Annotated in this window: 48 protein-coding genes; 24 read left to right on the forward strand and 24 right to left on the reverse strand. The window is 62.0% G+C overall.

The window, feature by feature from the left end; genetic code table 11:
- Positions 1–263: 263 nt before the first annotated feature.
- The 4 genes from DW178_RS07520 to recQ all read left to right on the forward strand — a co-directional run bounded on the left by DW178_RS07520 (position 264) and on the right by recQ (position 7,021).
- Positions 264–2,330 (forward strand): elongation factor G, encoded by a 2,067-nt coding sequence (locus DW178_RS07520; RefSeq protein ID WP_118350387.1) that lies wholly within the window; start codon positions 264–266, stop codon positions 2,328–2,330.
- Between the two features lie 741 nt (positions 2,331–3,071).
- Positions 3,072–4,379 (forward strand): amidohydrolase family protein, encoded by a 1,308-nt coding sequence (locus DW178_RS07525; RefSeq protein WP_118350388.1) that lies wholly within the window; start codon positions 3,072–3,074, stop codon positions 4,377–4,379.
- A gap of 178 nt (positions 4,380–4,557) precedes the next feature.
- Positions 4,558–4,968 (forward strand): peptide deformylase, encoded by a 411-nt coding sequence (locus tag DW178_RS07530; RefSeq protein ID WP_118350389.1) that lies wholly within the window; start codon positions 4,558–4,560, stop codon positions 4,966–4,968.
- 163 nt (positions 4,969–5,131) lie between these two features.
- The gene (recQ, locus tag DW178_RS07535) at positions 5,132–7,021 is read left to right on the forward strand and encodes a DNA helicase RecQ (protein ID WP_286168592.1); all 1,890 of its coding nucleotides are present in this window, start codon (positions 5,132–5,134) and stop codon (positions 7,019–7,021) included.
- Between the two features lie 400 nt (positions 7,022–7,421).
- On the opposite strand, the gene DW178_RS07540 is transcribed toward recQ, so the two are convergent.
- Positions 7,422–8,987 (reverse strand): aminotransferase class I/II-fold pyridoxal phosphate-dependent enzyme, encoded by a 1,566-nt coding sequence (locus DW178_RS07540; protein WP_118350391.1) that lies wholly within the window; start codon positions 8,985–8,987, stop codon positions 7,422–7,424.
- 486 nt (positions 8,988–9,473) lie between these two features.
- Here DW178_RS07540 and DW178_RS07545 point away from each other — a divergent pair, with 486 nt between their 5' ends.
- The 3 genes from DW178_RS07545 (at position 9,474) to DW178_RS07555 (ending at position 11,825) form a co-directional block, all read left to right on the forward strand.
- Complete coding sequence (locus DW178_RS07545) at positions 9,474–10,643, forward strand: inorganic phosphate transporter (protein ID WP_118350392.1); 1,170 nt, start codon at positions 9,474–9,476, stop codon at positions 10,641–10,643.
- 12 nt (positions 10,644–10,655) lie between these two features.
- On the forward strand, positions 10,656–10,886 hold the full coding sequence (locus DW178_RS07550) for a hypothetical protein (protein WP_118350393.1): 231 nt from the start codon (positions 10,656–10,658) through the stop codon (positions 10,884–10,886).
- Between the two features lie 81 nt (positions 10,887–10,967).
- Positions 10,968–11,825 carry a universal stress protein gene (locus DW178_RS07555; RefSeq protein WP_118350394.1) on the forward strand — a complete coding sequence of 286 codons (858 nt, stop codon included), beginning with the start codon at positions 10,968–10,970 and terminating at the stop codon, positions 11,823–11,825.
- Between the two features lie 247 nt (positions 11,826–12,072).
- Here the strand turns inward: DW178_RS07555 and DW178_RS07560 are convergent, their stop codons facing one another.
- The 8 genes from DW178_RS07560 to DW178_RS07595 form a co-directional block, all read right to left on the reverse strand.
- Positions 12,073–12,993, reverse strand: coding sequence for a thiamine pyrophosphate-dependent enzyme (locus DW178_RS07560; RefSeq protein WP_118350395.1), 921 nt, complete (start codon positions 12,991–12,993; stop codon positions 12,073–12,075).
- 2 nt (positions 12,994–12,995) lie between these two features.
- Positions 12,996–14,294, reverse strand: a complete 1,299-nt coding sequence (locus tag DW178_RS07565) for a transketolase C-terminal domain-containing protein (protein ID WP_118350432.1) — start codon at positions 14,292–14,294, stop codon at positions 12,996–12,998.
- Between the two features lie 5 nt (positions 14,295–14,299).
- The gene (locus tag DW178_RS07570) at positions 14,300–15,250 is read right to left on the reverse strand and encodes a 2-oxoacid:acceptor oxidoreductase family protein (protein ID WP_118350396.1); all 951 of its coding nucleotides are present in this window, start codon (positions 15,248–15,250) and stop codon (positions 14,300–14,302) included.
- A 144-nt stretch (positions 15,251–15,394) separates the two neighbouring features.
- Positions 15,395–16,048: a LysR substrate-binding domain-containing protein gene (locus DW178_RS07575; RefSeq protein ID WP_118350397.1), complete on the reverse strand. Its 654-nt coding sequence runs from the start codon at positions 16,046–16,048 to the stop codon at positions 15,395–15,397.
- A gap of 86 nt (positions 16,049–16,134) precedes the next feature.
- Positions 16,135–17,478: a phenylacetate--CoA ligase family protein gene (locus DW178_RS07580; protein WP_118350398.1), complete on the reverse strand. Its 1,344-nt coding sequence runs from the start codon at positions 17,476–17,478 to the stop codon at positions 16,135–16,137.
- A 393-nt stretch (positions 17,479–17,871) separates the two neighbouring features.
- Positions 17,872–18,708 carry a deoxyribonuclease IV gene (locus tag DW178_RS07585; RefSeq protein WP_118350399.1) on the reverse strand — a complete coding sequence of 279 codons (837 nt, stop codon included), beginning with the start codon at positions 18,706–18,708 and terminating at the stop codon, positions 17,872–17,874.
- A gap of 36 nt (positions 18,709–18,744) precedes the next feature.
- Positions 18,745–19,791, reverse strand: coding sequence for a YeiH family protein (locus DW178_RS07590; protein WP_118350400.1), 1,047 nt, complete (start codon positions 19,789–19,791; stop codon positions 18,745–18,747).
- A 62-nt stretch (positions 19,792–19,853) separates the two neighbouring features.
- Positions 19,854–20,309 carry a C-GCAxxG-C-C family protein gene (locus DW178_RS07595; RefSeq protein ID WP_118350401.1) on the reverse strand — a complete coding sequence of 152 codons (456 nt, stop codon included), beginning with the start codon at positions 20,307–20,309 and terminating at the stop codon, positions 19,854–19,856.
- A gap of 295 nt (positions 20,310–20,604) precedes the next feature.
- On the opposite strand from DW178_RS07595, the gene DW178_RS07600 reads away from it, so the two are divergent.
- The 3 genes from DW178_RS07600 to DW178_RS07610 all read left to right on the forward strand — a co-directional run bounded on the left by DW178_RS07600 (position 20,605) and on the right by DW178_RS07610 (position 22,617).
- The gene (locus DW178_RS07600) at positions 20,605–21,129 is read left to right on the forward strand and encodes a type IV toxin-antitoxin system AbiEi family antitoxin domain-containing protein (RefSeq protein ID WP_118350402.1); all 525 of its coding nucleotides are present in this window, start codon (positions 20,605–20,607) and stop codon (positions 21,127–21,129) included.
- Positions 21,126–21,947: a nucleotidyl transferase AbiEii/AbiGii toxin family protein gene (locus DW178_RS07605; RefSeq protein ID WP_118350403.1), complete on the forward strand. Its 822-nt coding sequence runs from the start codon at positions 21,126–21,128 to the stop codon at positions 21,945–21,947. Before DW178_RS07600 ends, DW178_RS07605 begins: the two co-directional genes overlap by 4 nt.
- Before the next feature lie 91 nt (positions 21,948–22,038).
- Positions 22,039–22,617 (forward strand): carbonic anhydrase, encoded by a 579-nt coding sequence (locus DW178_RS07610; RefSeq protein ID WP_118350433.1) that lies wholly within the window; start codon positions 22,039–22,041, stop codon positions 22,615–22,617.
- Between the two features lie 482 nt (positions 22,618–23,099).
- Here the strand turns inward: DW178_RS07610 and DW178_RS07615 are convergent, their stop codons facing one another.
- Positions 23,100–24,776 (reverse strand): SulP family inorganic anion transporter, encoded by a 1,677-nt coding sequence (locus tag DW178_RS07615; RefSeq protein ID WP_118350404.1) that lies wholly within the window; start codon positions 24,774–24,776, stop codon positions 23,100–23,102.
- 335 nt (positions 24,777–25,111) lie between these two features.
- Here DW178_RS07615 and DW178_RS11560 point away from each other — a divergent pair, with 335 nt between their 5' ends.
- Positions 25,112–25,234 carry a hypothetical protein gene (locus DW178_RS11560; RefSeq protein ID WP_286168594.1) on the forward strand — a complete coding sequence of 41 codons (123 nt, stop codon included), beginning with the start codon at positions 25,112–25,114 and terminating at the stop codon, positions 25,232–25,234.
- The gene (locus tag DW178_RS11565; protein ID WP_286168595.1) at positions 25,231–25,365 is read left to right on the forward strand and encodes a hypothetical protein; all 135 of its coding nucleotides are present in this window, start codon (positions 25,231–25,233) and stop codon (positions 25,363–25,365) included. The genes DW178_RS11560 and DW178_RS11565 overlap by 4 nt, the downstream gene beginning before the upstream one ends.
- A 184-nt stretch (positions 25,366–25,549) precedes the next feature.
- Here DW178_RS11565 and DW178_RS07620 read toward each other — a convergent pair whose 3' ends face one another.
- Positions 25,550–26,536, reverse strand: a complete 987-nt coding sequence (locus DW178_RS07620) for a helix-turn-helix domain-containing protein (protein WP_158574109.1) — start codon at positions 26,534–26,536, stop codon at positions 25,550–25,552.
- 166 nt (positions 26,537–26,702) lie between these two features.
- On the opposite strand from DW178_RS07620, the gene DW178_RS07625 reads away from it, so the two are divergent.
- The 3 genes from DW178_RS07625 to DW178_RS11160 all read left to right on the forward strand — a co-directional run bounded on the left by DW178_RS07625 (position 26,703) and on the right by DW178_RS11160 (position 30,810).
- Positions 26,703–28,673 carry an ABC transporter ATP-binding protein gene (locus DW178_RS07625; RefSeq protein WP_118350406.1) on the forward strand — a complete coding sequence of 657 codons (1,971 nt, stop codon included), beginning with the start codon at positions 26,703–26,705 and terminating at the stop codon, positions 28,671–28,673.
- A complete protein-coding gene (locus DW178_RS07630; RefSeq protein WP_118350407.1) occupies positions 28,670–30,430 on the forward strand; it encodes an ABC transporter ATP-binding protein in 1,761 nt (586 codons plus the stop codon). The genes DW178_RS07625 and DW178_RS07630 overlap by 4 nt, the downstream gene beginning before the upstream one ends.
- Before the next feature lie 164 nt (positions 30,431–30,594).
- A complete protein-coding gene (locus DW178_RS11160) occupies positions 30,595–30,810 on the forward strand; it encodes a hypothetical protein (protein ID WP_147363830.1) in 216 nt (71 codons plus the stop codon).
- Positions 30,811–31,133: 323 nt separating this feature from the next.
- On the opposite strand, the gene DW178_RS07640 is transcribed toward DW178_RS11160, so the two are convergent.
- Both DW178_RS07640 and DW178_RS07645 read right to left on the reverse strand, forming a co-directional pair.
- Positions 31,134–32,120 carry a DUF5692 family protein gene (locus DW178_RS07640; protein ID WP_118350409.1) on the reverse strand — a complete coding sequence of 329 codons (987 nt, stop codon included), beginning with the start codon at positions 32,118–32,120 and terminating at the stop codon, positions 31,134–31,136.
- 126 nt (positions 32,121–32,246) lie between these two features.
- Positions 32,247–32,834 (reverse strand): TetR/AcrR family transcriptional regulator, encoded by a 588-nt coding sequence (locus DW178_RS07645; protein WP_118350410.1) that lies wholly within the window; start codon positions 32,832–32,834, stop codon positions 32,247–32,249.
- Between the two features lie 305 nt (positions 32,835–33,139).
- On the opposite strand from DW178_RS07645, the gene DW178_RS07650 reads away from it, so the two are divergent.
- The 5 genes from DW178_RS07650 (at position 33,140) to DW178_RS07670 (ending at position 38,113) form a co-directional block, all read left to right on the forward strand.
- A complete protein-coding gene (locus DW178_RS07650) occupies positions 33,140–33,721 on the forward strand; it encodes a cytochrome c3 family protein (protein WP_118350411.1) in 582 nt (193 codons plus the stop codon).
- A 54-nt stretch (positions 33,722–33,775) separates the two neighbouring features.
- Positions 33,776–34,267, forward strand: coding sequence for an FMN-binding protein (locus DW178_RS07655; protein ID WP_118350412.1), 492 nt, complete (start codon positions 33,776–33,778; stop codon positions 34,265–34,267).
- A 14-nt stretch (positions 34,268–34,281) separates the two neighbouring features.
- Entirely contained in the window at positions 34,282–36,129 is a 1,848-nt protein-coding gene (locus tag DW178_RS07660) for an FAD-dependent oxidoreductase (RefSeq protein WP_118350413.1), read from the forward strand.
- 18 nt (positions 36,130–36,147) lie between these two features.
- Entirely contained in the window at positions 36,148–36,855 is a 708-nt protein-coding gene (locus tag DW178_RS07665; protein WP_118350414.1) for a hypothetical protein, read from the forward strand.
- A 325-nt stretch (positions 36,856–37,180) separates the two neighbouring features.
- Positions 37,181–38,113, forward strand: coding sequence for an FAD:protein FMN transferase (locus DW178_RS07670; protein WP_118350415.1), 933 nt, complete (start codon positions 37,181–37,183; stop codon positions 38,111–38,113).
- Between the two features lie 226 nt (positions 38,114–38,339).
- On the opposite strand, the gene DW178_RS07675 is transcribed toward DW178_RS07670, so the two are convergent.
- Positions 38,340–38,693, reverse strand: a complete 354-nt coding sequence (locus tag DW178_RS07675; protein WP_118350416.1) for a hypothetical protein — start codon at positions 38,691–38,693, stop codon at positions 38,340–38,342.
- Positions 38,686–40,002, reverse strand: coding sequence for a Y-family DNA polymerase (locus DW178_RS07680; protein WP_286168597.1), 1,317 nt, complete (start codon positions 40,000–40,002; stop codon positions 38,686–38,688). Before DW178_RS07680 ends, DW178_RS07675 begins: the two co-directional genes overlap by 8 nt.
- A gap of 119 nt (positions 40,003–40,121) precedes the next feature.
- Between DW178_RS07680 and DW178_RS07685 the strand changes: the two genes are divergently transcribed.
- Positions 40,122–40,409 carry a hypothetical protein gene (locus DW178_RS07685; protein ID WP_158574111.1) on the forward strand — a complete coding sequence of 96 codons (288 nt, stop codon included), beginning with the start codon at positions 40,122–40,124 and terminating at the stop codon, positions 40,407–40,409.
- A gap of 148 nt (positions 40,410–40,557) precedes the next feature.
- Here the strand turns inward: DW178_RS07685 and DW178_RS07690 are convergent, their stop codons facing one another.
- The 3 genes from DW178_RS07690 to DW178_RS07700 all read right to left on the reverse strand — a co-directional run bounded on the left by DW178_RS07690 (position 40,558) and on the right by DW178_RS07700 (position 44,081).
- A complete protein-coding gene (locus DW178_RS07690; RefSeq protein ID WP_118350418.1) occupies positions 40,558–41,763 on the reverse strand; it encodes an ATP-binding protein in 1,206 nt (401 codons plus the stop codon).
- A 277-nt stretch (positions 41,764–42,040) separates the two neighbouring features.
- The gene (locus DW178_RS07695) at positions 42,041–43,645 is read right to left on the reverse strand and encodes a bifunctional metallophosphatase/5'-nucleotidase (protein ID WP_353653293.1); all 1,605 of its coding nucleotides are present in this window, start codon (positions 43,643–43,645) and stop codon (positions 42,041–42,043) included.
- Positions 43,646–43,658: 13 nt separating this feature from the next.
- Positions 43,659–44,081 (reverse strand): peptide deformylase, encoded by a 423-nt coding sequence (locus DW178_RS07700; protein WP_042435881.1) that lies wholly within the window; start codon positions 44,079–44,081, stop codon positions 43,659–43,661.
- Between the two features lie 191 nt (positions 44,082–44,272).
- On the opposite strand from DW178_RS07700, the gene DW178_RS07705 reads away from it, so the two are divergent.
- A complete protein-coding gene (locus tag DW178_RS07705; RefSeq protein WP_118350420.1) occupies positions 44,273–45,298 on the forward strand; it encodes an EamA family transporter in 1,026 nt (341 codons plus the stop codon).
- 429 nt (positions 45,299–45,727) lie between these two features.
- The gene (locus DW178_RS07710) at positions 45,728–47,047 is read left to right on the forward strand and encodes a dicarboxylate/amino acid:cation symporter (RefSeq protein WP_118350421.1); all 1,320 of its coding nucleotides are present in this window, start codon (positions 45,728–45,730) and stop codon (positions 47,045–47,047) included.
- A gap of 274 nt (positions 47,048–47,321) precedes the next feature.
- Here the strand turns inward: DW178_RS07710 and DW178_RS07715 are convergent, their stop codons facing one another.
- From DW178_RS07715 to pdxR, 5 genes are all read right to left on the reverse strand, one after another.
- Positions 47,322–48,914: a helix-turn-helix transcriptional regulator gene (locus DW178_RS07715; protein WP_118350422.1), complete on the reverse strand. Its 1,593-nt coding sequence runs from the start codon at positions 48,912–48,914 to the stop codon at positions 47,322–47,324.
- A 221-nt stretch (positions 48,915–49,135) separates the two neighbouring features.
- The gene (locus tag DW178_RS07720; RefSeq protein ID WP_118350423.1) at positions 49,136–50,623 is read right to left on the reverse strand and encodes a flavocytochrome c; all 1,488 of its coding nucleotides are present in this window, start codon (positions 50,621–50,623) and stop codon (positions 49,136–49,138) included.
- A gap of 15 nt (positions 50,624–50,638) precedes the next feature.
- Positions 50,639–51,235 (reverse strand): cytochrome c3 family protein, encoded by a 597-nt coding sequence (locus DW178_RS07725; RefSeq protein WP_118350424.1) that lies wholly within the window; start codon positions 51,233–51,235, stop codon positions 50,639–50,641.
- A 155-nt stretch (positions 51,236–51,390) separates the two neighbouring features.
- Positions 51,391–52,185: an HAD family hydrolase gene (locus DW178_RS07730; protein WP_118350425.1), complete on the reverse strand. Its 795-nt coding sequence runs from the start codon at positions 52,183–52,185 to the stop codon at positions 51,391–51,393.
- 165 nt (positions 52,186–52,350) lie between these two features.
- Positions 52,351–54,018, reverse strand: a complete 1,668-nt coding sequence (gene pdxR, locus DW178_RS07735; RefSeq protein WP_118350426.1) for a MocR-like pyridoxine biosynthesis transcription factor PdxR — start codon at positions 54,016–54,018, stop codon at positions 52,351–52,353.
- A 254-nt stretch (positions 54,019–54,272) separates the two neighbouring features.
- Here pdxR and DW178_RS07740 point away from each other — a divergent pair, with 254 nt between their 5' ends.
- Complete coding sequence (locus DW178_RS07740) at positions 54,273–55,073, forward strand: SDR family NAD(P)-dependent oxidoreductase (protein WP_118350427.1); 801 nt, start codon at positions 54,273–54,275, stop codon at positions 55,071–55,073.
- A gap of 297 nt (positions 55,074–55,370) precedes the next feature.
- Here DW178_RS07740 and DW178_RS07745 read toward each other — a convergent pair whose 3' ends face one another.
- Complete coding sequence (locus DW178_RS07745) at positions 55,371–57,194, reverse strand: ABC-F family ATP-binding cassette domain-containing protein (RefSeq protein WP_118350428.1); 1,824 nt, start codon at positions 57,192–57,194, stop codon at positions 55,371–55,373.
- Positions 57,195–57,455: the final 261 nt, after the last annotated feature.

Genomic DNA, 57,455 nt, shown 5'->3' on the forward strand with positions numbered 1-57,455 from the left:
CGCCGATAACCATCGTCGGTGGCGCGATTCCCATTATCAGTGTCTTTTAGCTTCCCGAATCATCTCCCTTGCGGCGGCCTCGGGGCCCTGCCCACCTCCCTGCAACGCCCCGGGGCGTATCCATCATCAGGCGTTTTACCGGATCGCGCTGGGTTTTGCGCTACACTATCGGTAGTGTTCCGACCGTTTGGTTCGACTGCGTTTTGCGCTTGAATCGAGTTGGCGAATCGGGCGCGACGCCTTTATAAGGGGAAGGTGATCGTATGGCAGCTCCTGCTACCGAACATGTCCGAAACATCGTGCTGGTGGGCCAAGACGGCGCCGGCAAGACCTCGCTCGCCGAGGCTATGCTGCACGTTTCAGGCCGCACGCCGCGCATGGGCACCACCCATGACGGCAAATCCTACCTTGATTACGACCAGGAGGAGATTCGCCGCAAGTTCACCCTGGGCACTTCCGTCGCGCCCATCCCGTATCATGATTACAAGATCAACCTGCTCGACACCTCGGGCCACCCCGACTTCATCGGCGACACGCTTGCCACCATGCAAGCTGCCGAAATGGCACTGTTCGTCGTCGACGCCGTCGCAGGTCCCCAGGTCATGACCACGAAGCTGTGGCGCGAGGCCGAGGGCATGCGCCTGTCGCGCGCCGTGTTCATCAACCACATCGATCGCGAGCACGCGAACTTCGATACCATCATGGCGCAGCTGCACGCGCGTTTCGGAAGCCGCTTGGGGCCGGTCACCATTCCCATCGGCGTTGCCGAGGACTTCAAGGGCGTTATCGACGTGCTACGCATGAAGGCCCGTTACTTCGATCAGGACGGCACCACCGACGACCGCATCGAGGATATTCCGGCGGAATACGCCGAGGCGGCGCAGATCGCGCGCGATCGCCTGTGCGACCTGGTGGCAGAGGCCGACGATGATCTGATGATGAAATACCTGGACGGCTCCGAGCAGCTCACGCAGGAAGAGCTTGAAAGCCTGCTTGACAAGGCCATCGCGCAGGAGCTGTTCATCCCCGTATACGTGGGTTCCACCATCATCGAGCAGGGCATCCGCTGCGTGATGAAGGATATCTGCACCTACTTCCCGCACCCGCGCCACCACGGCGCTTTCCGTCTTGCCAATGGCGAGGAGACGTTCGTGGACGAGGACGGCGATCCGGCGGCGTTCGTCTTCAAGACCGTTGCCGACCCGTTCGTGGGACGTTTGAGCTACTTGAAGCTGATCAGCGGCGTGCTCACGCCCAGTATGGAGCTGATCAACGCGCGCACGGGCAAAAAGGATCGCCTGGGCCATCTGTATGTGATGATGGGCAAGGAGGCCACGGATGTGAAGTCGGCGAAGGCCGGCGACATCATCGTGGTTCCCAAACTCACCGATACGCGTGCCGGCGACACGCTGTCGCAATCGGGCACGATGTCCATCGATCCGCTGTCGCTGCCTGTGCCGCAATATCCCGTTGCCATCGAGGCGGTAAATAAGAAGGAGGAGGACAAGGTCGGCACCTTCCTTACGCGCGCGGTTGAGAACGACCCCACGCTGCGCGTTGCTCGCAACGAGCAGACGCACCAGACCATCGTCACGGCAATGGGCGAGGCGCAGGTGGAGACGCTGCTTGCGCGTATGAAGGAGCAGGCGAAGGTGGAGGCGCGCCTGGTTCCTGTGCGCATCCCGTATCGCGAGACCATCACGAAGACGGCTGAGGCGCAGGGGCGTCATAAGAAGCAGACCGGCGGCGCCGGTCAGTTCGGTGATTGCTGGCTGCGCATCAGCCCCAACCCTGGCGAGGGCTATGAGTTCTCCGACGAGGTCAAGGGCGGTGCCATCCCCGGTGGCTTGATCCCCGCTGTGGACAAGGGTGTTCAGGAGGCCATGGCAGAGGGCTTCTTGGCGGGGTATCCCATGGTTGACATCAAGTGCGCCGTGTTCGATGGCTCGTACCATTCGGTCGACTCCAACGAGATGGCGTTCAAGACCGCTGCGCGCATCGGCTTCCGTGCGGCATGCGAGCAGGCTGGTGCCATTCTGCTCGAGCCCATGGCAACCATGGATATCGTGGTGACCGAGGAGTATGCCGGCACCGTTATGGGCGATATCGCCACGCGCCGTGGACGCATCGTTGGCACCGACTCCACCGACGAGGGTGAGACGGTCATCATGGTGCGCGTGCCATATGCCGAGGTCATCAGCTACACCAAGGACCTGCGCGCCATGACGCGCGGTTCTGGCAGCTACTACATCGAGCTGGAGGGCTACGACCCTGCGCCTGCCGATGTGACGAAGAAGCTGGTCGAGGCTTACCAGGCATCGAAGGCATAAGCAGGCCCATAAGATGATTGCAGCGAGCCGTCCTTCGGGGCGGCTCGCTGTTTGCTGCGATGAAGCGTTTCGGCTTGATGTTCGCATTCGCGTCTCCTGGTGCGTTCTTGTCGGGACGGTTTGACGGTCGCGTGGTGTGAATCGGGGGCATGGACGTTCGCGGGAGCATAAGGCTGCTTGCGTGTTGTGGCTAGCGGCATGCGCGGGAGCGTGACTCGCTTGCGTTTTGCGGCGGTCTGCTTGCTTGTGGCGGGCAGGCCCTGAGTTTGCGAGGAGCCCGCCCGTTCCAAAGGGAGGAGAGGCGATGGGGAGTGAAGCAGCAGGTCAGGAGCGTCTCCCATGACACGGCCCGCTTAAATCCAGCCGCCTCATCGCCTGGTTTGAGTATGACGCCGCTATCTTGCAGAACCCTTGTCCGTTACACGGAAAACTGTCCGCTGGACCTTGCAAGTTTGAGAAGAATCCGTCTGCTAGGAAGCCGCCGGAATGACCGCGAAACCTTGCGCCGTTGACGGGTTGCAGTCTCCTTTGTCTTGCGAGAGTGGAGTTCTCCCAGGTTATAGTGGGTTTCCGTGTCGTGGGCGCTAGCGTTCCGGGCCGTCTGACGCATCTCCTTCTAACCCCGGTACTTTTCCTCATGTGGGCATTTTCCCTAGACGCTTTGCCAAGTTCTTGGTAGGCTCGAACCGTTGATTCCGCGCCATGCCCACGCATCGGCGCAGGCAAGTAAAGGGGAATGCCATGTCTTACGTATTCACGCATGCAACGCTGCTCGACGGCACGCGCGATATGCAGCCGCAAGAGAATATGACCGTCGCTGTGGACGACAATGGCCGCATCAGCGCTGTCGGGCCGGCTGCCTCCACGGTGGGTCCTGCCGGCGCGCAGGAAGTGGATTTGAAGGGCGCGTATTTGATGCCGGGCCTGGTCAACCTGCATGTGCATCTGTGCGGCAACGGCAAGCCCACCAGCGCAGGCGCGGCGGGCGACCTTATCGAGAAGGTGGTTGCCAACCCCGTTGGGCGTTGGTACCTGCATCGTACGCTGCGCAAACACGCCCAGCAGCAGCTGGCAAGCGGCGTCACCACAGTGCGCAGCGTGGGTGATCCGGGATTCGCCGACGTGTGGGTACGCGACGCTATCAACGCGGGCAAGTACCAGGGCCCGCGCTTGGTCACCTCGGGCGTGGGCGTGACGGTGCCGGGCGGTCACGGCGCGGGGCTGTTCGCGCACATTGCCGAAACGCCTGATCAAGCGCGTGAAATCGTGCGTGACTGCTTCGCGCACAAGTGCGATTTGGTGAAGTTGTTCATCACCGGCGGCGTGTTCGACGCTGAGAAGGAAGGCGAGCCGGGCGTGCTGCGCATGTCGCCTGAGATCGCGGCGGCAGCGGTGGATGAGGCGCATAAGCTGGGCATGCATACCGCGGCGCATATCGAGAGCACCGAGGGTGTTCGCGTGGGCCTGGAAGCGGGCGTGGACACCATCGAGCATGGTGGCGTTTTGGACGACGAGCTGCTGGCGCTGTTCCGTGAAAACGGCGTGGGCCGCAAAAGCTCGCTGACCTGCACCGTCTCCCCGGCGCTGCCGTTCATCAAGTTGCCGCCCGAGATGACTCATTCCGCTGAGGTCCAGGTGGTGAACGGGCGCATCGTCTTCGACGGTATCGTGTCCGCCGCAAAACAGGCCTTGGAGCAGGGGATTCCCGTTGGACTGGGTACCGATTCGGCGTGCCCGTACGTCACGCAATACGATATGTGGCGCGAGCTGGTGTACTTCGAGCGCATCGTGGGCGCAAGCCGCCAACTTGCGTTGCATGCGGCAACGCTGGGCAACGCGAGCATCATCGGGCTTGGTGACGAGACGGGCTCGATCGAAGTAGGGAAATCGGCTGACATGATCGTGCTGGATGCGAACCCGCTTGATGATCTGGAAGCGCTGCGAAACGTGCGGCGCGTCATGGTCCGCGGCAAGTTCGCCGACGGCCTGCACGTGAAGCACCTTCCCGAGCTCGATCGCGAGTTGGATAAGTTCTTGCCGCGGATGTGATGGGTTTTTGCGGAGTGTTCTGCTGTTTCCGCAGGTCAAACGGTGTGAAAATACAATAAAACAAACGTTCGGTTTTTCTTGAACGCAGGGGTTTCGCATGGTACAGTAGGTGCAGCGAAACCCCTTTTCATGTATTCGCAACCCACTTGTCCATATTCCTGTAGGAGGCACGAGCCCGATGATCAGACCGATTATGCGAAACCAGCTGTTCTTGGCCATGCCATCGGAGGCCGCAACCATCGAGGATGCGCCTGTCGGGCAGGACTTGCTCGATACGCTAGAAGCGCACGCTCATGAGTGCGTGGAAATGGCGGCGAACATGATCGGCGTGCGGAAGCGCATTATCGTATTCGACGACAATGGCACGGCCAAGCTCATGTTCAATCCTGAAATCGTGCATGCCTCAAGCGAGTATTCCGCCGAGGAGGGGTGCCTGTCGCTTGTGGGGCAGCGGCCATGTCGGCGGCATCGCAAGATTCGCGTGTCATATCAGGATGAATCGTTCAAAACTTGTCAGAAAAGCTTCAGTGACTTCACTGCGCAGATTATCCAGCACGAAATAGATCACTGTGAAGGAATCATTATCTAGGCGTTTACCGAGGCATTTTCACAGATGAAACGCTTCTGGATGGGCTTCGAAGCTGTTGCGAGGCGCGATTCTCTTGCAGGATTGCGGTAAGGCGATCATGTTATCGCGGATTTGCGTTTGCACTTTGCGCATTGTGGAACTTGTTGTTAGGGAAAGGTTTGCCGTGTCGGTACCTATAGAGCAGGCGCGTTTGGCGCTGGAAATGCATTTCGGCTACAAGGATTTCAGGCCGGGCCAGCAGGGCGTGGTGCAGGCTTTGCTCGCAGGTCGCGATGCGCTTGCGGTCATGCCCACAGGCGCCGGCAAGTCGGTGTGCTATCAGATACCGGGCGTTGTCATGAGCGGCCTTGCGCTGGTCATAAGCCCGTTGGTGTCGCTGATGGGCGACCAGGTGCGCAGCTTGCAGGATGCTGGCATTCAGGCGGCGTATCTGAACTCCACGCTTACCCCGTCTCAGCAGGGTTCGATTATGGCGCGTGCTCTGGCGGGGGAGTTTGACCTGCTCTATGTTGCGCCTGAGCGCTTGGAGGACCCGCGCTTTGTGGAGTTCGCCTCGCAGGCGCCCATCCCGCTGGTCGCGGTAGACGAAGCGCATTGCGTATCGCAATGGGGCCAGGATTTTCGCCCGTCGTATCTGCGCATTGGTACGTTCATTGAGCAGCTTCCCGCGCGTCCTACTGTTGCCGCACTCACCGCAACGGCAACGGAGCGCGTTCGTGCCGACATCGTGCGCCTTTTAGGATTGCGAGATCCCTACCAAGCGGTCACCGGTTTCGACCGGCCGAACCTCCACTTTTCCGTAGAGCGCCTAGAGCCGAATAAAAAGCTGAACCGCATCACAACGTATGCGAAGGCGCATCCCGAGGACTCAGGCGTGGTGTATTGCAATACGCGCAAAAACGTCGAGAAGGTGCACGAACACTTGGTGCAGTCCGGCGTGAAGGCAACGCGCTATCACGCAGGATTGAGAAAAGAAGAGCGCAGCGCCAATCAGCAGGCATGGATCAACGACGACGCTGCGGTCATCGTGGCAACTAACGCCTTCGGCATGGGCATCGATAAATCGAACGTGCGTTACGTCGTCCACTACAACATGCCGTCAAGCATCGAGGCTTATTATCAGGAAGCGGGCCGCGCGGGACGCGACGGGCTTGCAAGTGAGTGCATGCTCTACTGGAGCGATGGTGATTTGTCCACTTGCAGGTTCTTCCTTGAACAGGATAGCGGCAACGAAAGCATGAGCCCCGAGGAAGCTGAGGTTGCCCGCGCGGCTAGGCGCCGTATGCTGGCGGCCATGGAAGGCTATTGCCTGACGTGCGAATGCCTGCGCGGCTACATGTTGCGTTACTTCGGCGATGAGTCCGCAGCGCAGCAGGACAACGGCTTGTGCAACAACTGCTCAAACTGCGAAGGTGGGTTCAGGGCGGTGGACGTCACCGCGGAAGCGCGTGCTGTCATGCGTTGCGTGCAGGAGCTGCGCGGAAGGTTCGGCAAAGGCGTGGTGGTTGATGTGCTGCGCGGCACGAACATGGAGCGTCTTGAGCAGTTCGGCCTTGCGCAGGCGAAGTGTCTCAACTCCGTCAGCATGTCGCAAGTGCAGCTGAAAGAGGTCATCGAACTGCTTGCGGCGGGCGAGTACTTGGAGATATCGGATGGCCAGTTCCCCGTAGTGGGGTTTGGGGCTCGCTTCCGGGAAGCGGCAGCGCCTGATTTTCGATTGCAGATGAAGCAGGTGCTGCGACAACCGCAGCGCAAGCCTGGCGTTGCCGGCGGTCACTCATTCGGTGGGTCGGGTACGGCAAGCGGTCCCGATGCAGCATACGACCAGGATCTGTTCGAAAGGCTGCGTGCGTTGCGCAAGCAGCTGGCGGTCGAAGGTGGACTGGCTCCGTACATGGTCTTCGGCGATGCCTCGTTGCGCGATATGTGCGCTCGCATGCCCGAAACCGAGGACGAGTTTATGGACGTCAGCGGCGTAGGCATGAAGAAGCTCGAGAAGTACGGCAAAGCCTTCCTCGATGAGATCGCAGCCTATCGCTCCGAAGTGCAGTAGGCGGCGGCGCGATTCGGCTGCATGTGAGCGAAAGGTGCGGGTTCGTATTGAGATTCCCTAATGCAAGGGACAAGAGCTAGATGTCTTGTTGCCGCGAGAACAGCCTTGCTTTGAAATGGCTTCGCATCGAAGCAAGGTGCATTTCGCGCATCAGCATCAGCTGAAATAAGGCCACGCATAGCTTGGCACCATATGGGAAGAGGGGCTCGCGCCCCTCTTCCCATATCTGATGAGTAATGGTTTGAAATCTCTAAATGCCTCAAAAGCGCTTGACGGAACAGACCCCTGTCATGCCGGTAGGCGACCGCGCAGCAGCGGTCGGATGACCCTTGATATGTGAGCAGGGGACTGCCCCCTGCTCACGCGCGAAGCCTGAAAGCGTTAGGCGTCTCTCAGGCTGCTACGCTTGGCGGTAGTGCGAGAGGAAGTCGCCGAGCTGACCCATGGCTTCGGAGAGTACCTCGATACGCGGCAGGTATACCACGCGGAAGTGGTCGGGCGAACCCCAGTTGAAGCCCTTGCCGGGAACCAGCAGGATCCTCTTCTCGTGCAGCAGATCAAGCGCGAACTGCTCGTCGTTGGTGATGTTGAACTTTTTCACATCGATCTTCGGGAAGATGTAGAAGGCTGCACGGGGTTTTACGGCGGTGATGCCGGGGATGTCGTTGAGCGCCTTGTATACGTAATCGCGCTGCTCGCATACGCGGCCTCCGGGCACCACGTAGTTGCGCACGCTCTGATGGCCCCACAGAGCTGTCTGGACGATGGACTGCGCCGGCACGTTGGAGCACAAGCGCATATTCGACAACATGTTCAGGCCCAAGATGAAGTCCTGCGCGCAGTATTTCTCGCCGGACAGCACCATCCAGCCGATGCGATAGCCGGCAATCATGTGCGACTTCGAAAGGCCCGAGAAGGTGATGCAGAACAGGTCAGGAGCAAGGCTTGCGATGGAGACGTGCTCAAGATCGTCCATGACCAAGCGGTCGTAAATCTCATCGGACAGGATCATCAACTGATGTTTGCGAGCCACATCGACGATCTGCTGTAGCACCTCGCGCGGATACAGCGCGCCGGTGGGGTTGTTGGGGTTGATGATGACGATGGCCTTCGTGCGCGGCGTGATCTTGCGCTCGATATCGTCGATATCGGGATACCACTCAGCCTGCTCGTCGCAGATGTAGTGAACGGGCGTGCCGCCGGCAAGGGTGGCGCAAGCCGTCCACAGCGGATAGTCGGGGCTGGGGATAAGGATCTCGTCGCCGGTGTCGAGCAGCGCCTGCATGCACAGGTTAATGAGCTCGCTGACGCCGTTGCCGGTGTAGATGCTGTCCATGTCTACGTTAGGAAGGCCCTTGATCTGAGAGTACTGCATGATGGCCTTGCGCGCGCTGAACAAGCCCTTCGAATCGCTGTAACCCTCGCAATCGGGAAGCTGATGTCGCATGTCCTGAACCACCTCGTCGGGCGTGCGGAACCCGAACGGGGCAGGGTTGCCGATGTTCAATTTCAAAATGCGCATGCCATGGGACTCCATGCGAGCAGCTTCGTCCACAACCGGACCACGAACATCGTACAGAACGTTATCAAGCTTCGAGGATTTCTTGAACTGACGCATAGGTACGCTCCCTTGATCATCAGACACAGCAGGTTCATTAGTATTGAAAGGTTCAAAATCGTTTTGAACCTCATGAACAAGTGGTTCAGGTTCAGAAGGTTTATGTTCAGGAGGAGTCATAGGCGCAGACTCCTCGCCGCCCAGCCACTCAGGAGTGACGTTCAATAGTTCAGCAAGCAGCTGCATCACGTCGGGGCGGGGGATTGTCTTGCCGCTAACGTACTGGCTGACCTGGCTTTTCCAGAGTTTATGACCTTCTTCTTGTGCTGCATGGATCAAATCTGCCTGCTTCATGCCGGCGGCATCCATGGCAATCTTCAGTTGTTCGGCAAACACGTTCTGATCCATGCCGTTCCTTTCGTTCAGAGTTCAAACTACAGGTTCAAAGGTTAGTTCAATATAGAATTGAACTTCAAATTGAACCAAAGCATGAACAATTTGGTTTATGAACCTTTAAATTGAACTATGAACTGAGGTGAAAACTCGCCTGCGGTTCATAGTTCAGTGGTTCAATTTCTTGCAGTGTAGCACGTTCGTATAGCTGTGTGTTTAATTTCATAAAGCCCTTGAAGTTCAAGAATGAACTTTCTTCGATGAGCGGTCTTTTCGCTTCTTCTCCCCGATTCCTCCAAAGCATTACCCGTACCTGAAGTCGGCCTTACAGTCGCTTTACATAGCGCCCCTAGACTTTCTCTCTGCATGCCGAGGGTGTGCTGCGCCCTTGAAACGTCGCAGGAGCACGTTCGAGACCGTCAAGTCCTTCCTGGAGATAAGACACTCGAGTGTTCGATGTTTTAACGACGCACTATAGTTTTCGAAGGGAGAACAAAAGCAATGGATCCGGCAACGCTGGTAATCGTCGGTTTGGTGATCGTCACCGCATTGACGTTTGACTTCACGAACGGTTTCCACGATACGGCCAATGCGATGGCAACGTCCATTGCGACGGGCGCACTCAAGCCCAAGACCGCAGTTATCGCCGCGGGCACGCTGAACCTTGTCGGCGCGTTTCTGTCCGTAGAGGTTGCAAAGACCATCTCCGGCGGTTTGATCAACGAGCAAGTGGTCACCATCGCCCCCGAGTTCATCTTGGCGGGTCTGATCGGCGCCATTATCTGGAACCTGCTCACCTGGCTGGTAGGCCTTCCTTCCTCGAGCAGCCACGCGCTGTTCGGCGGTCTGGTCGGCGCCGTCATCATCGGCGCGGGTGTTGAGGGTGTGAACTTCGGCGCCGTGATCACCAAGATCCTCGTACCTGCTCTGGTGTCTCCCGTTGTTGCCGGTCTTGCTGCATTCTGCGCAGTGAAGCTTATCTTTGTCGTGGTCAAGCATATGAGCGACAAGCAGGTTGAATCCGGCTTCCGCCACGGGCAGACCGTTACCGCTTGCTTGGTGGCTCTTTCGCACGGTACCAACGACGCGCAGAAGACCATGGGCATCATCACGCTGACCCTTATTGCCGTGGGCCTGCAGCCTTCCGGTTCCGGCCCCGAGCTTTGGGTCGTCGCCATCTGCGGCCTTGCCATCGCTGCGGGTACCTACATGGGCGGTTGGCGCGTCATCCGTACGCTGGGCAAGGGCCTGACCGAGATCAGCACTCCGCAGGGCTTTGCCGCTGAGGCTGCAAGCGCCACTACCATTCTGGTGTCGTCCCACCTTGGCTTCGCGCTTTCCACCACGCAGGTTTGCTCCGGCTCCATCATCGGCACGGGCCTTGGCAAGAAGGGCAATCCGGTTAACTGGGGCGTTGCTGGCCGTATGGCAATCGCCTGGCTGGTCACCTTCCCCGCGGCCGGTATCGTCGGCGCTCTTGCCTGCGCGCTGGCCAAAACCGGCGTCTGGGGAACCGTGGCGACGGTTGCCATCGCCGTGTGCGTCGCGTTGATCATCTTCCGCCTTTCGAAGCGCAATCCGGTCAACAGCGGCAATGTCAACGATAGCCATAAGGTGAACATCAACGCCGAGAAGACTCGCACGGTCCAGCCCCAAGCTCAGGCTGCGTAAGGAAGGTAGAACATGATCACGACTGAAATTATTAGCTTCGCTACCGTTCTATTCACCGCTGTATGCGTAGCAAGCCTTATCAGCGTCCTGTATGCCTGGGGATTGCGCATGTGGGCAGACGGCTCGGTGGATGCTCAGGGCAACGCTCATCTGATGCACCGAGTGATCTCGGTCATCTGCTTCACTGCTTGCGTCTCGATCGTCCTATTCGCCCTTTGGCTGATGATTCCCATGTTCCACTAATCAACGATTGCGGATAGGTGCTTTTGGCGGGTATCATTTTCTGACCGATATCCGAATGCGATTACTTCGTTAGGAGTTGCAATGGGAAGCATTTTGGTAGGCATTGATGGCAGCGATCGCGGGCGTCGCGCCCTTGATTGGGCGGTGCGATTCGCTCGCGTGGTCGGTTACGACGTCCACATGCTGGCGGTCATCGATGAAGCGATCGCCAACAAAGCCGGAGTAGGCGTCGAAACCATCACCGATACCGTGACCGCCGCGCTCGAGAAGAAGCGCCAAGCGGCTCTGGAAAGCTATCCCGATATGCGCATCCAGGCAAGCGTCTCCGTTGGTGACATCGTCGGCGTGCTCGCCGATTCCGCGGCCATGCACGACCTGATCGTGTTGGGCAGTCACCACGGCCACACCATCGGCGAAACCATCAGCGGCGCGAAGGGCTTGCGCGTTTCCGTCTCAACCAGCGTCCCCACCGTCGTGGTGCCCGCGGACTGGGATGCGAAGCAGCAGGGCACCGGGATCGTCGTGGGCGTCGGCCCCGACGAGGCGGTAAGCGCCCGCGCCATCGACTTCGCAGCGCGCGTGGCCGTTGCCACGCAGCAGCCGCTTGAGCTGATCAGCGCCTGGGGCGTTCCCGCATGGCTTGAGCGCACCGCGGAATCCATGGGCGGCGGCCTTGCCCCCGTCGGCGAGCAGCGTCAGATCGAGCTTGACTGCCAGCTCGGCCGACTTGCCTTCGAGTACCCGGCGCTGCAGGTCACGGGCCGCACCGTTGAGGATTCCTCGCCCTCCCGTGCCCTTATCGAGGCCGGGAAAGAAGCGTCCATGCTGGTCATGGGCACCAACTCGCGCAACGTGCTGGGTCGCACCCTGTTCGGCAGCGTCACGCACAGCGTGCTTTTGAACCTGAAGGTGCCGACCATCATCGTCCCTCAGGCATAAGCGCTTCGCAACATATCCGATGTCGCATCTCCGCATGGCGGCATCCCCTCCAAACGGAAACCGGCGCTCGAGGGCGCCGGTTTCCGTTTCTATTGGGTTTTGCGGGCGGGCAAATCGCCCGCTGCGCGGTGGCGAGGCGGGTTTTGCGGGCGAAAGAAATGCCGCCGGGAGGATGGCCCCATGTCGGTAATTCATTCGCGAATCTCAGCCGTCGTGTCGTGCCGCCGCTTCGTCGCGCATCCCTGCCTTACGCCATCCAATCGCGGCGGATCTGCTCCCATTTTGCGTCGCGGCCAGCTTCCACCTGGGCGATCTCGTCGTCGGTGAGCGCACGGAACCTGCCTTGACGTCGCAGGTATGCCTCAACGCTGGTGAATTCCCGCGGGTTCCTGCTGAGCTTGAACTGCCCGCCCGGCACGCCGCTGAGCTGGGGTCCTTCGTACTCGGCCAGGTACCACAGACCGCAGTCCACGATGTCGCGCGCCACGTCCACCATATCGGCCTCGGGGCAGCCCCAGCCGGTCGGACAGGGCGCGATCACATGAATGAAGCGCGTGCCGCGGATGTCGCGGGCGCGTTCCAGCTTGCGCAGGAAGTCGGGCAGATACCCCACGCTGGCGGTGGCCGCATAGGGGATGCCGTGCGCGGCCACGATCTCGAACACGTTCTTCTTCTGCGTCAGGCACCCGTGCGCGTTGCGCCCGGCCGGCGTGGTGGTGGTCTTCGCGCCGAAGGGCGTCAGCGAACTCTTCTGGATGCCCGTGTTCATGTACGCCTCGTTGTCGTAGCAGATGTAGAGCACGTCGTCGTTGCGGTCGATGGCGCCCGAGAGCGCCTGCAGGCCGATGTCGGCGGTGCCGCCGTCGCCGGCGAAACCCACCACGGTGCAGTCATCGGGCTTGATGCCCTGCGCCCGCAAACCTGCCTCGATACCGGTGAGCACGCTTGCAGTCGCCGCAAAAGGCGTGATCATCGCGTTGTTTGCAAACGAAAGCTGCGGGAAGTTGAATCCCACGGCGCTCATGCAGCCCGCCGGCAGCGCAGCCACCGCGTTCGGGCCGAGCACCTTGAGCGCTGCGCGAACGGCAAGCGATCCGCCGCATCCGGCGCAGGCCTTGTGCCCGAAGAAGAACTCGTCATCGGGCAGGGTCTTCGCGTTCAAAGCCATGGCTATCGGCCTCCTTCCGCATCGGTTGCGCACGCACCGTCGCGCACGCTTTCAGGGGCGCCGCCGGCAACGGCGTCGCCGCAGTCTTCGCAGCAGGGGTTCCCGAACTCGTCGGCCACGGAGTCGACGCCCAAAAAGCCCACGCGCGGGCAATCCTCGGGCGCGATGCGCCCCGCGGCGATTTGGAAAAGCACCTCGAACATGCCCCTCATCTGGGCTTGCGAGATATCGTCGCCGCCCAGGCCGCCCACGAAGTTCACCACCGGCACGGCGTTGCCCGCCTGCTGTAGTGCGGAGCACACGTTGGTCATGACCGTGCCTTCCGCGCCGAAGCTGACGTCCTTCTCCAGCACGCCGACGGCTGCCGCGTTCGCCAGGGCTGCAGCGATCTGCTGTGCGGGGAACGGGCGCATGTAGCGGATGCGCACCAGGCCCGCCTTCACGCCCTGCGCACGCAGCTGCGCCACGCGCTCGCGCGCCAGGCCTGCGATGGAGCCCAGCGTGATCAGCACGATGTCGGCATCGTCGCAGTCCACGGCCTCGATCGGGCCCGGGTAGCTCCTGCCGAACACCTCGGCGAAGCGCGCTTCCGCGCGCTCGACGGCGTCGGCGGCCGACAGCATGCCCTTGTGCGCGGAGTGCTTGAAGTAGCGGTTGAACTCCGGGCCCGCCGAGTAGCCGATGTTGACGGGGTTTGCGAAGTCGAAGCGGTTGCCCGCGCCGTCATAGGGCGGCAGGAACGCGTCGGCCTGCTCCTGGGAGGGGATGTCCACGCTTTCGTAGGTATGCGTGAGCGCAAAACCGTCCAAGTTCACCATGAACGGCGTGCGGACCTCAGGGTCCCCGGCTACGGCGTAGGCCATGAGTGCCAGGTCAAGCGCCTCCTGGTTGTCCTGCGCGTACGCCTGCACCCAGCCGTGGTCCAGAAGCGCCAGGCTGTCGCGCTGGTCGCCGTAGATGTTCCAGGGTAGCGCGGTGGCGCGGTTCGCGTTCATCATGACGATGGGGAAGCGGCCGCCCGCGGCGTAGGTCAGGCACTCGGCCATGTACAGCAGGCCCTGGCTCGACGTGGCCGTGAACGTGCGCGCGCCCGTGGCCGACGCGCCGATGGCGCATGACAGGGCCGAATGCTCGCTTTCGACGTGCACGTACTCGGCCGCCAGCTGGCCTTCCTCGACCATCTCGGAAAGTCGCTCGACCACGACGGTCTGCGGCGTGATGGGGTAGGCCGAGATCACCTGCGGCCGCGCCAGGCGCACGCCCTCGGCGAACGCCTCGTCACCGGATAGAAAACGCTTCATGCGCATCACGCCTCCTTCGCGTTCGTTTCGGGCGCCATGGAAAGCGCGTCGAACTTGCAGGCGGCGGCGCAAACCCCGCAGCCTTTGCAGAAATCAAGGTCGATATCCACCGAAACGCCCGCCTTGTTCTGGCTGGCAACCTTGAAGATGGCGCCGTCCGGGCAGTACAGGTAGCACTGCAGGCAGCCCGTGCACGCGTCCGCGTCGAGCACCGGGCGGACGTTGCGCCAGCCCGCGTTGACCTGCGTCAGGTAACCCGCCGTGTAGCAGGTGGTGTCGGCGTAGGCGGAAGGCTTGGGAACGGTGGCGAACAGCTGCGGCATATGCGTTGCGGTAGAGTGCGCCGACCGGTGTAGACCGGTTACCGTTTCCGACTCATCAGCAGTCGGATATGCGGACTCTCCGTCGGTAGCCTCCGCATATCCGACAACCTCGGCCTGCTGAACCAGCGCGATGGCGCGCTCGACCACCTTGATGTTGGCTTCGTGCAGCTTCACGGGCATGTATTGGCGGATGGCCTCCTCCACGCTTTCGCGGTCCACGCAATCGGCAAGCTGCGCCAAAGCGCCCAAAAACACCGTGTTGGGGATGGGCCGGCCCAGAAGCTCGGTGGCCAGGCCGTCCGCGTCGATGGCCAGCAAGCGCGGGTCGTCCAGCGCGTCGGCGGTGTTCACCAGGCAGATGCCGCCCGGCTTCAGCTCGCGCTCCCAGCCAGGCGCCAGCAGCGTTCCGTCCAGGTAAATCACGAAATCCGCCTTCGCAACGGCGCTTCGGTCACCGACTTGCACCGTATCGATCTTGGTGAACGCGCGCATTGGTGCGCCGCGTCGCTCGGGGCCGAACGAGGGGAACGCAAGCGCGTGCCGCTTGCCGTCAAGCGACGCCGCCGCGCCCAGAAGCCGAGCGGCGGTGAAGGCCCCCTGCCCGCCGCGGCCATGCCAAAGCACTTCTATCATATGAAACCTTTTCCCGTCTTGTATACGCCGTTCCATCATACGCCAGGCTTTTGCCAAACGTCTGGCGGACCCGGCGCCGGCCCGCCAGACGCCGAAAAGGGGACGAGTGCACTCGTCCCCTTCAAGGTCGCAAAACCGCGTTTCCTAGAATTTGGCGTAACGCTCCAAGTTCTTCTCGAGCGTTGCCACGAAGCGCGCCGCGGTGCCGTCGGGCTGCGCGCCCTTCTTCTTCAGGTAGCCCAGTCGCAGCGTGACGTCCGCGTCAAGCGGAACCGTGCGCAGCTGCGCACCGTCGGAGATGCCCACCAGGATGCCGGAGGTGACCGTGTAGCCGTTGAGCGCCACGATCAGCTCGGAGAGGCTGGCGCGGTCGGTGGTGGCGATGGACTTGGCGCGCGGCTGGTCGCCCAGCGCCTCCTCGAAGAAGGCTGCCGGAGCGTCTTTGCCCTGGTCAAAGTAGATGTAGGGGTAATCGGCAAGCTGCTCGAGCGTTAAGCTGGACGCGTTGACCAGCGGGTGGCTGGCCGGCAGCGCCACGCGCGGGGCGGACTCGGCAAGCTGCACGAACTCAAGACCGGCGGCGTCGAAGGCGGCGTCAAGGTCCGCGGCGGTCGCGGAGGTCTCGAACACTACGCCCAGCTCGCTTTCGCCCGACGCGACGTCGTCGATGACGCCCTGCGTGGTGCGATCGCGGAACGCGTAATTGTAGGAGTCGCCGCCCAGCGCCAGCACCGTGTGCGCAAACGTCTGGACATTGAACAGGTAATGCTGCCCGGAAACGGAGAAATCGTATGCCATGGGAAGATCCTTTCGCTTAATGCCGCTTCCCGCAAAACCCGCCGCGGGAAGCGGCCGATGTAAATCAGGGAGTTTTGCGCTGCCGCTTACTTCGCGCCGTCGCGCTCGTCGACGAAGCGCTTCGCCTTGTGCTCGCTGGAGGTGCCCAGCTTGTCGGCGTCGAACACGATGACCTTGGCCGGACGCACGCCCGTGTGGGCCTTCAGCGCAGCCTCGACGCGCTTGGACACCTGGTCGTAGGGTTCGTCGCTGTCAAAGGCGCGCTCGACGGACACCTCGTAGCGGGTGGTGAAGTTCTCGTCGTACACGCGGATGGAGTACTCGCCGGTCAGGCCCGGCTCCTTGCGCACGACGTATTCGACGTCGGAGGGGAACACGTTCACGGCGCCCACGATGAACATCTCGTCCTTGCGGCCGGTTACGTGGATGCGGGCGTGGGTACGGCCGCAGCTGCACTTCTCGGTGGAAACGTAGCCGATGTCGCCGGTGCGGAAGCGGATCATCGGGCGGGCCTTCTTCATGAGCGTGGTGTAGGTGAGCTCGCCGGTGCTGCCGGGCTCGAGCACCTCGCCGGTGACCGGGTCGACGGTCTCAACGAGGATCTGGTCCTCCACGATATGCAGGCCGTCCTTCGCCTCGCACATGGCCGCGCAGGCGCCGTAGATGTCGGACAGGCCGAAGAAGTCGACCACGTTCGCGCCCCACAGCTCCTCGATGCTCTCGCGCGTGGATTCGATGGAACCGCCCGGCTCACCTGCGACGATGATGGTGCGGATGCTGAAGTCGTTGCGCGGGTCGAGGCCCTTCTCCTTAATCTTCTGACCCAGGGTCCAGGCGTAGGAGGGACTGGTCCAGATGATGGTGGGCTGGTACTGCTTCAGCACGAAGATCAGGCGGTCGGAGGGGATGGCGCCGGCCCAGATGGCCAGTGCGCCCAGACGCTGCGCGCCGATGACGTCGGGGCCGCCGACGTACAGGGCGAAGTTCAGGCCGTGGACGTAACGGTCGTTGGGACGCATGCCGGCCTGCCAGAACAGACGGGCCTCGGTGTCCTGCCACAGGTCGAAGTCCTCCTGTGTGAAGGGGCTGACCGTGGGCACGCCGGTGGAGCCGGAGGAGGTGGCCATGAACACGACGTCCTCCTCGGGCACGCTGCACAGCTCGCCGAAGAAGCTGCCCACGTGCTGGGTTTCGCGCTCGGTCTGCTTGTTGATGAAGGGGAACTTCGCCAGGTCGTCAAGCGTTTTGATGTCGGAGGGCTTCACGCCGGCGGCGTCGAAGCTGCGCTTGTAGTAGACGGTGTTGTCGTAAGCGTACTGCACCATGGTCTGCAGGCGCTCAAGCTGCAGCTGCTCAAGCTCGGGGCGCGGCATGCACTCGATTTCGGGATCGTAGTACTTCTGGTCGTACGGGATGTTCTTCTTTGCCATGATGCGGTGCTCCTTGCTATTGCGTAGTGCCGGCGGGCGCCTTGCCTGCCGTGGTTTTGCTGTTCGTATTGAAACACCGAATTGCCCGGTATTCAACGCAGGTTACTAGGATATTTATCGATGGATTGTTATCGGGCAAAACGATAACCTAGCTGACCTGGGAATATATTACGAAGAAAGGGGCGGGGAAGGGGAAGCTGGCAAAAAGAATCGCAATGTTTGCCGCGGGTATTTGTCGGTTTGCGTGCTCAACGGTTGTCGGGTGAGCTGCCGCATGGGAAGAGGGGGAGTGGAGGGCGGAGAATAGGGAAGGCGAAGGCGTGTCGCCTTCCCTATTCTCCTTGTGTGCTGTCCGGGTACCAACGCGTCCTGCGCCAGCGGCCTTTTCGCTGTTTACTCCCTTTCTGCCAGCTCGCGCAAAAGCTTGATCTCGGCTGCGTAGCCGGGCAGCTCGTTGGGGGTTTCCAGGATGAAGGGCAGGTCGCGAAGCGCCGGGTGCGTGACGATGCGCTGGAACGCGTCGACGCCGATGAAGCCTTGGCCGATGCATTCGTGGCGGTCCTTGTGCGCTCCGCAGGGGTTCTTCGAGTCGTTGATGTGCACGGCGCGCAGGCGCTCAAGGCCGATCACGCGGTCGAATTCCTCGAGCACGCCGTCCAGGTCGTTCACGATGTCGTAGCCGCCGTCGTGGATGTGGCACGTGTCCAGGCACACGCCCATGTGATCGGCGAGCTCCACACGGTCGATGATGGCGGCCAACTCCTCGAACGTGCGGCCGACTTCCGTGCCCTTGCCTGCCATGGCCTCCAGTAGCACCGTGGTGGTCTGCTCGAGGCGCAGCACCTGGTTGAGCAGGCCTGATATCAGCTCGATGCCCGCTTCCGTGCCTTGCTTCACGTGGCTTCCCGGGTGGAAGTTGTAGTAGTTGCCGGGCACGGATTCCATGCGCACCAGGTCGTCTGCCATGCATTCCAGTGCGAACTCGCGGGCGTGTGGCTTGTCCGAGCAGGGGTTGAGCGTGTAGGGGGCGTGCGCCACCAGGGGGCCGAAGTTGTGCTCGGCCATCAGCGCGCGCAGCGCCGCCGCGTCGGCGGGGTCGATGGCCTTCGCCTTGCCCCCGCGCGGGTTTCGCGTGAAGAACGCGAACGTGTTCGCGCCGATGGAAAGCGCGGTTTCGCCCATGGCCAGAAAGCCCTTCGACGTTGACAGATGGCATCCGATGGTCAGCATATCGACCCTTTCTTCGCTATAAAGCTTGCTATTCCGCTACCAGAGTCCCAACGCGTGCTGCGCCGCCAGGCTCGTGCACGCGATGGCCACCCAGCATGCCGCGCCCAGCACGATGGGTTTTGCGCCCGACTTCACCAGGCCCACCACGTCGGTGTTCAGGCCGATGGCGGCCATGGCCACCACGATGAAGAACTTGCTGAGCGTTTTGAGCGGCGCGAAAACGGCCGGATCGATGTTCGCGGCGCTGGCGCCCGTGGCCATCAGGGAGGCGCACACGAACAGCACGATGAACGTGGGCAGCGCGCGTTTCAAGCTGAAACCGCTGGTAGAAGTCGTATCCGCGCCGTTTTGCGCTGCCTGCTTGCGTTTGCGCGCGGAAACCCACAGCGCCAGCGCGAACGTGATGGGGATGATGGCGAGCGTGCGCGTGAGCTTGACGATGGTGGCGTAATCGAGAGCGTTCGCGCCAGGGTGCATGCCGTCCCACACGGCAGCGGCGGCGGTCACCGACGACGTGTCGTTGACCGCGGTGCCCGCGAACAGCCCGAAGCCGTTATTGCTCAAACCTATAACGTCGCCCAAGGTGGGGAAGATGAGCGCCGCCAGCACGTTGAACAGGAACACCACCGAAATGGCGTGCGCCACTTCCTGATCGTCGGCCTTGATGACCGGTGCGGTGGCCGCGATGGCCGAGCCGCCGCAGATCGAGGACCCCACGCCGATGAGCGTGGCGGTGCGCCCGGGCACGTGCATCACGCGGCACAGCACCGCCGCGGTGATCAGCGACGCGGAGATGGTGGACAGGATGACGGGCAGCGACATGGCTCCCACCTGGGCCAACTGCGTTAGCGGCAATCCGAAGCCCAGCAGCACCACGGCGGTTTGCAGGATCTTCTTCGATGCGAACTTTATGCCCGGCCCTGCCGCGCCCTTCTCCTTCCAGAACGTGCCGATGACCATGCCCAGCAAAATGGCGAACACGGCGCCGCCCACCAGCGGCACCGCCTGGCCGAGAAACCAGCAAACGACGGCGATAAGGGCGCTTACGGCAATGCCGGGCGCAAGGATTTTGATGCGGGACATGGGATGCTTTCTACGCGTAAGTTGTATGACGCGGTCAACTATAGCGCAACGTCCCGGTGAAGCTACTCGCCAGCGCGCGCGTCCGCCTGAAGAACATCGATGGCGATGTCCATGGCGTCTTGGATGCAGCCGGGGCAGGAGCGAAGCGGCCCCGCAGGGTTGCCGATGCCCTTGAGCTCCGAGCAGATGGTGGTGCCGTTTTGCGCCTTGAATCGCGCGCACATCTGGTCGGCCAGCTGGTACGTTTCCATCTTGCTGACGGGGTTTTCGCTACCGGCGCTTTTGACCCATCCGGCCGCCATGACGGCGCCCGATACCGCGCCGCAGGTCTCGGTATAGCCGCCTATGCCGCCGCCGAAGCCCTCCATCATGCGAAACGTCTGGTCAACGTCAAGCCCGATCGCCGGCGCCAGCGTGCAAGCGACCGCCTGCGCACAATTGAAGCCCTGCTCGAGATACGCCATCGCCTGCGTTTTGCACGCATTGTGGTCAAGTTCCAAAATCGCCTGTTTCGACATGGCAGTTCCTTTCCCCCTAGGTTTGCCCTATTGTAACCGCTAAGGTTCTGCAGCTTGTCGGCAGAAATGCGTTCAGGTTTGCGCACCGCGGTATGCTGAGTTGCGCTGCGTCGAGGAAAGCCGCAAAGCCCGGACCGATGACGCAGAGCATGGCCTGCGGGTGGAGTAGGCGCTCTCTACCAAACCGACACTGGCGAGGTTCGATTTACGAAGCAATAAACCCAATCCAGCTTCACTAGCAGTATTCTATATATTTGAAATGTCAAAAGTATAGTAGATACGCTATACTACCGACATGGCAAAAATTGATCTCATATACGAAGCCGTCGATGATTTTGGGCTGATAACCTCAGCGGAGGCAGCGGATCTCGGCATGTCAAGAGCGGAAATGGTGCAGCAGGAAAAACTGGGCAAGCTTGTCAGGGTGGCGCGTGGCGTATATCGTATGCCTATTTGGCCCTCTCAGCCGCAAGCTCCCTACGCCATTGCCGTGAAGGCTGCAGGCGAAGACGCGTTTCTCTACGGCGAATCCGTCGTGGCGCTGCTGGGGCTTGCCCCCACCGATCCTACGAAGATGCGACTGGCGTCCCCAAAACGTTGCCGACGCGATTTGGGGCCAGGTGTGACCATGAAGCACGTGACGGGAACATGCCCCGTGTACCTCGAAGGAATAGCGTGCCAGCCCATCCCGGATGCCATTGAAGCCGCGGCGCAGACTATGGGGCCTTTACGTGCCGGCAAAGCCCTGCGCAAAGCCCTCGAGGAAGGCTACATCACGCAAGATGAGGCAAATCGAATAGAAAAGGAGCTGTCGCTATGAAGAAGCCCAACAGCATGCGCCACCTTGACGATGCAATAAGAAGGCTCAGCGGAAATACTCCGCAAGGCTTCATGCAGGCGCGCACGGTGATGGCCAATGCAATTGTAGCGAGTATGCTCCCCGATGGAGTCGTCAAGGGCGGCAGCGCGCTCAAGATGCGTTTCGGCGATGCTGAGACGAGGTTTACTACCGATCTCGATACCGCCACGGCTTTAGATCCGATGCGCTACGCTGCCCAACTTGACTCGAATCTTCGAACTGGATGGGAAGGCTTCTCTGGCCGGGTAACTCCAAGAGAACCCGCCTCTCCCGAAGGGGTCCCTTTGCAATATGTAATGCAACCCTATGATGTGAAGCTCGACTACCTGGGAAAACCCTGGTGCACTGTTCCTCTCGAGGTGGGCCATAACGAAATAGGTGACGCCGAAATCATCGATTGGGCTGAGCTGCTCGATGCGGGTAGGCTCTTTGAAGCGATGGGCTTTCCATCACCGGGCAAGGCTCCGCTGATGCCTCTTGATCACCAAATCGCCCAGAAGCTTCATGCAGCGTCGGGACCGGGCGACAGAGCTCGTGATCTCATCGACCTCCAGCTGATTATCGGCAGGGCTGACGTCGATCTTTCCGCCACAAGAAAGACTTGCGAAAGATTGTTCGCGTATAGAAAGGCGCAATCGTGGCCGCCGGTGGTTATCAAGCAAGATGGGTGGAGCGATTTGTACGAGAGCCTTTCCGATGGTTTGCCCGTGATTGAAAACGTCGACGATGCGGTTCAATGGGCAAACGAGCTGATTGCTCGAATCGACTCGGCTTTATAGCTTGCTTGCCGAAAAGCCCAGCCAAAGCTGCTCCGATAAGCTCACCCACCGCGGTAAGCTGAGCGTGAACATAACGAAAGGGGAGGTCGCCATGAGCCACGAAACCTGCAACCTTACGGTAGATAAGGCGCTTGAGCGCCTGCGCCAGGGAAATGCCCGCTATCTGAACGCGAGCCAAGCGCAGGGCGATGTGTCGCCGGAGCTGCGCCAGTCGACGTTTCGCGAAGGCCAGCGCCCGTACGCCATCGTGCTGGCGTGCTCGGACTCGCGTGTGATTCCCGAGGCCATCTTCTCAGCGGGTATCGGCGACCTGTTCGTCATCCGCGTAGCCGGCAACGTGGTTGACAAACATCAGCTGGGCAGCATCGAGTACGCCGAAGACCACTTGGGCTGCAACCTGGTGGTGGTTTTGGGCCACACGGGCTGCGGCGCCGTCGACGCCGCCATGTACCACGAGCCTTATGGAACGGTGAAGTTCATCACCGACGAGATAGCCGACGCCATCGGCGACGAAACCGACGAAGCCGCAGCCTGCCTGGCCAACGTGGCGCACAGCGTGCGACGCATCGAGGAAAGCCGTAAAGTCCGAACCGACGAAGCCGAACACGGCCTGCGGGTAATAGGCGCCCTATACCGAACCGACACCGGCGAAGTCCAGTTTTTGGAGTAATAACCGAAACGAATGGCTGGCAGCTGTTAGTTCGTTTGGCCCGCCCGTGGGGCGTTCCTATTTCCCTATGTGTCGCCCAGATTTGGTAGGGGGTTCGGGGAGTTGCTACCAAAAATTGCGCGAGTGCGTGTAAACGCGAGGACGCTACTGGTCGTCCTGTGCATAATCTGCTTCCAACGCGCTGAAATGCGCGGATTCACGCCTTTCTATCAGGATACATTCGCAATAGTGAGCCCCTGGATGCCCTGCGCAAGCCCAAGAACACGCACTCACGCGTTTTTTGGCAGCAAATGGGACTAACCCTACTGGAACGCAGATGCGCCCGCGGAATTCCGCGGGCGCATCTGCGTTTTCTTAGGTTCTTTGCAGGTTTTCGAGGCCAGCGGGCCCGCGAAGGCTGGCGGGCTCCCTACATGGACACACCTCCGTCTCCTGCTCACGGGGCCGTCGGGCCAGCGAGCCCATCATCCCTGGCGGTCGCCTTACGCCGCTTTCTCCTCTTGCTCGAGCTGGGTGCGAGCGTAGGCGATAGCGTCGTCGATGTTCGGGCGGAAGCGGTCCTCGCCCACCAGGTCGACGAAGCCGGCTCGGCGCATGGTTCTCATGGGCTGCTCGTTTGCGTGGCTGAAGATCAGCTGCACGCCGTTTTCCGCACAGTACTCGTACAGGTTCTCCAGCGCGTTCATGCCCGTGGCGTCCAGCGAGGGCACGCCGCGCATGCGGATGATCAGGTACTTCGTAAAGTCCTTCACCGAGATGTCGGAAATGCGGTCGGTCATGCCGAAGAACATCGGGCCGTTGATCTCGTACACGCGAACGCTCTTGGGCAGCTCGCGCAGGTGCGTGACTTCGGAGTCCTTGTCGCAGAAGTACGTCCAGCCCTTCACCTCGGTCTCCTCGGAGACCATCTTCATGAACAGCACCACCGTGATGAGCATGCCCACGGCAATGGCGGTGACTAGGTCGAACACGATGGTCAGCGTGAACGTCAGCAGCAGCGTGGCCACGGCGCCGCGCGATGCGGTGGCGCAAAGGTGGGCGAAATTGCGCCAACCCGACATGTTGTAGGCGACCTGCAGCAGAATAGCGGCGATGGTGGGCATGGGGATGAGCGCAGCGTAGGGCATCAGGAACACCAGCACCAGCAGCAGCACCGCGGCATGCACCATGCCGGCGATGGGCGTGCGGCCGCCGCTTTTCACGTTGGCGGCGGTACGCGCGATGGCGCCCGTGGCGGGGATGCCGCCGAACAGCACCGAGCCCATGTTGCCCACGCCCTGCGCCACCAGCTCCGTGTTGCAGCGGTGGTGGCCCGAGATCATGGAGTCGGCGACCACGCACGACAGCAGCGACTCGATGGCCGCAAGGATGGCGATGGTGATGCCGTTGGCAAGCTCGTCGCGGAACAGGTCCAGGCTGAGCTGGGGGAATTGCAGCGTGGGCAGGCCCGCCTCGATGGTGTACAGGTCGCCGATGGTGTTGACCTGCAGGCCGAACGCAGGCACCATGGCGGCGCCCACGATAACGGCAACCAGCGAGCCGGGGATGCGCTTGGACACCTTCGGCCACAGCATCAAGATGGCAAGGCACACCACGCCCACCAGCACGGCCTGCCAGTTCACCGTGGAGATGTTGGCCGCCAGAGCGCCCAGCTTGTCGGTGGTGTCGACGGTGGTGGTGCCGGCGGGGTACGTCAGCCCCAGCAGGTCCTTGCTCTGCCCGATCACGATGGTCACCGCGATACCCGCGGTGAAGCCGGTGGTGATCGTGTAGGGAACGAAGCGGATGAGCGTGCCGAGCTTCAGCAGGCCCATGAGCACGAGCATCACGCCGGCTATGATGGTGGCCGCCACCAGGCCCTCCATGCCGTCGGTGGCCACGATGCCCGCGACGATGGTGGCGAAGGCGGCCGTGGGGCCGGAGATCTGTACGCGGCTGCCGCCCAAGAACGCGATCAGGAAGCCCGCGACGATGGCGGTGTAAAGTCCCTGCTCAGGGCCTACGCCCGACGCGATGGCCAGTGCGATGGAAAGCGGCAGCGCCACCACGGCCACCACCACGCCCGAGACGATGTCCTTCGGGATCTGGCGGCGCAGCTCCTCTTTGCTGGAGTGCTTGATGATGCTGAATAATATGGGCTTGATCTTGTCTCGCTGCATGGCCTTCGTTTCGCGTCGGGATGGTCGGTTTCAAAACCCTTGCAGCGCGCCCAGCCGGGCACCGGAGACAACAAAACCCCAGCCGGGCCGTTTCCCCGGATGGAGCGTTGTGTGTCTTCGGATTGTACGGCATGCCTAGCCGCAAGAGGGTGTTTATGGTAACGCGGCGCGGCGGCCTACCGCCCGACCACACAAAATCGCCAGCAAGAAGGGGGCCGGCACGGTGATTGGACGCGCTTAGGGCGACACGAGTGGGATGGAACGCAAGCGGGATGTCGTAAGATGTCGCAATTGTAGGGAAATAACCTACAATTGCGACACTCCATGCAAGGGCGATGGCCCTGAAGTCCTTCCGTAGGGTTGTAATCCAGCCGCCCAAGGCGGAAGCATCGGCTGTAGATGTGGCCATCGACTTCATGGACGAGTACGCTGATGTGTTCGAGGAGCTTGCAAAATGAGCTTCCGACCCATCACCAAAGACGAGGCCCTGGCGATACACTCCGCCGTGGTTGCTAGATTCGGCGGCACCGCCGATGGCGCATGGGACTTCGAGCCGCTAGTGGAATGGGTGCAAACCGTTGCAGGCTGACATGCGAACAGGGGATGGCTGAACAGGGGGCGGAGGTGCGTTCACGCGTTCGCGCGGAGCGCTTGCGAAGCACGATGAGCCCGCCTTCACGAACGGGGTCGGCTGAACGTCCGCGAGAGGCTCCGGGCGCGGCTGCTTGCGAACACCCTGCTCGCGGGCCTCTTCCGTCCGTTCCGCCTTCCAGCTACCCCTCGTGCGCATCACGCCATTCGGTTGGGGAGGTCCCGGTTGCTTGCTTGAACGCTTGCGAGAACGCCGAGGGTCGCGGCCAACCCAGGCGTGCGGCCACGTACGCGACTGAATCGCCGCTTGCAAGCAGGACCTTTGCGCGCTCGATCCGGCGCGCTTTGGCGTATCGCCCAACGCTTTGCCCCATCTCGCGCGAGAACGCCGCGCATAGGTGAGATCGGCTCACGAACAGCATGCTCGCAAGTTCGTCCAGGCCGGGCGCGCGCCCCTCGTCGAGCATGCGCTCGATGGCGGCTTGCGCCTCAAGGGCAAGCCCTGACCGTTCGCGCGTCGAAGCGTCGCAACGCGCAGCGTCATCGCCGGCGCATGATTCGGCCAACGCCGCCACCATCTGCTCGATGCGCGCCTGGATGAGCAGCGCCGAACCTGGCCGGTATTGCGGCCCGGTCCCTAGCAGCGCCGACATGATGATGCGCGATTGCACCTCGTCCCACGTGCCTCCGAACCGCTCGAACATGCTCGAGAACGCACCTGGCCAGCGCCGATCGAGCTCCTCGAAGTATTGCGGCAGAAAGCAGATGCAGCGCGACGAATAGAGGCCGCCTCGGTGCAGCGTGCCGGAAAACGAGCCCGCGGGCTGCACAAACGAGTACAGAGACCCGTCGAGTAGCGCCCGCGGCCGGTCGATCATCCGCGGCATGGTGGCCTTGGAATCCTCCGACACCATGCACACGCACGCATACGCGCTCTCGGGCGACTCGACCAGCGCCATATCGTGTTCCATATACACCTCGTGGCTGAACGCGATGCAGAAATCCCCGACGGGCATACCCCAGATCGACCCGCGGCCCCACGTGCTCCGACCCGTGCCCGACCAGCCCTCGCCGTTGCGGCGAACGATGATCCCGAACTGCTCGAGCTGCGGCTCGTAAAGCGAGCGAATCGCGCGTGGGATGGCGTTGTAGGCGGAAGCATCGGTCATTCGGATTCGTCTCCTGTTGTTACGATTTCGTTCACACGCTCGGCAGAAATGTTTGCCAAGGTTTCCTTGCATGATAGGTTACGCGAAGGTAACTAGCAAGGGGCATTTCGCGCCGGCATACGCTCAAACGCGCCGCGCAAAAACCCCGAATAGGGAAGGAATGACCATGGCCGAAGAAACACCCCGCTCGGCATCTCGCGAAGGCGCCGGCGTAGAGGCAGCCGCTCAGCCCGCCGCCGCGGCACCTCGCGACGCCGCCGGCGACGCGCCCTCTGCAGTCGGCGCGATAGCCGCCAACGCCGCAGCCGACCCGCCGGCAACACCCGCCCCCAAACGCAACGACATCGCCCAGCTCCTCGACTTCGCGGGCGGCAGAAAACCGCTCACATACGTCGGCTTGGCGCTCAGCGCCGTATCGCAGCTGCTTGGCTTCGTGCCCTACGTGTGCATCTGGCTTGTCGCGCGCGATCTCATCGAAGTCGCACCGAATTGGCAGGCTGCGCAAGGGATCGCCGCGTACGGCTGGTGGGCTATCGGCGGCGCGATCGCTTCGATCGCGGCCTACTTCCTCGCGCTCATGTGCACGCATCTGGCGGCGTTCCGCACGGCGTCGAACATGCGCAAGCAAACCACCGAGCACCTCATGCGCCTGCCGCTCGGTTATTTCGACACGCACGCAACCGGCGAGCTGCGCCGCGTGATCGACGGCTGCGCTGCCAGCACCGAATCGCTGCTCGCGCACGTGTTGCCCGATGCGGCGGGTTCGATCGCCATGGTAGTCGGCATGTTCGCGCTGCTGTTCGCCTTCGATTGGCGCCTTGGCCTTGCGTGTCTGGTCCCGATCGTGATTTCGATCTGCTGCCTCATGACCATGATGTCCGGCAAGGGCATGGAGTTCATGAAAAGCTACATGGGCGCGCTTGTGCGCATGAACGAAACCGGCACCGAGTATGTACGCGGCATCCCCGTGGTGAAGGTGTTCCAGCAAACAGTGTACTCCTTCAAGGCATTCCACGACGCCATCGCCGACTACGCGCGCATGGCGCAGGATTACGCGGGCACGTTCTGCCGAAAGCCGCAGGTCTTTCAGCTGTCGGTGCTCAACGGCCTGGTGGTGTTCCTGCTTCCTGTGGCGCTCATCCTGGCGCCGGGCGAAGCAGATTTCCCGCGCTTCGTGGCCGACTTCGCCTTCTACGCCATCTTCTCGGCGGTCATCCCCACGGCCATGGCGAAGCTCATGTTCATGAGCGAAGCGTCGCAGATGGCTGGCGATTCCCTCGGCCGCGTGCGCGCGATCTTGGAGGCGAAGCCGCTCGAAACCCCCGCGAACCCGCAACCTATCGAGGGCGGCGACGTGCGGTTCGAGCACGTATCGTTCGCCTATGAGGGCACCGAAACCAACGCGCTTGACGACGTGAGTTTCGAGGTCCCCGCCGGCACGACCTTTGCACTCGTGGGGCCGTCGGGCGGCGGCAAGTCGACGTGCGCAAGCCTGGTCCCGCGCTTCTGGGACGCAACCACCGGGCGTGTGCTCGTCGGCGGCGTGGACGTGCGCGATACCGACCCGCATGAGCTTATGGACAAGATCGCGTTCGTCTTCCAAACCAACCGGCTGTTCAGCGGCACACTCGAGGAAAACGTGCGCGCAGCCAGGCCCGATGCCACGCGCGAGCAGGTGCTGGCCGCGCTGCGCGCCGCGCAATGCGACGACATCGTGGCGAAGCTGCCGCAGGGCCTCGACACGCACCTGGGCGCCGGCGGGGCGTACCTGTCGGGTGGCGAGGTGCAGCGCGTCGCCCTTGCGCGCGCGATCCTTAAGGACGCGCCTATCGTGGTGCTCGACGAGGCCACGGCGTTCGCCGACCCCGAGAACGAGGCTCTGATTCAGCGCGCGTTCGCGAAGCTGGCCGAGAACCGCACGGTGATCATGATCGCCCACCGGCTCTCGACGGTGGTGGGAGCCGATCAGATCGTAGTGCTCGACCAAGGCCGCGTGGCCGAGCGCGGCACGCACGCCGAGCTGGTCGAAGCGGGCGGGCTGTACGCCTCCATGTGGGCCGACTACGAGCAGGCCGCAAGCTGGAAAATCGCAGGTGCGCAGACGGAAGCGGCCGCCATGAAGGGAGGTGAGGCATGATGTTCGCCTCGTTTAAGAAAAAGTACTTCCTTTCCGACAAGGGCATGTCCGGCGTGAAGCGCGGCGTGTTCTGGACGTGCGTCACGAACCTGGTCACCATGGCCGGCATGGCGTTTCTGTTCCAGGTGATGGACGGGTTCGTGAAGCACCTGACCGAAGGCGCCGACCTGCCGGGCGCGGTGCCGTTTGCCATTGGCCTTGCTGTGTTCTTCGTGGCGCTGCTGCTGTCGAATTGGCAGCAGTACTACTACTCCTACTGCATTTTCTACGAGGAATGCGGCAATCAGCGCATCGAGATCGCCGAGCGCCTCCGCAAACTGCCGCTTTCGTTCTTCGGGCGGCGCGACTTGGCGGATTTGACCGAAACCATCATGGGCGATGTGCAGGTGATGGAGCACGCCTACAGCCATGTGCTCGGTGAGCTGTGGGGCGCCGTGATCTCGACATCCATCGTGTTCGTGGGATCGCTGTTCTTCTGCTGGCAACTGTCGATTGCCGCGTTTTGGAGCGTTCCGGTGGCTTTTGCCCTGTTGTTCGCCACGCGCAAGCCGATGAAGCCGGTGTTCGAGCGCAATAGGATGGCGAAGCTGAAGGTGACGCAAGGCATCCAGGAGACGCTCGACTGTGTGCGCGAGATCCGCGCCACCAACCAGGAGCGGCGCTACCTGGCGGGTCTGAACGCCACGATCGACGCCGCCGAACGCGAATGCGCGAAGGGCGAGCTGACCAACGGCCTGCTGGTGAACACGGCGTACGCGATCCTGCGTTTGGGGATCGCCACCACTCTCATTGCGGGCGCAAGCCTTATCGCCGCTGGCCAGATCGACTTCATGGTCATGTTCGCGTACTTGCTGGTGATCTCGCGCATCTATGCCCCGTTCGATCAGGCGCTTGCGCTGGTCAGCGAACTGTTCGTCTCCGAGACGTCGGCGGCGCGCATGCGTTCGATCATGGAGGAGCCCATGGCCTCGGGCACGGCCGATTTCGCGCCGGCCGGTCATGATATCGAGTTCGATCACGTGGCGTTCTCCTATGGCGCCGGCGACGACGGGCGAGCGGGGGAGCGAGTGCTGGCCGACGTGAGTTTCACGGCGCGGGAAGGCCAGGTGACGGCGCTTGTGGGGCCGTCGGGCTCGGGCAAGTCCACCTGTGCGCGTCTGGCCGCGCGGTTCTGGGACGCCACGGGCGGCACGGTGCGCGTAGGCGACGTCGACGTGTCCACGGTGGATCCCGAAACGCTGCTGCGTGATTACGCCATCGTGTTCCAGGACGTGCTGCTGTTCGACGACACGGTGATGGGCAACATCCGCCTTGGCCGCCGCGACGCCACCGACGCCGAGGTGCTGGCCGCCGCGCGCGCCGCGAACTGCGACGAGTTCGTCAGCCGCATGCCGCAAGGGTACGACACAAAGATCGGCGAGAACGGTTCCAAGCTTTCCGGCGGTGAGCGCCAGCGAATCTCGATTGCCCGCGCGCTGTTGAAAAACGCGCCCATCGTGCTGCTCGACGAGGCGACGGCATCGCTCGACGTGGAGAACGAAACCAAGGTGCAATCTGCTCTTTCAAGGCTGCTAGCAGGCAAAACGGTCATCGTGATCGCGCACCGCATGCGCACGGTCGAAGCCGCCGACAAAGTGGTGGTTCTCAAAGACGGCCAAGTGGCTGAACAAGGATCGCCCGAGCAACTGAAAGCCGCCGGCGGCGAATTCGCCCGGATGGTGGCCCTGCAAAGGGAAACCGAAACCTGGCAACTGTAGCCCAAGCAGCGGTGGGGCTTGCCTCGCCGCTGCCGCGTCTTGCTCGCCCCGCCGCCCCCGCATCCTGTGCCTACTTTGAGCCGCGAACAGGGGACGGAGGTGCGTTCACGCGAGGACGCGGTGCGCAGCTGGTCCTGTGCAGCATCGGTGAGTTCTTCACCGCAATGATGCCCGATTACGTGGGCCGGCATTTCGACCTGGACGTCATCGCCGGGCACATCGCCACAGAAACCATCTCGGGAATACCCGGCTATCGCGGAATCTGGCACGACGGCGCCTCGCACTACTATGTCGACGGCAATGTCGTGGAAAACGGCCATGTCCTCGTGTTGCGATACGACGAGGCAACTGGTAGGTACAGTGGCGAAGGGCTGGAATAAGCCCGTTTGCGGCCGACCACCTTCCTGGTTCGCTGTCATTCGCAAGCAAGATGCGCCAGCGGCATGGCATGTAGAATCTGCCCGAGAAAGCAGGTAGGGCTGGGAGATGACAAGTAAGCTCCCGGATTGCGAGGCAGGCCGGGAGCAAACAAGCAGGCCGGAAATCCGCTCTTCCGGCCTGCTTTCGTTTTGCGAAGCGGTGTTTGACTTGCTCATCTTGCTATGCCTTGCAGCAGTGCGTTTCGTTGCGTTTCGCAGCGTCGCAGGGTCGTTCCCGACCTTCGCCACGCCGCGTCACGCTAGCGAGACCTCCTTCGCGTTCCCTATGCAGCCACGTCCTCGCGGCGAGCCATGGCCTTCTCGTAGTCCTTCGTTCCCACGAACACCTCGTGCTTGTAGGGGTTCACGCCCAGCTTCTTGGCGCGGTAGGCCACGTAGCCCACGGCTGCCACGTTCGCGGCCAGCGCCAGCACGCTGACGACCAGGTTCACGTCGGGGTTGTTCACCGATTGCACGGCGAAGATGGAGTCGTTGGCGAACATGGGTACCACCTGGCAGAACATGCACCACAGGCTCAGCGTGTAGGCGCGGTTCTGGATCCAGCCGCCCTTGTTCCACAGCATGCCGGCCACGGTGGGGGCCAGAAGCAGCGCCAGGCCGCAGTACCAGGAGTGCGTGGGCAGGCAGTTGTAGGTGTAGCAGAAGTTCCAGATGTCGTAGGAGATGATGAACACCCACGTCATGTCGGGCCACAGCATGTCCTGCTTCTTCTTGGATGTGTAGATGCCCCACCAGCCGGTCATGACGAAGATGTTCAGGAGGCCGGCTATGCCGTTGAACACGTTGTGCCAGCCGCCGTACAGGGTGACGCCTTCCGAGGACACCCACGTGGTGCCGAACGCGCGCACGGCGCTCTCGAAGTCGCTGACCACGGCGATCAGGATGTTGATGGCCACGATCACGAACGGGAAGCACTTGAACCAGTCGGCGTTGCCCAGCTTGCCCCAGTGGTACTTCAAGATCATGAAGCCGATGCACCCGGCGGTCGCCGCGTAGAGCTTCGCGTAGTGGAACCAGCTGTTCATGTACAGGTACGTCGGGTTGTTCAGCGCCCAGTCGGCACCGGCGGCGGCGCCGGCGTAGATGGCGATGAAGTAGGCGGTCAGGATGGCGGGGATCACCAAAAAGCAGGTGATGCCGCCGGCCTTCGTGCGTCGCGCGATCTCGTTGAACCCGATGAGGGCCAGAAAAACCACCACCCATCCGATCCACTGGTAGACGGCGGTGTCGCCGTAGACTTGGAACAACATGATGACCTCCCTTGAGTCGATACGCTCTCGCATCCGGCATTTCGGGCGCACAATGCCCGGGGCCGCTTGCGATGCCCTTTCCACCAGGCGTTTTACCTGGTTGTTCCCTTTGTTGGCTGGTGACCGTTAACCGGTTTGCACCGGTTTTCGATTGGTTTCGCGCTCCATGTGAAGCGTCTGCGCGATGATGTCGCGCAGCACCTCGTCGGGCGCATCGCGGTGCGTTCGCACGTAGCCGCAGATGCCCATGATCAGTATGTAGAACGTCTCGTAGACGTGATCGATGTCGACGGGGTGGTTCTGCGCGTAGTCCTGCACGGTGGTTTCCACGAAGTAGGCTGCCATGCGGTCGGCCACGCGGTTGATGAACTCCAGGTACAGCGACGCGTTCTCGTGCGTGTCGAGCGCGCGGCGGAAGCTGGAGTGCTCGAAGACGCCCACGCGCATGACGGTGACCACGCCCGCCAGGCTGCCCTCAATATCGCCGGGGGTGCGGTGCTCGTTCCAGAACTGCAGCGACTCGATGTAGTCGTTCACGAAATCGTCGATGACGGCGGAGGTGACCTCCTGCTTGTTGCGGAAGTAGTGGTAGAACAGCGACCGCGCCACGCCGCAGCGCTCGCTGATGTCCTTCACCGTTGTGGCGGACAGGCCCTGCTCCTCGTAGAGCTGCCGCGCCGCATCGACGATCTGCTGCCGCCTTTCGTCGCTCATTCGTGCCACCTCCCCTTGGTGCGCGTTTGCTGCGTGCTGCGCGCCGTGCGCGTTGCGTTCCCGGGTGCGCGTCCGCGGCGTGCGGGTGTTTCCCCAGTTGTGCGCTTTGTTTTCCCCTTGGCGCGCATCGCGTTTCCCGTTCCCCTCGGGTACTTGCGATGGCCATAGCATACGGGGCGCGTTGACGTGGCGTCAATGAACACATTTGCAGAAACGTCAAACATTTGATGGAGAAATCTTGCTATTATGCGGCCATCACGTTCACAGGTGCAACGAAAAGCATGCAAGTGTGAAAGGAGGGCGTGATGGAGACGAACGAACAGGCAAAGGCGAAGGGTGGCAAGCGCCGCCGGGCCCCTATCGTGTGCGCGGTGGTGGCCGTGGTGCTTGTGTGCGCTGGCGGCGGGTTCTACGTGTGGCACAACCAGCCCAGTTTCTGCAATGCCATCTGCCACGAGCCCATGGACTATTACGTGGGCGGCTACTACGGCGAGGGCGATGCAGTCCATGCGCAGCTGGCCGTGGCGCACCAGCAGGAGGGCGTCACGTGCCTGCAGTGCCATGAGGCTACGCTTGAGGCCCAGGTCAACGAGGGTACGGCGTGGGTTTCCGGGGCGTTTGAGACGAACGCCGACGGCAGCCTGGCGCCGCAGCTGATCACCGCGGACAAACAGCAGTGCGTAACCGCCGGCTGCCACGACTGGAACGACGTGGTCGCTGCCACGGAGAACTGGGGTGGTCAGGCGGGCGTGAACCCGCATAGGTCGCATCAGGGCGAGGCCATCGATTGCAGCAACTGCCACAGCGTGCACGGCCAGTCGATCATGTACTGCAACACGTGCCATAGCTGGGAGGTGCCGGAAGGCTGGAGCAGCCCGGCCAAGTAGCGCAGATCCGCTTGCCGCGTTTCGGCAAGCCGGTTTTCGAAAGGAAGGACCGACATGAGGAAGACGACAGCAGCGGCCTGCGGCGTGACGGCGCTTGTGCTGGGGCTTTCGGGTTGCGGCGCATCGTTCGAGGGTTCGGGGTCCAAAGACGCCGCAAGCGCCGAGCAGCTGGCCATGCACGCCGACGATCCATGGGACGCGGTGGTGCAGATCGCCCCGGTCAAGAAGTGCGACACGCCGTTGCGCGACGGGGTGTACACGGGCACGGGCAAGGCCATGGCCGGCAACGTGACCGTCACGCTCCTGGTCGATGACAACCGCATCACGTGCCTGGAAACCGCCCAGGACGGCGAGACGCAAAGCGTCGGCGGGTTCGAGGCGGTGCGCGACGGCACCTTCGCCAAGATGATCGAGGCCGCGCAGGGCTCGGACATCGACGCCGTCAGCGGGGCCACCATCACCACCGTGGGCGTGAAGCAGGCCGTCGACGATGCCCTGACCCAGGCGGCAGATGGGCCCGCCGACCAGGCGAAGTCGGGCAACTAGCGAAAGGGGAGGACATGAGCAAGCACGATAGCGAAGCGCGGGGCATCACGCGCCGCGGCTTCCTCAGCGCCGCCTGCGCCGTAGTGGGCACCACGGCGGCGACGGCGGCCATGCCTGCGGCTGCGCTGGCTGTGGAGCAGGGCGTCATCGGCGATTGGACGGCCGACGGTTCGAAGAACGTTGCCGTGCCCGATAGCGCCGCCACCAACGCCAGCGGCTTGGACGGCACATACCGCGAGCACAACGCCGCGGCGTTCCCGGCAAACGACGCCACGCCCATCGCCCCGCGCGCGGTCCCCGAGACGTGGGACTACGAGTGCGACGTGTGCGTGGTGGGCGCGGGCGGCGGCGGGCTGAACGCGGCCGCGCGCGCGGCCGAGCTGGGCGCCGACGTCATCTGCGTGGAGGCGCTGGGCCTGCACGGCGGCAACGCGCAGTCCGCGGGCATGTGCGGCATCCTGGGCGGGTATTCCGGCCAGAACAAGAAGCACTTCGCCTTCCCCAGCTACCCCTTCGACGCGCAGGCGCTGACCGATTGGGCCATGGACGAGTACCATTACGCGGCCGACCCAAAGCTCATCTACAAGATCGCCAGCGAAGGCGGCAAAAGCCTGGACTGGATGGCCGACTGCGGCGTGCGCTGGCGTTTGGGCGAGGTGCCGGTGTACGTGGCGCCGAAGAACGCCACACTCGATCACCACGTGCTGAAGATGAAGGACGCTACCGACGCCATGTTCGCGTTCGGCCAGAGAAACGGCGTGTGCTACAAGTTCCAGTGCCCGGCAACGGCGCTGGTGCGCGACGATTCGGGGCGCATCGTGGGCCTGGTGGCGCGCGAGGATTTTGGCCGCGAGGTGTACATCCACGCTAAGGGCGCCGTCATCCTGACGGCCGGCGGCTTCTGCAACAACAAGGCGCTGCTGGAGAAGTATATCCCCACGGCGGCCATGGGCTGCGCGTCAAGCTACCTGGTGGGCGGCGAAACGGGCGAGTGCTTCCGCATGGGCCTGGGCGCGGGCGCCGACGTGTCGGGGTTCAACAGCTCGGCCAGCTTCGACGGCGGCGTTGACTGGCAGGCCGAAGGCGGCCAGTGGGCGCGTTTCCTGTACGACGGCATGACGCAGCTTTCGCGCCAGCCGTGGCTGACCATCGACCGTTGCGGCAACCGTCTTCGCTATATGGACAGCCGCGTGGCCGAGGACGGCGCGAACGCCATCTACGCCCTGGGCGACCTGGCCACCATCCAGATGACGCCTCCGGGGCATCGCAGCTACATCGTCTTCGACGCCGATTACGAAGATCACCTGGCGGGGTTCGCGCAGGAGCATTGCCGCAAGCTCATCACGCCCGACCTGGAGCAGATCGACAAGGTTCCCGAGCATTACCGCGACTGGCATCACGGCGTGCAGGACGCCATCGACGCCGACGTGCTCAAGCGCCGCGACACGCTTGAGGAGCTGGAGGCCGACCTGGGCTTCGCACCCGGCGTGCTCACAAGCGCGGTGGCGAAGTGGAACGAGTGCTGTGAGCGCGGCGAGGACGACTTCATGTACCCCATGCCGCCCGAGTGGCTGCACGCCATCGTGAAGCCGCCGTTCTACGGCTGCCGCATCGGCGGCAACCTGTACGGCACGAAGGCCGGCCTGCTGATCAACGACCAGATGCAGGTTGTGGGCACGAACGGCCTGGTCATCCCCGGTTTGTACGCCGGCTGGCACACCGCCGGCGGCGCGTGCGGCGAGAACAGCTACATCGGCGACCCGATCCTGGGCTCGCTCATGGGCGACGTGGGGCTGGCGTTTTGCGGCGGGTACCTGTGCGGCACTTCGGCCGTGGAGCACGAATTGCAAGGCGCGAAGTAGGGAAGGGGCGTGACGGAAATGAAGGATTCCATGCGCACGATGGCGCGACCGTACGCCATCTTGTTCGCCATCGCGCTGGTGGTGGCGCTGCTTGCCCGCATCGGGCTTGCGGTGATGGACGCCGCCGGATGGCTGGCGTACGACTACATCTCGGCGTCGGGCGTGCCCATGCTCGACGTGATTTGCTCGATCTTGACCGGCTCGGCGTTCGTGGCGTTCCTGTTCGCGGCGGCGCTTACGCTGATGGTGTCGGCGGCCGGCGCGGTGCTGCAGGCGGCGCTGTTCGCAAAGGGCGTTCAGGGCGCCGGCAAGCCGTCGGCAGCGTTTCTATGGGGCTGGGCCGCGGCGGCGGTGTCGCTGGTGTGCCTGCTGGTGGTAGCTAGCGGCATTTTGAGCGGCGTGCAGGTGGGCTCCATGAGCAGCAAGCTGCCGGGAGCGGGCGTGCTCGTGCTGGCGGCGGTGTGCTTCACGGCGTTTTTGGGCACGCTTCTGGGTGCGGCTTCGCAGGTCATGTGCGCGTGCATCTCGCGTGCGGGCGGGCGTGCGAGCTGGAACCTGGTGGGCGCGGCGGCTACGTGCGGCGCGGTGGTCATGGTGCTGACGGCGCTCACGTTCGCGGCCATCAATGCGGCCAGCCCGAACATGGCGGCCGTGGGCGGTCTGCTGGCGGTTGACTGCGTGGTGAACGTGGCGTTGCTGCTGGCGGCGGGCAAGTTCACGAAGTAGGGAAGTGCGGGGGCTTTTGCGGGAGCGCAAAAGCCCCTTTTCGGCGTTACGCGAGCGAGTTGCTTGCGGATGACGGGGTTCGCGATGATGCCGCCTGCGCCGTTCGAGGGCGAGGTTTGCGTTGCTGGTGCGTGAGCGATAGCGCAGGCTCAGTGTGCGACGGTTTTCTGTTCATGCAAACCTCTCTGACTGAACGGCGTGGGGGGTTCTCTACCTGCGTAAGCTTCACCGCCCAGTACCATTGTGGATGCTTGCTTAGCTGGTCCCCAACTATGCGCGTGATGATTGCTGGTTTGCGAATCGTGATCTTGGGAGGAGGCGCGGCATGCGCGAGCTTGGTTCCGTGACGTTTCGGGCGTTCGATACCGTGTGCGCCGTGTCGGCCGACGTTGATGCGGCAGCGTTGCGCGAGATCGAGGCGCTTTGCGCGCGATATGAGCTGTTGCTGAGTCGCTTCAATCCGGAAAGCCGCCTGTCCGCGCTCAACGCCGCAGCGGGCGAGTGGGTAGATGTGGGCAACGAGCTTGCCGCCGTTTTGCGTGTTGCTCTGGGATATTGCGAGCGCACGGACGGGCTGTTCGACATCACCATGGGAGATGTGTGCCGCCTATGGGATTTCAAGCGCGGCGTTGTGCCTGATGATGCTGCCATTGCCGAGGCGCTTGCGCACGTCGATTGGCACAACGTGCAGGTTGAGGGGACGCAGGCGCGTATCATCGACCCGCAGACAACGATCGACCTTGGCGGCATGGCGAAGGGATATATCGCAGATAGGGTGATTGACCTGCTGAAACACTGTGGCGCAACCAGCGGCGTGATCAACCTGGGCGGCAACGTGGCATGCTTGGGCAGCAAACCCGATGGCAGCGCATGGAACGTAGGCCTGCGCGCGCCCGTCCCTTCGGGCGGCAGCTTGCAAGCTGCATCGTTCGCCAGCGTTCCCGTACGCGGGAAGTCGGTAGTGACCAGCGGCGTCTACGAGCGGTCCTTCGTGCGCGATGGTCGTGTGCTCCACCACATCCTGGACCCCCGAACAGGCAAACCGGCGGAAACGGATGTGCTGTCCGCAACCGTCATAGCCGACAAGTCGCTCGACGCCGACGGCTACACCACCGCGCTCATCATCATGGGCGCCGAGCAGGCCCTAACCTTCGCCGAGCAAAGCCCCGGCATAGAAGCCATCCTCCTAACCACCAACGCCCGCCTGCTAAAAACTACTGGCATAACCACCAAAGGCGCAAGGCTGCGAGTTGGGTAGGTATGTATGCATGGAAGTACACAGAGGTGCTGCTATGAACGCGAGAAATGCGATGCAGCTCTTCCCAAATATAAAAAATGCGGGAGGACACCCCCCGCTACTTGGAGGAAACATCAAGTGATGTCTCCGATATCTTTTTACCATGCCAGCCGCGTTCTTGTCTAGGCTGTTTCGAAGATTCACGAGTGCCGCATTCAATCGTGGAGGGCAGCGTAGCTTGTAAGCCCTAGGCGTTTCGTTCGTGTCGTAGCCCTTCTCTGATTGATTCGAACACTTCATCGTGTTGGTATCTCAGGGATGCTTCCTCGGCTTGCGCGTCGGCGGCATCAAGTGCTTCCTCGACGTTGCCGTTTTCTACTTCGGCAATCACCTCTTCGTAGCCTTTTAGCGCTGCGAAGGGCATGAACTGGCTGCCACGGTCGGGCGAGGGGAACGATACGCGCACGCCGTCGGCCGCTATGCGTTGCGCTATGCGGTCGAGCACCTGCGCGCGGTATTCGCGCTCGTCGGCCGACAGTCCCGGCCACGCGTCTGGCGTGGGCAGGCCGGCGGCTATGCGTGCCTGATCAGGGCTAAGCACGATGCCCGCCTACCTGGTTGTTGCGCTCCATGGCGTTCGCCTCCTCCTTCAAGCTTGTGGCTTTCAGCAGCGCGTTCGCGCCGAAGCGCTTGCGCACATCCACCATGGCCCGCGACAAGGCGGCTTGCTTGCGCTCGTTCGCGGCGTCGTCGAACAGCGTGGGCTGCACCTTATCGACGGGCATCAGGTCCGCCAGCGCTATGTTCACGCGACGGATGGAAAGCCCCGGCGTTACGCGGGCGCGGTAGATTTCCAACACGGCGTCGGTCAGCGCGTCCGCGGCGTTGGTAGGCTTGGGCAGCTTCGCCGACCCGCCCGCGCCGGCGGCCGCGGCGCCGAGCGGCCCACACTTCTCCCACGATTGGTGGGGGAAGTTGCTGGCCGAATACCCCACGTACACGCTTACCAACTGGGCGCATAGGCCTTTCTCCACCAGCTCGAGCGCGCTGCCCAGCACCATCTCGCGCAGCAGCGTTTCCACCTCGCGGCAGCTGTAGTCGCGCATGAGCACCTGCCCATTGGTCAGCGAATGGGCGCGCGGGCGGTAGCTGCGCGCCTGCTCGACGGTGCACGCCTCCAGGCCCCACGCGTGGTCGATAAGGTATTCGGCGTTTTTGCCGAACTCGCGGCGCAGCACCTTGGGGTTGACGGCGCAAACCCCCGCAAGGTCGTACGCGCCGTGCTTGGCCAGGCGGCGGGCGATGCCCGGCCCGATGCCCCAGATGTCGGTGATCGGGCGGTGGAACCAGATCTCGCGCTTGAACGACTCGTCGTCAAGCTGGCCGATGTCGTCGCTGGCGTGCTTCGCGCAAATGTCGAGCGCCACCTTCGCTTGGAACATGTTCGGTCCGATGCCGGCCGTGGCGGTGACGTCCGAAACCTCGAAGGCGCGGCGCATCAGGCGTTTTGCGAACGTACGCGCGTCGGTGCGGTAGAGGCGCAGGTAGGGCGCGGCGTCGATGAAGCACTCGTCGATGGAGTACACCTGCAGGTCCTGTGGGCTGACAAGCTCAAGGTAGCTGCCCACGATTTCGCCGCTGACCTGCATGTATCGTTTCATGCGGGGGACAGCGGTCAGGTACTCGATGCCCGGCGGGATGTCGCGCACGCGGCAGCGGTTGCGCACGCCGGCGGCCTTCATGGCCGGCGTGATGGCAAGGCAGATGGTGTTTGCGGAACGGTCGGGGTCGGCCACCACCAGGTTGGTGGTGAACGGGTCAAGGCCGCGATCGGCGCATTCCACGCTGGCGTAGAACGACTTCAAGTCGATGCATATAACGCAACCCGAGGTTTTACGCAAATCCGTCACCCGCCAATCCTTTCCGTTTCTCCATCGTTTGTTCGCTAGCAATTATCGAACGCGCGTTCGATAATACCATAGCGATGGATTTTATGACGAAAGACGGCGAAAGACGAGGCGTGCACAAAATGTACGTCAACGTCGTGCTGCACGTGAACGATGAAGGGCGTATCGACCTGCTGGCGGTCATATGGCCTGATGGGCGCACGTTCCGGATCGACGAGGTGCTCTACCGCGGAGAGCCGGGGCAAATGCAGAAGGGGGCGAAAACGTCGCGCTTCCGCATCCGTTTCGGGCGGAAGGAAACCAATCTGTACCTGGAGCGCCGCCAAGGTTCGCCGGCGTTCGGCACCCCCGACGCCGACCGCTGGTGGGTCAACGCCATCGACAACACCCCGACTAAGCCTAGCTGTTAGGGGGACGGGGGTGTGCTTGCGGCGGGGTGACCGGCAGCCCGCGGCGCACGGCGCAGGAGGTGAAACGAGATGCTTTTAGCAGCAGGGCAACCGGTATCCTATAGTGTGTGGTCGCCGCGGGGCGGCGGCTTCGGCGGGAGGTCGGGCTCTACTCAAGCAGCCAGTCGATCACGTTGCGCTTCTTCACGCCGTCGTAATCGGCGGTTCCGAAGATCGTGTCAAGAGTGAGCAGGATTTTGGGGTAGTTGTCGCGCACCGCCGCGAACGGCGCAAGCTCCCGCTTCAGCGTGGACTCCTCAAGCGTCGTCGCCGAAACCTGGAAGTACTGCGTATCATCGGGTTTGATGGCAACGAAGTCGATCTCGCCGTTTTCGATATCGCCGACGTACACGTCATATCCTCGACGGAGCAGCTCCAAATACACGACGTTTTCCAGGATGTGCCCGATATCGCTGTCGCTTGTTTTCACCAACGCATTGCGTAACCCCAGGTCAACAGCATAGTATTTGCAATTCGTGGAAAGAAGCTGCCTTCCTTTGACGTTGTAACGAGGTGCCGCGTACAGCGTCAGGCTGTCGGTGAGCCCCTTGATGTACTTCGACACGGTTTTCTGATCGACCTTGTTGCCCGAAGACGTCAACGTATCGGCGATCTTCTTGTGTGACACCTTACTGCCTATGTTATGCAGCAAAAACTTCGTGATATTGAGAAGCGTCGACACGTCGGAAACGTGCAGCCTGTCCACCACGTCGCGCACGATGATGGTGTCGTAAAGGCTGCGCACATATTCCTTCGCCTTTCGCTCATCGATCTGCGTTTCGGCGGTAAACGGAAACGAGCCCGAGGTGATGTACTCGTTGAACAGCATATCGCGGCTCTTTTCGGCATTGCCCTCCGCCGAGCAAAACTCCTTGAACGACAGCGGCAACATCTTGAGCTCGATATAACGGCCGGAAAGAAGCGTGGCAAGCTCGCCCGACATAAAATAGGCGTTTGACCCCGTGACATAGACGTCGACGTCGTCCTTTATGAACAGCCCGTCGACCGCTTTCTCGTAGTGATCGACATGCTGGATTTCGTCAAGGAACACGTAGGTTGTTTTACCGGGCGCCAGCCTTGCGTTTACGTAATCGTAGAGTTCCCGATAAGACGTTAGGTCCTCGTATTCAAGCTCTTCGAAGTTGATGGCGATGATTTGGTCCGCCGTAACGCCGTGCTGCATAAGGTGATTGCGGTAGATCTCGAAGAGCTTCGACTTGCCGCAGCGGCGCACGCCCGACACGACCTTGATGACATGCTTGTCTTTCCAGGAAAGCAACCACTCAAGATATCGATCCCTAGCAATAAGCTGCATGCCTCACGCCCCCTTGTTGCCGATTCGCCTCATATTTCGCATTTGGCGATAGCTGATATATGGATTATAGTCCGCAGAATGTGACATTTCCCGTGAAAATGGATTTCAATCCATTTTCATCGGGGATTCCGGCATTTTATGGAATGTACTCCATTTCTATAGCTTCACTACGGCATTACAAGCGCCGCGATAGGGGACGGAGCGCAAAAGCGCGAAAACGAAAGCGGGCCGAAGGGAGAGCGCCCCTCGACCCGCGAGTATTTAGACGAGCTTGTGACTATGCGCGTTCGTCTTCGGTTTCCGCATGGGCGGTGGCGAAAGCGGCTGCTCCAACTGCCGCTGCAGCGGCTACGGCTGCAGCGCCCGCCTTCAAGGCGCCGTCATCGCCGGTTGGAGCAAAGGGCTTGGGGTCGCTCGCGTCGTTCGCCGGCGGCTGCGGTTCGGGCTGCTCGGGCTCGGGCTTCGGCGTGGGGTCGGGGTCAGTGTCTGGATCGGGATCAGGTCCAACCTGCGTCGCGATGCGCCCCTGACCTGTGGCATTCGCATATTGCTGCCCGATAACGCCGCGTAGGTTCAGCTGCACGTATTCCATAAGGGCATCGTTGTCCAAACCCAGCAGCGTGACCGGATTCTTGCACAGCATGCTGTAAGAACCGCCGCCTTCCACCAGGTAGTACGAGTGGCACACCAGCGTATATGCCGCCTGCGGGTCGATGGCCTTGCCGTGCAGCTTCGCTCTGCGCACGCGGCGCTTGAAGGGATTCACGTTGATGAGGTCGCCCTTCGTCACGTTGCCGCGGTTCAGGTTCGCGCGAACGCCGCCGCCGTTGACGAACGCGATGTCGGCCATGACGCCCGCGTTCGTCGCATAATAAAGGTATGCGTCGCACACGAAGTCGCCAAGGTTCGTTTCGTGCGCCCGCACGGCCCAGGTGTAATCGTCGTCCTCGAACGCATACAGGTCCACCTCGGATTTGCCGATCACGGTTCCCGTTTGAGCCTCGACGTCCGCAACCTTCTTGTTGATGGCATCCTGCACGTTGGCATCGCGCCCGAACGTCGCCTCCTGCACGTATGCGGGATCGCCGCTTTTGCGGGCCTCGCGCAAAAGCGTGGCCTCGAAGGCGGGCGTGCTGGCGGAGATGGTGCCGCTGTTCGGATTGATAACGACCTGACCCACGCTGGAGAACTGCGTGCCCGTTTGCGTGATGATGACGTTTTTGCCCTCGGTATCTTGCATGACCTGCACATATTCCTGGTGCGAATGGCCATCGATGATCACGTCGATACCGCGGCAGCGCTTCGCCAACGCGTCGGAGCGCCAGATGTCGGGCGACCCGTCCTGGCCAAGGTGCGCCAGCAGCACAACGTAATCGGCGCCCGCCGCGCGTGCCTGATCCACGGCGTTTTGCACTGCCGCGGCAAGCGCCGCGCCGGTGTCGTCCTCGCAAAAGCCGTACACGCATGTATGGTCGTCATCGCTTCGCCAGAACGATTTCGGCGACGACGCCGTCAGCGTCGCCGGCGTGGTAACCCCCACGAACGCCACGCGCGCAGTGCTGCCGTCGGCAAGCGGATAGTCCTGGATGGCGTACGGAGCGAACATAAGCGTGGGCACTTCGGGGCGCTTGTCGGTGAAGTTGCAGCTCAGGTATGTGGCGTTCGCGCTTCCCACCAGATGGTTGAACTGCGGCATCCCGTAGTCGAACTCGTGGTTTCCGGGAATCACGTAGTCGTAGCCCGTTGCGTTCATGATGTCGACGAGCGCCTGACCCTGCGTCAGCGTGCCCATGACGTTGCCCTGCACGGCGTCGCCAGCATCCACAAGCGTGACGTTCCCGCTGCCGAAAACGCCTTTGCGATCGGCAACGTAGCTTGCCAGCGCCGAATAGCGCTTAGATGAACTTGCCCTTGCCGTGGTCGGCCATGTGCTGGATCAGCTGCGCGACCCAGCCGCGGAAGTCGCCCTTGCGGGGGACCAGCTTGCCGTCCACCAGCTCCTCGTAGGAGACCTTGATGCGGTCGTAGCGGGTGACCGTGACGGGCTCCTCGTGGGTGAAGCAGCCTTCGACCTGCTTGCTTGCAGCCAGGCCCAGCTTGATGACGGGGTTGAACATGACGTGCTGCTTGTCCTTCTCGTCAACATAGGCGAACAGGTTGTGCGTCACGCCGATTTGGTTGGCGTGTAGGCAGGCGGCCTCGTCGAGCGACGCCATGGTGTCCAGCAGATCCTGCGCCACCTGGGCATCCTCGGCCGTTGCCTTCTCGCAGGGAGTGGACAGCACCGCTTCGTCGTGGACCAGTTCCTTGATAGCCATAAGACTTCCTCCGCTTCGACGCCGGCACAAGACGCGTGCGCATGCATGTGCACCTGCGGATACGCACGCATGCACGGGTACGCATGCATTTCCGCATGCACGCTTGCATGCACCTGCCGACGTATTGCTCTACAATCGCTTTCGATATTCTATCGTATACGCCGCCACACATCGGGGAAGGTTTAATTTACATGGCGAAAACGAAAGCGAAGCAGCCCAACAAGCAAACAGCAGATGCCAGCCAGCCAACGGGTAGGCAGCCGCTTGCTGAGCAGCCAGTAGGCGCACGGCGCCGCGTCTTCTGGATCGGCATCGTCTGCGCGCTTGCTGGCGCCGGGCTGTGGGGTGTGTCGGGCGCGTGCGCCCAGCATTTGTTCTCGCATTACGGCATCACGCCCATGTTCGCCACGGCCGTGCGCTCGTTCGTGGCCACGCTGTTCTTCTTCGGCGTGCTAGTGCTGCGCCGCCGCTATATGCTCGAGCTGATATGGAGAAGCGAGCCGCGCGTGAAGCTGTTCTTCCTGGTGTTCGGCGGCGCGCTGTTCGTCGACCAGTTCGCGTACGCCATGACCATCGCGTTCACCAACGCCGGCACCGCCACCGTGCTGCAGATGCTCAGCACGGTGTTCGTCATGCTGTTCACGTGCGTGATGGGGCGACATTTGCCGAAGGGAAACGAGTTTGTGGGCCTGATTTGCGCTTTCGTGGCCACGGTGCTTATCGCCACGCAGGGCGACCTGGGCACGCTGGTGTTGCCGGCAGCCGGCCTGTTCTGGGGCCTTTTGAACGCCGTATGCGTTGCTATTTACGTGCTGACCCCGCGCGCTGCGGGCTTGTTCGACCGCTTCGGTAGTTTTGCTGCCACGAGCGTCGGCATGCTGGTGACGTGCGTGTGCTCGGGAATCGCGTACGCCGTGCAGCTTGCCATGGGTGCGGGCGCTCCCGAAGCGGTTGCGAACATGGACGCATTCGGCTGGCTGGTGCTCATCGGAGGCCTGGCGTTTTTGGGGACGTTCGTGTCGTTCGGGCTGTACTTGCGCGGCGTGGCGTTCGTGGGTTCGGTCACCGGAAGTTTGCTGGGCGCCGTCGAGCCGATCAGCGCCAGCGTGTGCGCCTGCGTGTTCCTGGGCACGGCGTTCTCCGGCTTCGATTGGGCAGGATTGGTGCTCATGCTGGTCATGCTGGCGCTCGTCACGTTGGGCGGGAAGCCAAGATAACATAAGATATATTATCGATAATATATGGGTTGCGATATTGCTGCGTCAGGCAGCGCTATCGTCATCCTGCATGCCAATGACGTTTGCTACGTCAGAAAAGTTCTTCGCCGGTTTCGAAGGGTTTTCTCGCGTGGTCCCACATGAGAAACCCTGAGTTTCCCTGATTCGCTTGCTGCGGCGGTTAGCGCGAATCAAAAGTCGTTTCGAATCCGCGCTGCATCAACAACCTAAAGGCTTTACGTCGTAAAACGTACTGGCCGGGTTCCTTCGCCGTCAGTTTGCCTCGGTTGTCGAAAACGATGGCTGTTTTGGGATGTTTTCGTAGAGTTTCGGGTACAATGCGCGATTGTGCCTTATGGCGCCTCAATTGCAGCAACATGCGCACGCACCTGCTGCACAGGAAGGGTTTTTGAGTTAGAGAGGGATCACATGTCCAAGATCAACGACCTTGAGCAAGAGGTCAAAGCAGACGTTAAGGAGGCTACGGAAGCGGTTTCCGCCAAAAACGCCGACAAGCCGTGGTTCAAGCGTCTTTCCCTTACCACGTGGATTTTCATTGCGTTGGCCTTGGGCGTCGTGGCCGGCCTTGCCCTGCAGGGCACCCCTGATATCGCCACCACCTATATCAAGCCCCTGGGCACCATCTTCCTGAACCTTATCAAGATGATCGTGGTGCCGCTGGTCATCTTCTCGATGATCGCCGGCGTCATCAGTCTGTCCGATATCAAGAAGGTCGGCGCCATCGGCGGCAAGACCATCGCGTACTACCTGTGCACCACCGCATGCGCCATCGTCATCGGCCTGATCATCGCGAACGTGTTCAACGTTGGCGGCGGCTACACCCTTACCGCCGACGAGCTTTCGTATGAGGCCAAGGCCGCGCCTTCTTTCATCGAGACCATCGTCAACATCTTCCCCAGCAACTTCGTGCAGCCCATGTCCGACGCCAGCATGCTGCAGATCATCGTGATCGCGCTGTTCTTCGGCTTCGGCATCCTGGCCGCCGGCAAGAAGGCGCAGCCCGTCGCCGACTTCGTCAACGGCATGTCCGAGGTGTGCATCAAGATCATGCACATGATCATCACCATCGCGCCGTTCGGTGTGTTCGGCCTGATCACCCCTGTAGTTGCAACCAACGGTCCCGACATCTTGCTGCCGCTGCTCAAGCTCATCCTGGTGGCCTACCTGGCCATGATCCTGCATATGGTGCTGGTGTACTCCGGCATGGTGAAGGCCATCGCGAAGATGGGCCCGCTGACGTTCTTCAAGGGCCAGGTCCGCGCCATGACGTTCGCCTTCGCGTCTGCGTCTTCCGTGGGCACGCTGCCCATTAACATGGAGTGCTCCGAGAAGCTGGGCGTGCGCCGCGAGGTTTCCAGCTTCGTGCTGCCGCTGGGCGCCACCATCAACATGGACGGCACCGCCATCTACCAGGGTGTTTGCGCCATCTTCATCGCCCAGGTGTTCGGCATCGACCTGACTATCGGCCAGCAGTGCGTCATTATCATGACCGCCGTGCTGTCCTCCATCGGCACCGCCGGCGTCCCCGGCTCCGGCATGATTATGCTGGCCATGGTGCTGCAGTCCGTCGGCCTGCCCGTCGAGGGCATCGCGCTGGTTGCAGGCGTCGACCGCGTGCTCGACATGATGCGCACCGTCGTCAACATCACCGGCGACCAGTCCGCTGCCGTGTGCGTGGACTCCCTGGAGAAGCGCAAGGAGGCTCGTCAGGCCGCCAAGGCTGCGTAAACTGCGCGCCGCGACAAACGATCGAACCTTTCGGGGTGGTTGCAAATGTTCTTGCAGCCACCCCGTTTCTTTTATGGTATCATAGAACACATGTTCTGCATAAGGCCGATATCAACACCCTTTGTCGGGCAAGTTGGTTTCGACCAGAAGGGAGACAAGCAGGTCGCATCGATCGTGGCCGCCGTATCGCTATCGGCGTTCGGCATGCACGGGCTTGCGGTATTCCTCGTTCAACGGCGTTGTGCGCAACGGTTAACTCGTTTATCAAGCACTTCTAGCGGGTCTCGTTCAGCGCGTCGAGCAATTCCTGCTTGGAGTGGATGCAAAGCTTCGAGTACGCATTGCGCGTATAGCTTTTCACGGTGTTTTCCGATAGGTGAAGTTCTTGGCTGATGAACGCCTTGCTGCGTCCTTGCGCCAAGTACCAGACCATGTCGGTTTCCCGATCGGTCAAATCGAAACGCGCCTGCAGCGCCGAGCAGCGAGTCCGCAGGCTATCCTCGAACGTTGCGCCTTCAGTGTCACGGGCATCTTGCTCGTTCGGCATTTCCCCGGACGCAGCAGCAACCGATGTCACCTGCGTTTCCCCAGCATCGCATTGCGCAGGTGCAGCTTCCGCCACCACGGTGCGCTCCAAAGCGCCCTTGCGCGCATCGGGCGTGCCGAAGGTGGCGAAGAATCGCCGCGCTTTCGGCTGGCTGCCCCGCAGCATCACGGCCATGCTCAGCGCAAGCAGGCATACCAGCGCGGCAATGACGAGCATCGATTGCCCTAGTTGGGGCCCAAGCAGGAAAACCAGATAGCGGCCAGCTTCGCGCGGAAGCAAATGGGCCGCCCAAACGGCGGCGAGCACCAGATACGACGGAATGGAGCTATGGCGGCAATAATCATATACGCCATACCACAGCAGCCCGATCATGAACGTATTCGATACGGTGATGAGCATCGCCCCGAATTGCGCCTGGTCAAGGGACACAATAAGCAAAACGCCGATAACCATAAGAGCGACCTCGAGCCACCACATCGCCCCGAAGCTCAAGCCGCGGCCGCGCACGAGCACCCACCAGATGACGCCAGCGCACAGTACGGCCACGGTGATCTGGTGAGTTAGTTGGAACGAAGGCGCCAAAACGATGGAAGTGCCCTCCGGGAATCCGCGCGCCACGCCAAGTGCGAAATCAAGCAGCGCAACGGCGATAAGAATGCGCAGAGGAAGCGTGTTGCTCTCGTGGTCGTACACGCAGTCGCGCTTCGGTTCGGGGATGACGTCTTGCCGTGCATCAAGCATGTCCATAGCCTGTTTGAACAGCACGAACGACAGAGTCGGCATGAACAAGCCGATGGAGAACACGGCAGGTAGCGGCAGGAACCCCAGGACGAATCCCAAAACCGCGCTGATTCCCAGGCATGCGAACGAGTAGATGAGCGCCTCGCCCTCGTCCAAGCGGTCGAAGAACGTGATCCACATGCCGCCGCCCCATACAATGCCCAATCCCGCAAGCATGGATGCGGGAATACCGAGCGGCAACGTTGGATACTCTATTTGCACAAGCAAAAGCGCGGGCGCCAACGTCATTGCCGTCATCGATAGCGCGTCAAGAGCCCGTCGGGCGCGCCCGTTCAGCGGGATACGGGAGAACATGAGCATGAGGATGAAGATGAAGGCGACGCGCGTCATGTTGCCGATAATGGTGACGGCGCCTGAATCGGTTGCCGTATATCGATCATACAGGCAGCATTGCGTCCATACGCGAATGGCTATCAAGCCCAAGAAGCAGGCGGCGAACCTGGGCCCATACGTGGACCTGAACTTCTGCCAGCTTGTCGTATGCACGCGCCGCGCGGCCATGGAAATCTCGTCGTTCATGCGCCCCTCCCTCTTTCAAGCGCACAATTATAGCAAGCTTGCTCATCGAATCGGCGCAAGCGCATTGCTTTATATGCGATGCGGGTAGTCGGTTCCCAACGTTTCCCATCCCCGAAGCAAAGCCTCGTGCGAACCCCGCAACGTCACCCGCCCGATTACGTGCAAAAGCCGGAAGCGCGATTGCACGCTTCCGGCTTTCTCATAGGTGCTAAACGCCCTCTTTACGCGAACACGTAAGCGCACGCGGTTTCCTGCGCCTGACGGCCGTTGACGTTGATGTCGCACACGGCGTTGCCACCCAAACGGTTGCCGCCGTGGATGCCGCCGGTAACCTCGCCAGCGGCGAACAGGCCCGGGATCGCGTTGCCGTCGGCGTCGAGCACCTCGGCCGCGGCGTTCACGCGCAGGCCGCCCATGCAATGGTGCACGCCCGGCGCGACGGGAAGCGCGTAGTACGGCGCCTTCTCCAGGGGGTTCAGGCTCTTCGTGCGCCCCATGGGGTCGTCCACGCCGTTGGCGATGTTGTCGTTGTACGACGTCACCGTGTTCACGAACGCATCGACCGGCACGCCCATCTTCTGCGCCAGCTCCTCGAAAGTGTTGGCCACGTGGATGAGCCCGCGCGAGACGAACTTCTCCTCAACCGACAGGTTGTTGTCGTGCACCGACTGGTCGAACACGGCGAACGCTCCGCGCCCGGGCTGCGCCCATTCCGCTTCCGACACGCGGTCGCGCGTGAGCAGCTCGTTGGTGAAGCGCACGCCGTCGGTGTTCACCAAAATGGCGCCGTCGCCGCGGATGTTCTCGGACAGCAGCGTCGCGGTGGTCTGCTCGACGGTGGGGTGCACCTGGATCTGGTCGATATCCACGGTATCGGCGCCCACGGCCTGGGAGAACAGGATGCCGTCGCCCTGCGTACCCGGCTGGTTGGTGGTCACAGCTTCGCGAAGCTCGGGGCGGTACTGCGCCAGCATCTCGCTGTTGGCGCCGAAGCCGCCCGTTGCCACGATGAGTGCACGGCAACGATACTCGATGGGCAGGCCGTTGGGGTCGGTGGCGCGGACTCCCGCCACCTTGCCGTCATCCATGACGATTTCCTCGACCTTCGTGTTGCACACAGCCGACACGCCGCGCTGGCGGCATTGCTCGGTCATGCCCTTCACGATGTACTTGCCAACGGCTTCGCCCGATTCGGGGCGATGGATACGCTTGACCGACGCACCGCCCGACGTGCCCAATTTCGACAGCGTGATGCCCATGGAATCAAGCCAGTCGATGGCGTCGCTCGACCCGGCGCACATGTGACGGATGAGCTCCATGTTGCCCTTCTCATGACCGCCCGCGTAGGTATCGGAGGACATGAGGTCGACGCTGTCTTCGATGCCGGCTGCCTTCTGGAACTTCGTGCAGCATGCGTTCATGCCGCCCTCAGCGAAGCAGGTGTTGCCGCCCGCTACCGGCATCTTCTCCAAAAGCAGCACTTTTGCGCCCTGGTCGCACGCGCCCACGGCCGCAGCCATGCCCGCGCCGCCCGCGCCCACCACGACGATGTCGTACTCGCCGCCGTCGATGGTGTTCTGCGCGGCCTCCGCCTCAAGCGTTCGCGGGGTGCCGCAACCCGTCAGGCCCATCGCCATCGCGCCCATGCCGAAGGTCAGCGCGCCCGTGAGGAAACCACGACGGGAAACATCGTTGCCCTTGACGTCCATAATCGTTCCCCTTCCCTATTTCTTCTCGCGATACGGGATGCTGTCCCAGCCCTCGGGCACATCTTCGGCAGCCTGATAATGGCACTCCGAGCAGGTGATGACGGACTGGCTGTGCATCTTGTGGCAGTCGCCGCAGTCGGTGACGCCGTGCTCGCTGAAGTCATGCGGATTCCAGGCCATCCACTCGGTCTTCTTCTCAAGCTTGTCAAGGTCCATGTTGTGGCACGATTCGTTAAGGCAGAACTCCTGAGTGGCGAACTCGCCGCTGCGGCTCACCAGATGCTGCGTGTCCTCGTCGAACGTGTAGTCGCCGGTTACCCAGTGCATACCCTCGACCACCTGCTCGTCGATCTTGGGTTCGTGACACGTCAGGCAGTCCTTGCCCGCCTTCATGTGCGCGTTGGCAAGCATGGTGCCATCAGTGTTGTAGTAGCTTTCCACATACGCGTTCATGGGCGTGTGGCAGATGCTGTTGCAGAAGCTGGGCTGGTTATGCCAAACCGCGAACCCCCCTACCGCCGCAACCGCCACGGCTGCGACCACGCACACTGTGGCAATGGTGCGATTGCGCTTGTTCTGCGACAACTTGCCCGTGTGCTCGCTTTCGCTCATAACATCCTCCTGTTCCTTCTTTGCTTCCCATTCGCCGCCGAGAAGCGGCTTTCGACAAGCAAGATCGTAGGAGGAAACCCTTTGAAGCTGCACATCCGAAAAGGGTGGTTTAAGCCTGTGACCAGGGTGGTTTTCGAAGGGTGTGCGAAGTGCCGCTACTTCCCCATCATGCTGAGCAGGGCTTCCAACTCGCGTTGCACGGCGTGCTCGGTGTTGGGGCCGATTACCTTGGTGGAGATCTCCTTGATAGCGGAGCGGCCGTTGCCCATCGCGATGCTCGTGCCCACCATGCGCATGATCTCGTAATCGTTCATGGAGTCGCCGAACGCCACCACTTCCTCGGCGCGGGCATGCCGTGCTTCCATCACCTGCTTGATGCCTGTGGCCTTGCTCACGCCGCGCTGCATGACGTCGATCCATTTGCGGCCGGACGGTGCGAACACGAAGTCCTCACCCATCTCGCGCTCCAGGATGTAGGCCATATCCATGACGGCGTCATCCACGTAGATCGATGCCTTGATGATGCTGGTGTCGGGGCGCGGCAGGTCGCGCACACGCAGCGGGTTCGGAAGATTCTTGTCCAGCTCGCGCTCGAAGCGTTCCTCGTCGTCGAGCAAATAGGAGATCTTGCGGTCGAACACCACCAGATGCAGGCCGTCGAACAGGTCGGTCACATTCTTGAGCCTGCGCAGCGCGGCATGGCTGAATACCTCGCGGTCGACAAGCTGACCCGCAACCACCACCTGCGCGCCGTTGGAGGCGACAAAGTCCATTTCGCTGCTCACGGGGGCGAACAGCTCCTGCAGCGTGTCGAAGCGCCTGCCCGAGGACGCCACAAAGCCGATGCCCGCGGTTTTCAGTCGCTTGATAAGATCGAACGTCTCAGGCGGCACATTGCCTTCGCCGTCCAGAAGCGTGCCGTCCATATCCGATGCGACAAGCTTGATCATGTTGCCTCCTTTGCCGTGGCGCCCCACGCGCCGCGCGTCTGTTCCATATCCTTCGCTTCGCCGCCATTGTACGGTGCGTTTCGCGGGCGAAAACGCCGGACATGAAACCTGCGCAGGATGCTTACCGGCCGTTGACAGGACGTTGAGGGGCTGTTGATGGAGGCGCTACTCGCACTCCGGGAACACGCACGCCAGGCGACGCACCGTTTCCGATAGCCGTTCCGGCTCGATGCCGGCGTAGTTCAGCACTAGCGCGGTTTCGCCGTTCGAGTACTGCTCAAAACGCTTCGTTGTGCGCTCACTCAACCCGTCGCTATCGCGCAGCAGGTAATCGTTGAACAGCGAGATGTTGAGCCCCTGCTCCGCGCCGCGCTGTCTGACCTGGTCGTGCGTAAGCCTCGTGCGCACGACCAGCAAGAAGTGCGTGCCCGCGTTGCGCTCCTCAACATGCGAGATCTCCGCCAGCGGCGATTGCGCGATCTCGCGCAAAACCGCCTCACGTTGGCGGCGATAGAAGTTTCGCGTGCGGTTGATGTGCCGCTCAAGATGACCCTCTTCGATGAAGCGCGCCAGCGCGTACTGCTCGAAGCTGGAAACCGTGCACGAGTAGAAGCTCATGGTGTCCACGTAGCATGCCAGCAGCTTCGGCGGCAGCACCATGTAGCTGATGCGCAGGCTGGGCACCATGGTTTTCGAGAAGGCGTTCAGGTAAATCACCTTGTCGGATGCGTCGTCGGCGAACAGCGGCATAATCAGGCAGCCGCTGTAGCGGAACTCGCTGTCGTAATCGTCCTCGATGATGTAGCGTTTGCGCGCGCGGTTCGCCCACTCGAACAGTTCCAGGCGCCGCTTGATGGGCATGACGATGCCCGTGGGGAAATGGTTTGCCGGCGAAACGTGCACCACGTCGGCGCCCGATTCCTCAAGCTCGTCCACCAGCAGGCCCGATTCGTCGATGGGGACCGGCCGCCAGGGGTTACCGAACGCCTTGGAGATAGCGGCGAACTTGCGATAGCCAGGGTTTTCCATGGCGAACGTGGTGGTGGGCCCGAGCATTTGCAGCAGTCGGCCGTACAAGTATTCGCTGCCCGCGCCGATGATGATGCAGTCGGGCGAAACGTCCATGCCGCGCGTGCGCCGCAGATACGACGCGATGGCGCGGCGCAGCTCGGGCAGGCCGTTGAACGGGATCGACCGCAGCAGGTTGTCGCTAGGAAGCGAAAGCGCCTCGCGCATATAGCGCCCCCACACTGTAGCCGGGAACAACGATACGCTGGTACGGTTAGCTTTCAGGTCGACGAAGTATTCCGGGTCGCGGGCCCGCTCGATAGCGTGCGGGGTTTCGGCGGCGGGGGCGTCGCTAGCGGTGTCGGCGGAGCTCCTGGCGGTTTCGCGGTGTCTGCTGTTGAGTCCTGCCGAAGCGTCATCGAATCTCGCATCCTGGGCGCCGTGCGCAGCAAAAACGCCTGCTGCTGCATCCTGCGCACCGCATTCGGCGCCGACGCTCGTTCCATCTTCGCTACTCGAATCTTTGACCTGGGGTGTAACCGGTTTACACCGGAACTCTGAGACGTCCTCCACGAAATAGCCGCGGCGTTGTTCGGTGCGCACGAACCCTTCCGTGATCAGCTGGTCGTATGCCGCTGTGACCGTTGCAACGCCGATATCGAGATGCTGGGCAAGGTTGCGTTTGGACGGCAGCTTCGTCCCGCAGGGGATTCGGCCGCGCGCGATGTCCTCGCGAATGGACTGGTATAGAAATTCGTAAAGCGAACTGGTGCCGCGCGAGCGCAAATCGTACGTAAGCATACCTGCCTGCTGAGATGCCGACATGGGCTGATCCTTTCGCGTACGGCCGCAAAAGCGCGTTTTTCGGTGCGTTTGCAGCGGGAACGGCCGGTTTGAGCGTTTGAACGAACCGATGCAACTGGTCTATCTGGTACGTAAAACTATCATTGTTTTGGTTCTTTTGACCAAACCAAATAGCGATTACACTTTTGCTGCTCATTGAATCCGGCCGCAACGATTCCTTGGCTGTTGCGGCCATATGTATGTAAACCAAGGGCACACGAAGACGGGAGACGAACATGGGTTACTTCACCGGCAAAACCATCATCATCACCGGCGCGGGCTTTGCAGCGCTGAAGGACGGTTCCGCGGGCTCCATCGGGTTCGGCATCGCTACCGCCTTCGCCAAAGAGGGCGCAAACCTTGCCATCACCGGCCGTAACGTGAAGAAGCTCGAAGCCGCCAAGGAGCGTCTTGAGAGCGAGTTCGGCATCCGCGTGCTGCCCATCCAGGCCGACGTGAACGCCCAGGCTGATAACCAGGCCGTTGTGCAAGCCGCCGTCGACCAGGTTATGGCCGAGTTCGGGCGCATCGACGCGCTGGTGAACAACGCCCAGGCCTCCGCTTCCGGCGTCACCATCGCCGACCACACCACCGCCCAGTTCGATCTGGCGCTGTATTCCGGCCTGTACGCTGCCTTCTATTACATGCAGGCATGCTACCCGCACCTGAAGGAGACGAAAGGCTCCGTGGTGAACTTCGCCAGCGGCGCCGGTCTGTTCGGCAACTACGGCCAGTGCGCTTACGCCGCAGCCAAAGAAGGCATCCGCGGCTTGACGCGCGTCGCCGCCACCGAGTGGGGCCCCGACGGCATCAACGCCAACGTGGTTTGCCCGCTCGCCTGGACCGCTGCGCTCGAGAACTTCAAGGAGCAGTACCCTGAGGCCTACGAGGCCAACGTGCACATGCCTCCGATGGGCCACTACGGCAACGTCGAGACCGAGATCGGCCGTGCCGTCGTGCAGCTGTGCGGTCCCGACTTCAAGTTCATGAGCGGCGAGACCATCACACTGGAAGGCGGCATGGGCCTGCGCCCGTAACCTATTTACGATTCTATCCGGACCTCTCCAGTGGGATAAACGAAAGCGCCTCGGGCATCTGCGGTCCGAGGCGCTTTTGCGTGCTATGGCGCTTGAGGAGGAGACGGAGGTGCGTTCGAGCTTGTCAGAAAGCTGACTCTTTCCCGCCCTTTTCGCTTTCCCGGTTTCTGCCGAGGAAGCAGGGGGCGAAGGCGTGCTCGAGCAGCTCCATCGCATGAACGGGGGACGGTGAGCACCCTCTAGTTCTCAGTTCATGCGAAGGGCGTTCATCGTGCGAAAACGCAAAACTGCTGCTCTCTACTCCCCTAGCGCCTCCGCGGCCTCGAGCCATTGCTCATCGAGCTCGTCGATTTGGGCTTGAAAGTCGTTGATCTGCTGCTGGAACTTGCCAAGCGCCTCGAAATCGGACGGGTCGGCGGCTGCCATGTCGGCTTGCGCCTGCTCGATCTTGCCGCGCAGCGTGTTCGTCTTGTTCTCGCAGCTGCGCATGCGCTTCTTCAGCTCGCGGATTTCGCCGCCGGAAAGCTGCGGGCCGTCGCCGGCAGCAGCGTCCTTCGCGCTCTCGCTTGCCGCTGTGCCCTGCGGCGCCTTTGCGTGCGCAACCGGCTTCGGCGCGCGTGCCGACATCTCCAGGTACTCGTCAACACCGCGCGGCAAGTGGCGGATATGCCCATCTACCAGGGCGAATTGATGATCGGTGACGCGTTCCATCAGGAAGCGGTCGTGCGTGACCAAAAGCAGCGTGCCCGGCCATGCGTCTAACAGCTCCTCGATGGCGGCCAGCATGTCGGTGTCCATGTCGTTGCCCGGCTCGTCCAGGATGAGCACGTTGGGCTCGTCAAGCAAGATGAGCATAAGGGCCAGACGGCGCTTTTGACCGCCGGACAGGTCGCACACCGGCTCGTTAAGGTCGGCACGCGAGAAGCCCAGCTTCTCCAGCAGCTGCGCAGGCGTCATCTCCTTGCCGTCGAGCATCATGCGGCGCGTGTAGTTGCTGATCACCTGACGAACGCGATCATCGCCGAAGCGGGTGAGGTTGTCCAGATGCTGCGACAGCACCGCGAACTTCACCGTTTTACCGATCTTCACGAAGCCCGACGTGGGCGCCTGCACACCCTGGATCACCTTCAAAAGCGTGGTTTTGCCCACGCCGTTGGCGCCGACGATGCCGTAGCGGTCGCCAGGCCCGATGATCCAGTCCACACCGTCGAGCACGGGCGCGGGCTTGCCGTCGAAGCGCACCGTGACGTTCTTCAACTCCACCACCTGCTTGCCCAGGCGCGCCATGGCCATGCGCTTGAGCTCCAGCTCGTTGCGCAGCGGCGGCACGTCGGCGATCAGCTCGTGCGCGGCGTCCACGCGGAACTTCGGCTTCGTGCCGCGAGCCTTCGGGCCGCGCGCCAACCAGGCAAGCTCGCGGCGCAGGGCGTTCTGCCGCTTCTCCTCTGCCAGAGCAGCCAAACGGTCGCGCTCGACGCGCTGCAGGATGTACGCGGAGAAGCCGCCTTCGAACGGATCAACCACGCGGTCGTGCACCTCCCACATGCGCGTGCACACCTCGTCCAAAAACCAACGGTCGTGCGTGACCACCAGCAATGCGCCCTGACCGGCGCGCCAGCGGTTCTTCAGATGGTTCGCCAGCCAGGTGATGGCGCGAACGTCCAGATGGTTGGTAGGCTCGTCAAGTGCCAGGATGTCCCAGTCGCCGATGAGCAGGCGTACCAGGTCGACACGGCGGCGCTGGCCGCCGGAAAGCGTGCCCACCTTCGCATCCCAAGGGATGTCGCTGGCAAGGCCCGCGATGATGTCGCGGATGCGCGCGTCGCCGGCCCATTCGTATTCGGGGATATCGCCCACCACGGCGCGCTCGACGGTGTTGTCGTCATTCAGCTTGTCGAACTGTCCCAACACGCCTACGCGCACGGCGCCGTTGCGCAGCACGCGGCCTTCGTCGGGCTCGAGCATGCCCGCCATCACCGACAGCAGCGTTGACTTGCCGTCGCCGTTGCGGCCTACGATGCCGATGCGATCGCCCTCGTCAACGCCAAGCGACACGCTTTCGAACACCGTTTTCGTGGGGAAATCCACGCGCACTTTCTCGCAGCCCAGCATAAACGCCATAGGTACCAACTTCCTTGCATATATAAGCGCCTTGGCCGCAACCGCGCCGAAAGCGCGAACGCGACCAAGGACCTGCATCGATTCCAACGCATCATGATAACAAATGGCCAGCCAACCATCGCCCAAGCCCCAAAGCGCCCCAACTTCGCCACACCCTCCCGAACACGAAAGCACGCGTTCGCACAACCTTTGACGATGATTGGGACGCTTCCCCCGGTCTTCAAGCCAACGATTGCGACGATCTCTTGCCCAGCTCCGTTA

The organism is Eggerthella sp. AM16-19 (assembly GCF_003474385.1).
Classification (GTDB): domain Bacteria; phylum Actinomycetota; class Coriobacteriia; order Coriobacteriales; family Eggerthellaceae; genus Senegalimassilia.

Coding starts and splice junctions, on each gene's coding strand:
- DW178_RS07570 (WP_118350396.1), bottom strand. CDS start 15,250: ATGATAGAAGTGCTTTGGCATGGCCGCGGCGGGCAGGGGGCCTTCACC.
- DW178_RS07595 (WP_118350401.1), bottom strand. CDS start 20,309: ATGTCGAAACAGGCGATTTTGGAACTTGACCACAATGCGTGCAAAACG.
- DW178_RS07540 (WP_118350391.1), bottom strand. CDS start 8,987: ATGGATCAGAACGTGTTTGCCGAACAACTGAAGATTGCCATGGATGCC.
- DW178_RS07640 (WP_118350409.1), bottom strand. CDS start 32,120: ATGTTGTTCCAAGTCTACGGCGACACCGCCGTCTACCAGTGGATCGGA.
- DW178_RS07700 (WP_042435881.1), bottom strand. CDS start 44,081: ATGGCTATCAAGGAACTGGTCCACGACGAAGCGGTGCTGTCCACTCCC.
- DW178_RS07645 (WP_118350410.1), bottom strand. CDS start 32,834: ATGAGCGACGAAAGGCGGCAGCAGATCGTCGATGCGGCGCGGCAGCTC.
- DW178_RS07575 (WP_118350397.1), bottom strand. CDS start 16,048: ATGGCATACGATTTCTCCGTTTCCGGGCAGCATTACCTGTTCAATGTC.
- DW178_RS07670 (WP_118350415.1), top strand. CDS start 37,181: ATGCGCGAGCTTGGTTCCGTGACGTTTCGGGCGTTCGATACCGTGTGC.
- DW178_RS07610 (WP_118350433.1), top strand. CDS start 22,039: ATGAGCCACGAAACCTGCAACCTTACGGTAGATAAGGCGCTTGAGCGC.
- DW178_RS11565 (WP_286168595.1), top strand. CDS start 25,231: ATGAGCTTCCGACCCATCACCAAAGACGAGGCCCTGGCGATACACTCC.
- DW178_RS07740 (WP_118350427.1), top strand. CDS start 54,273: ATGGGTTACTTCACCGGCAAAACCATCATCATCACCGGCGCGGGCTTT.
- DW178_RS07545 (WP_118350392.1), top strand. CDS start 9,474: ATGGATCCGGCAACGCTGGTAATCGTCGGTTTGGTGATCGTCACCGCA.
- DW178_RS07625 (WP_118350406.1), top strand. CDS start 26,703: ATGGCCGAAGAAACACCCCGCTCGGCATCTCGCGAAGGCGCCGGCGTA.
- DW178_RS11160 (WP_147363830.1), top strand. CDS start 30,595: ATGATGCCCGATTACGTGGGCCGGCATTTCGACCTGGACGTCATCGCC.
- DW178_RS07705 (WP_118350420.1), top strand. CDS start 44,273: ATGGCGAAAACGAAAGCGAAGCAGCCCAACAAGCAAACAGCAGATGCC.
- DW178_RS07530 (WP_118350389.1), top strand. CDS start 4,558: ATGATCAGACCGATTATGCGAAACCAGCTGTTCTTGGCCATGCCATCG.
- DW178_RS07630 (WP_118350407.1), top strand. CDS start 28,670: ATGATGTTCGCCTCGTTTAAGAAAAAGTACTTCCTTTCCGACAAGGGC.
- DW178_RS07655 (WP_118350412.1), top strand. CDS start 33,776: ATGAGGAAGACGACAGCAGCGGCCTGCGGCGTGACGGCGCTTGTGCTG.
- DW178_RS07560 (WP_118350395.1), bottom strand. CDS start 12,993: ATGGCTTTGAACGCGAAGACCCTGCCCGATGACGAGTTCTTCTTCGGG.
- DW178_RS07745 (WP_118350428.1), bottom strand. CDS start 57,194: ATGGCGTTTATGCTGGGCTGCGAGAAAGTGCGCGTGGATTTCCCCACG.
- pdxR (WP_118350426.1), bottom strand. CDS start 54,018: ATGTCGGCATCTCAGCAGGCAGGTATGCTTACGTACGATTTGCGCTCG.
- DW178_RS07650 (WP_118350411.1), top strand. CDS start 33,140: ATGGAGACGAACGAACAGGCAAAGGCGAAGGGTGGCAAGCGCCGCCGG.
- DW178_RS11560 (WP_286168594.1), top strand. CDS start 25,112: ATGGCCCTGAAGTCCTTCCGTAGGGTTGTAATCCAGCCGCCCAAGGCG.
- DW178_RS07565 (WP_118350432.1), bottom strand. CDS start 14,294: ATGAAGCGTTTTCTATCCGGTGACGAGGCGTTCGCCGAGGGCGTGCGC.
- DW178_RS07715 (WP_118350422.1), bottom strand. CDS start 48,914: ATGAACGACGAGATTTCCATGGCCGCGCGGCGCGTGCATACGACAAGC.
- DW178_RS07710 (WP_118350421.1), top strand. CDS start 45,728: ATGTCCAAGATCAACGACCTTGAGCAAGAGGTCAAAGCAGACGTTAAG.
- DW178_RS07525 (WP_118350388.1), top strand. CDS start 3,072: ATGTCTTACGTATTCACGCATGCAACGCTGCTCGACGGCACGCGCGAT.
- DW178_RS07685 (WP_158574111.1), top strand. CDS start 40,122: ATGTACGTCAACGTCGTGCTGCACGTGAACGATGAAGGGCGTATCGAC.
- DW178_RS07620 (WP_158574109.1), bottom strand. CDS start 26,536: ATGACCGATGCTTCCGCCTACAACGCCATCCCACGCGCGATTCGCTCG.
- DW178_RS07520 (WP_118350387.1), top strand. CDS start 264: ATGGCAGCTCCTGCTACCGAACATGTCCGAAACATCGTGCTGGTGGGC.
- DW178_RS07585 (WP_118350399.1), bottom strand. CDS start 18,708: ATGCTGACCATCGGATGCCATCTGTCAACGTCGAAGGGCTTTCTGGCC.
- DW178_RS07615 (WP_118350404.1), bottom strand. CDS start 24,776: ATGCAGCGAGACAAGATCAAGCCCATATTATTCAGCATCATCAAGCAC.
- DW178_RS07690 (WP_118350418.1), bottom strand. CDS start 41,763: ATGCAGCTTATTGCTAGGGATCGATATCTTGAGTGGTTGCTTTCCTGG.
- DW178_RS07665 (WP_118350414.1), top strand. CDS start 36,148: ATGAAGGATTCCATGCGCACGATGGCGCGACCGTACGCCATCTTGTTC.
- DW178_RS07555 (WP_118350394.1), top strand. CDS start 10,968: ATGGGAAGCATTTTGGTAGGCATTGATGGCAGCGATCGCGGGCGTCGC.
- DW178_RS07660 (WP_118350413.1), top strand. CDS start 34,282: ATGAGCAAGCACGATAGCGAAGCGCGGGGCATCACGCGCCGCGGCTTC.
- DW178_RS07600 (WP_118350402.1), top strand. CDS start 20,605: ATGGCAAAAATTGATCTCATATACGAAGCCGTCGATGATTTTGGGCTG.
- DW178_RS07725 (WP_118350424.1), bottom strand. CDS start 51,235: ATGAGCGAAAGCGAGCACACGGGCAAGTTGTCGCAGAACAAGCGCAAT.
- DW178_RS07580 (WP_118350398.1), bottom strand. CDS start 17,478: ATGGCAAAGAAGAACATCCCGTACGACCAGAAGTACTACGATCCCGAA.
- DW178_RS07605 (WP_118350403.1), top strand. CDS start 21,126: ATGAAGAAGCCCAACAGCATGCGCCACCTTGACGATGCAATAAGAAGG.
- DW178_RS07590 (WP_118350400.1), bottom strand. CDS start 19,791: ATGTCCCGCATCAAAATCCTTGCGCCCGGCATTGCCGTAAGCGCCCTT.
- DW178_RS07720 (WP_118350423.1), bottom strand. CDS start 50,623: ATGGACGTCAAGGGCAACGATGTTTCCCGTCGTGGTTTCCTCACGGGC.
- DW178_RS07730 (WP_118350425.1), bottom strand. CDS start 52,185: ATGATCAAGCTTGTCGCATCGGATATGGACGGCACGCTTCTGGACGGC.
- DW178_RS07550 (WP_118350393.1), top strand. CDS start 10,656: ATGATCACGACTGAAATTATTAGCTTCGCTACCGTTCTATTCACCGCT.